Source organism: Terrabacter sp. FW104-15G4B (assembly GCF_058790095.1).
The window spans coordinates 56637-113358 of the sequence record NZ_JBYTCI010000003.1 but is presented as its reverse complement, the minus strand read 5'-3'; the positions used below and the strand labels follow the sequence as shown (position 1 = coordinate 113358).

52 protein-coding genes (2 of these 52 only partly in view) are annotated in these 56722 nt (G+C 69.6%); 28 read left to right on the top strand and 24 right to left on the bottom strand.

Translation table 11 applies throughout. The features are described 5' to 3' along the window. Window positions 1–175: the end of a nitronate monooxygenase gene (locus tag AC3WRT_RS03930; protein WP_492719357.1), read on the top strand. The gene continues 875 nt to the left of window position 1, outside the view; 175 of the gene's 1050 nt are visible here — the last part of the coding sequence; the start codon falls outside the window, past its left edge; the stop codon is at window positions 173–175. A gap of 77 nt (window positions 176–252) precedes the next feature. Next, window positions 253–792, top strand: a complete 540-nt coding sequence (locus tag AC3WRT_RS03925; RefSeq protein ID WP_492719355.1) for a YbaK/EbsC family protein — start codon at window positions 253–255, stop codon at window positions 790–792. A 46-nt stretch (window positions 793–838) separates the two neighbouring features. Here the strand turns inward: AC3WRT_RS03925 and AC3WRT_RS03920 are convergent, their stop codons facing one another. Continuing rightward, a complete protein-coding gene (locus AC3WRT_RS03920; protein ID WP_492719353.1) occupies window positions 839–1120 on the bottom strand; it encodes a WhiB family transcriptional regulator in 282 nt (93 codons plus the stop codon). A 183-nt stretch (window positions 1121–1303) separates the two neighbouring features. On the opposite strand from AC3WRT_RS03920, the gene AC3WRT_RS03915 reads away from it, so the two are divergent. The 3 genes from AC3WRT_RS03915 to AC3WRT_RS03905 all read left to right on the top strand — a co-directional run bounded on the left by AC3WRT_RS03915 (window position 1304) and on the right by AC3WRT_RS03905 (window position 9414). Then, on the top strand, window positions 1304–2389 hold the full coding sequence (locus tag AC3WRT_RS03915; RefSeq protein WP_492719351.1) for a MerR family transcriptional regulator: 1086 nt from the start codon (window positions 1304–1306) through the stop codon (window positions 2387–2389). Between the two features lie 169 nt (window positions 2390–2558). Further along, a complete protein-coding gene (pulA, locus tag AC3WRT_RS03910) occupies window positions 2559–8351 on the top strand; it encodes a pullulanase-type alpha-1,6-glucosidase (RefSeq protein WP_492719349.1) in 5793 nt (1930 codons plus the stop codon). A gap of 124 nt (window positions 8352–8475) precedes the next feature. Then, on the top strand, window positions 8476–9414 hold the full coding sequence (locus AC3WRT_RS03905; protein WP_492719347.1) for an aldo/keto reductase: 939 nt from the start codon (window positions 8476–8478) through the stop codon (window positions 9412–9414). A gap of 30 nt (window positions 9415–9444) precedes the next feature. On the opposite strand, the gene AC3WRT_RS03900 is transcribed toward AC3WRT_RS03905, so the two are convergent. Together AC3WRT_RS03900 and AC3WRT_RS03895 are read right to left on the bottom strand one after the other, a co-directional pair. Beyond that, window positions 9445–10764, bottom strand: coding sequence for an MFS transporter (locus tag AC3WRT_RS03900; protein WP_492719345.1), 1320 nt, complete (start codon window positions 10762–10764; stop codon window positions 9445–9447). Beyond that, window positions 10761–11417 (bottom strand): winged helix-turn-helix domain-containing protein, encoded by a 657-nt coding sequence (locus tag AC3WRT_RS03895; RefSeq protein WP_492719343.1) that lies wholly within the window; start codon window positions 11415–11417, stop codon window positions 10761–10763. Before AC3WRT_RS03895 ends, AC3WRT_RS03900 begins: the two co-directional genes overlap by 4 nt. 262 nt (window positions 11418–11679) lie before the next feature. Between AC3WRT_RS03895 and rplM the strand changes: the two genes are divergently transcribed. The 4 genes from rplM to AC3WRT_RS03875 all read left to right on the top strand — a co-directional run bounded on the left by rplM (window position 11680) and on the right by AC3WRT_RS03875 (window position 15518). Then, window positions 11680–12123 (top strand): 50S ribosomal protein L13, encoded by a 444-nt coding sequence (gene rplM, locus AC3WRT_RS03890; RefSeq protein ID WP_142181460.1) that lies wholly within the window; start codon window positions 11680–11682, stop codon window positions 12121–12123. 35 nt (window positions 12124–12158) lie between these two features. Next, window positions 12159–12668 carry a 30S ribosomal protein S9 gene (rpsI, locus tag AC3WRT_RS03885; protein ID WP_492719340.1) on the top strand — a complete coding sequence of 170 codons (510 nt, stop codon included), beginning with the start codon at window positions 12159–12161 and terminating at the stop codon, window positions 12666–12668. A gap of 206 nt (window positions 12669–12874) precedes the next feature. Then, complete coding sequence (gene glmM, locus AC3WRT_RS03880; RefSeq protein WP_492719338.1) at window positions 12875–14221, top strand: phosphoglucosamine mutase; 1347 nt, start codon at window positions 12875–12877, stop codon at window positions 14219–14221. Window positions 14222–14315: 94 nt separating this feature from the next. After that, window positions 14316–15518 (top strand): low temperature requirement protein A, encoded by a 1203-nt coding sequence (locus AC3WRT_RS03875; protein ID WP_492719335.1) that lies wholly within the window; start codon window positions 14316–14318, stop codon window positions 15516–15518. On the opposite strand, the gene AC3WRT_RS03870 is transcribed toward AC3WRT_RS03875, so the two are convergent. Further along, window positions 15479–15994: a beta-class carbonic anhydrase gene (locus AC3WRT_RS03870; protein WP_492719333.1), complete on the bottom strand. Its 516-nt coding sequence runs from the start codon at window positions 15992–15994 to the stop codon at window positions 15479–15481. The genes AC3WRT_RS03875 and AC3WRT_RS03870 overlap by 40 nt on opposite strands. Window positions 15995–16008: 14 nt before the next feature. After that, window positions 16009–17721 (bottom strand): fumarate hydratase, encoded by a 1713-nt coding sequence (locus AC3WRT_RS03865; RefSeq protein ID WP_492719328.1) that lies wholly within the window; start codon window positions 17719–17721, stop codon window positions 16009–16011. 323 nt (window positions 17722–18044) lie between these two features. On the opposite strand from AC3WRT_RS03865, the gene AC3WRT_RS03860 reads away from it, so the two are divergent. From AC3WRT_RS03860 to AC3WRT_RS03850, 3 genes are all read left to right on the top strand, one after another. Then, window positions 18045–19373: an ABC transporter substrate-binding protein gene (locus AC3WRT_RS03860; RefSeq protein WP_492719325.1), complete on the top strand. Its 1329-nt coding sequence runs from the start codon at window positions 18045–18047 to the stop codon at window positions 19371–19373. Between the two features lie 80 nt (window positions 19374–19453). Next, the gene (locus tag AC3WRT_RS03855) at window positions 19454–20437 is read left to right on the top strand and encodes a carbohydrate ABC transporter permease (RefSeq protein WP_492719322.1); all 984 of its coding nucleotides are present in this window, start codon (window positions 19454–19456) and stop codon (window positions 20435–20437) included. Further along, entirely contained in the window at window positions 20434–21369 is a 936-nt protein-coding gene (locus AC3WRT_RS03850; protein ID WP_492719320.1) for a carbohydrate ABC transporter permease, read from the top strand. Before AC3WRT_RS03855 ends, AC3WRT_RS03850 begins: the two co-directional genes overlap by 4 nt. Window positions 21370–21439: 70 nt before the next feature. Here the strand turns inward: AC3WRT_RS03850 and AC3WRT_RS03845 are convergent, their stop codons facing one another. The 3 genes from AC3WRT_RS03845 to glpX all read right to left on the bottom strand — a co-directional run bounded on the left by AC3WRT_RS03845 (window position 21440) and on the right by glpX (window position 25234). Further along, window positions 21440–23167 (bottom strand): substrate-binding and VWA domain-containing protein, encoded by a 1728-nt coding sequence (locus tag AC3WRT_RS03845; RefSeq protein ID WP_492719318.1) that lies wholly within the window; start codon window positions 23165–23167, stop codon window positions 21440–21442. 124 nt (window positions 23168–23291) lie between these two features. Further along, window positions 23292–24230: a PfkB family carbohydrate kinase gene (locus AC3WRT_RS03840; protein ID WP_492719316.1), complete on the bottom strand. Its 939-nt coding sequence runs from the start codon at window positions 24228–24230 to the stop codon at window positions 23292–23294. An 11-nt stretch (window positions 24231–24241) separates the two neighbouring features. Beyond that, on the bottom strand, window positions 24242–25234 hold the full coding sequence (glpX, locus tag AC3WRT_RS03835) for a class II fructose-bisphosphatase (protein WP_492719314.1): 993 nt from the start codon (window positions 25232–25234) through the stop codon (window positions 24242–24244). Between the two features lie 96 nt (window positions 25235–25330). Between glpX and AC3WRT_RS03830 the strand changes: the two genes are divergently transcribed. After that, window positions 25331–26047: a DUF4245 domain-containing protein gene (locus AC3WRT_RS03830; protein WP_492719312.1), complete on the top strand. Its 717-nt coding sequence runs from the start codon at window positions 25331–25333 to the stop codon at window positions 26045–26047. 45 nt (window positions 26048–26092) lie between these two features. Here the strand turns inward: AC3WRT_RS03830 and AC3WRT_RS03825 are convergent, their stop codons facing one another. Then, a complete protein-coding gene (locus AC3WRT_RS03825) occupies window positions 26093–26377 on the bottom strand; it encodes an exodeoxyribonuclease VII small subunit (protein WP_492719310.1) in 285 nt (94 codons plus the stop codon). 9 nt (window positions 26378–26386) lie between these two features. After that, window positions 26387–27793, bottom strand: coding sequence for an exodeoxyribonuclease VII large subunit (xseA, locus tag AC3WRT_RS03820; RefSeq protein WP_492719678.1), 1407 nt, complete (start codon window positions 27791–27793; stop codon window positions 26387–26389). 288 nt (window positions 27794–28081) lie between these two features. Between xseA and AC3WRT_RS03815 the strand changes: the two genes are divergently transcribed. Then, on the top strand, window positions 28082–29116 hold the full coding sequence (locus AC3WRT_RS03815; protein ID WP_492719308.1) for a 4-hydroxy-3-methylbut-2-enyl diphosphate reductase: 1035 nt from the start codon (window positions 28082–28084) through the stop codon (window positions 29114–29116). Between the two features lie 13 nt (window positions 29117–29129). Here the strand turns inward: AC3WRT_RS03815 and AC3WRT_RS03810 are convergent, their stop codons facing one another. Beyond that, window positions 29130–30332 carry a DNA recombination protein RmuC gene (locus tag AC3WRT_RS03810; RefSeq protein WP_492719306.1) on the bottom strand — a complete coding sequence of 401 codons (1203 nt, stop codon included), beginning with the start codon at window positions 30330–30332 and terminating at the stop codon, window positions 29130–29132. A gap of 156 nt (window positions 30333–30488) precedes the next feature. On the opposite strand from AC3WRT_RS03810, the gene AC3WRT_RS03805 reads away from it, so the two are divergent. The 4 genes from AC3WRT_RS03805 (at window position 30489) to AC3WRT_RS03790 (ending at window position 33773) form a co-directional block, all read left to right on the top strand. Beyond that, complete coding sequence (locus tag AC3WRT_RS03805) at window positions 30489–31328, top strand: thioesterase family protein (RefSeq protein WP_492719304.1); 840 nt, start codon at window positions 30489–30491, stop codon at window positions 31326–31328. Between the two features lie 12 nt (window positions 31329–31340). Then, window positions 31341–31880, top strand: a complete 540-nt coding sequence (locus AC3WRT_RS03800) for a histidine phosphatase family protein (protein ID WP_492719302.1) — start codon at window positions 31341–31343, stop codon at window positions 31878–31880. 67 nt (window positions 31881–31947) lie between these two features. Beyond that, window positions 31948–33057 (top strand): redox-regulated ATPase YchF, encoded by a 1110-nt coding sequence (gene ychF / locus AC3WRT_RS03795; RefSeq protein WP_492719300.1) that lies wholly within the window; start codon window positions 31948–31950, stop codon window positions 33055–33057. Window positions 33058–33299: 242 nt separating this feature from the next. Next, window positions 33300–33773: a hypothetical protein gene (locus AC3WRT_RS03790; protein ID WP_492719298.1), complete on the top strand. Its 474-nt coding sequence runs from the start codon at window positions 33300–33302 to the stop codon at window positions 33771–33773. A 72-nt stretch (window positions 33774–33845) separates the two neighbouring features. Here the strand turns inward: AC3WRT_RS03790 and AC3WRT_RS03785 are convergent, their stop codons facing one another. The 8 genes from AC3WRT_RS03785 to AC3WRT_RS03750 all read right to left on the bottom strand — a co-directional run bounded on the left by AC3WRT_RS03785 (window position 33846) and on the right by AC3WRT_RS03750 (window position 41657). Further along, a complete protein-coding gene (locus tag AC3WRT_RS03785) occupies window positions 33846–34310 on the bottom strand; it encodes a hypothetical protein (protein WP_492719296.1) in 465 nt (154 codons plus the stop codon). 1126 nt (window positions 34311–35436) lie between these two features. Beyond that, window positions 35437–36567: a phage major capsid protein gene (locus AC3WRT_RS03780; protein WP_492719294.1), complete on the bottom strand. Its 1131-nt coding sequence runs from the start codon at window positions 36565–36567 to the stop codon at window positions 35437–35439. A 657-nt stretch (window positions 36568–37224) separates the two neighbouring features. After that, the gene (locus AC3WRT_RS03775) at window positions 37225–37839 is read right to left on the bottom strand and encodes a hypothetical protein (RefSeq protein ID WP_492719292.1); all 615 of its coding nucleotides are present in this window, start codon (window positions 37837–37839) and stop codon (window positions 37225–37227) included. Between the two features lie 63 nt (window positions 37840–37902). Then, window positions 37903–38079 carry a hypothetical protein gene (locus AC3WRT_RS03770; RefSeq protein WP_492719290.1) on the bottom strand — a complete coding sequence of 59 codons (177 nt, stop codon included), beginning with the start codon at window positions 38077–38079 and terminating at the stop codon, window positions 37903–37905. Between the two features lie 223 nt (window positions 38080–38302). Next, window positions 38303–38866, bottom strand: a complete 564-nt coding sequence (locus AC3WRT_RS03765) for a LexA family transcriptional regulator (RefSeq protein WP_492719287.1) — start codon at window positions 38864–38866, stop codon at window positions 38303–38305. Between the two features lie 367 nt (window positions 38867–39233). Next, window positions 39234–39479, bottom strand: a complete 246-nt coding sequence (locus tag AC3WRT_RS03760) for a hypothetical protein (protein WP_492719283.1) — start codon at window positions 39477–39479, stop codon at window positions 39234–39236. A gap of 400 nt (window positions 39480–39879) precedes the next feature. Continuing rightward, the gene (locus AC3WRT_RS03755; protein WP_492719280.1) at window positions 39880–40296 is read right to left on the bottom strand and encodes a hypothetical protein; all 417 of its coding nucleotides are present in this window, start codon (window positions 40294–40296) and stop codon (window positions 39880–39882) included. After that, window positions 40293–41657, bottom strand: a complete 1365-nt coding sequence (locus AC3WRT_RS03750; RefSeq protein WP_492719276.1) for a recombinase family protein — start codon at window positions 41655–41657, stop codon at window positions 40293–40295. Before AC3WRT_RS03750 ends, AC3WRT_RS03755 begins: the two co-directional genes overlap by 4 nt. Window positions 41658–41985: 328 nt before the next feature. Between AC3WRT_RS03750 and AC3WRT_RS03745 the strand changes: the two genes are divergently transcribed. From AC3WRT_RS03745 to AC3WRT_RS03735, 3 genes are all read left to right on the top strand, one after another. Further along, entirely contained in the window at window positions 41986–42120 is a 135-nt protein-coding gene (locus tag AC3WRT_RS03745; protein WP_492719272.1) for a hypothetical protein, read from the top strand. 244 nt (window positions 42121–42364) lie between these two features. Then, window positions 42365–42679, top strand: coding sequence for a DUF4760 domain-containing protein (locus AC3WRT_RS03740; RefSeq protein ID WP_492719269.1), 315 nt, complete (start codon window positions 42365–42367; stop codon window positions 42677–42679). 451 nt (window positions 42680–43130) lie between these two features. Further along, on the top strand, window positions 43131–45095 hold the full coding sequence (locus tag AC3WRT_RS03735) for a S53 family peptidase (RefSeq protein WP_492719267.1): 1965 nt from the start codon (window positions 43131–43133) through the stop codon (window positions 45093–45095). Between the two features lie 146 nt (window positions 45096–45241). Here the strand turns inward: AC3WRT_RS03735 and AC3WRT_RS03730 are convergent, their stop codons facing one another. Next, window positions 45242–45544: a hypothetical protein gene (locus AC3WRT_RS03730; RefSeq protein WP_492719265.1), complete on the bottom strand. Its 303-nt coding sequence runs from the start codon at window positions 45542–45544 to the stop codon at window positions 45242–45244. A gap of 351 nt (window positions 45545–45895) precedes the next feature. Between AC3WRT_RS03730 and AC3WRT_RS03725 the strand changes: the two genes are divergently transcribed. Next, window positions 45896–46087, top strand: coding sequence for a hypothetical protein (locus AC3WRT_RS03725; RefSeq protein ID WP_492719263.1), 192 nt, complete (start codon window positions 45896–45898; stop codon window positions 46085–46087). A gap of 41 nt (window positions 46088–46128) precedes the next feature. Then, window positions 46129–48411 (top strand): catalase/peroxidase HPI, encoded by a 2283-nt coding sequence (katG, locus tag AC3WRT_RS03720; protein WP_492719261.1) that lies wholly within the window; start codon window positions 46129–46131, stop codon window positions 48409–48411. Window positions 48412–48420: 9 nt separating this feature from the next. Here katG and AC3WRT_RS03715 read toward each other — a convergent pair whose 3' ends face one another. Further along, window positions 48421–49848 carry a glycoside hydrolase family 3 N-terminal domain-containing protein gene (locus tag AC3WRT_RS03715; RefSeq protein WP_492719259.1) on the bottom strand — a complete coding sequence of 476 codons (1428 nt, stop codon included), beginning with the start codon at window positions 49846–49848 and terminating at the stop codon, window positions 48421–48423. A 217-nt stretch (window positions 49849–50065) separates the two neighbouring features. Further along, window positions 50066–50830 carry a DUF5995 family protein gene (locus AC3WRT_RS03710; protein ID WP_492719257.1) on the bottom strand — a complete coding sequence of 255 codons (765 nt, stop codon included), beginning with the start codon at window positions 50828–50830 and terminating at the stop codon, window positions 50066–50068. 111 nt (window positions 50831–50941) lie between these two features. Here AC3WRT_RS03710 and AC3WRT_RS03705 point away from each other — a divergent pair, with 111 nt between their 5' ends. Continuing rightward, a complete protein-coding gene (locus AC3WRT_RS03705) occupies window positions 50942–51541 on the top strand; it encodes a hypothetical protein (protein ID WP_492719255.1) in 600 nt (199 codons plus the stop codon). Between the two features lie 5 nt (window positions 51542–51546). After that, entirely contained in the window at window positions 51547–52431 is an 885-nt protein-coding gene (locus AC3WRT_RS03700) for a hypothetical protein (protein WP_492719253.1), read from the top strand. Here the strand turns inward: AC3WRT_RS03700 and AC3WRT_RS03695 are convergent. Next, the gene (locus tag AC3WRT_RS03695) at window positions 52418–53149 is read right to left on the bottom strand and encodes a cache domain-containing protein (RefSeq protein ID WP_492719251.1); all 732 of its coding nucleotides are present in this window, start codon (window positions 53147–53149) and stop codon (window positions 52418–52420) included. The two genes, AC3WRT_RS03700 and AC3WRT_RS03695, sit on opposite strands and share 14 nt — an antisense overlap. After that, window positions 53146–53910: a FadR/GntR family transcriptional regulator gene (locus AC3WRT_RS03690; RefSeq protein WP_492719249.1), complete on the bottom strand. Its 765-nt coding sequence runs from the start codon at window positions 53908–53910 to the stop codon at window positions 53146–53148. Before AC3WRT_RS03690 ends, AC3WRT_RS03695 begins: the two co-directional genes overlap by 4 nt. A 99-nt stretch (window positions 53911–54009) precedes the next feature. On the opposite strand from AC3WRT_RS03690, the gene AC3WRT_RS03685 reads away from it, so the two are divergent. The 3 genes in view from AC3WRT_RS03685 to AC3WRT_RS03675 are tightly spaced (at most 11 nt apart) and all read left to right on the top strand, a layout consistent with a single transcriptional unit that may run on beyond the window. Then, window positions 54010–55125: an ABC transporter ATP-binding protein gene (locus tag AC3WRT_RS03685; protein ID WP_492719247.1), complete on the top strand. Its 1116-nt coding sequence runs from the start codon at window positions 54010–54012 to the stop codon at window positions 55123–55125. An 11-nt stretch (window positions 55126–55136) separates the two neighbouring features. After that, the gene (locus AC3WRT_RS03680) at window positions 55137–56351 is read left to right on the top strand and encodes an ABC transporter substrate-binding protein (RefSeq protein ID WP_492719245.1); all 1215 of its coding nucleotides are present in this window, start codon (window positions 55137–55139) and stop codon (window positions 56349–56351) included. After that, on the top strand, window positions 56351–56722 hold the 5' portion of the coding sequence (locus tag AC3WRT_RS03675) for an ABC transporter permease (protein WP_492719244.1). 441 nt of this gene lie beyond the right edge of the window; 372 of the gene's 813 nt are visible here — the first part of the coding sequence; it begins with the start codon at window positions 56351–56353; its stop codon lies beyond the right edge, outside the window. Before AC3WRT_RS03680 ends, AC3WRT_RS03675 begins: the two co-directional genes overlap by 1 nt.

The window sequence follows — 56722 nt, the reverse complement described above, 5'->3', positions numbered from 1 at the left end:
GCACGACGGCGCGGCGCCCGCGGCATACCCGGAGGTCCACCACGTCACGGTGCCGCTGCGCCGTGCCTCCGCGCGGGCCGAGCGGCCCGACCTGCTGGCCCTGTGGGCCGGCACGGGATGGCGGTCCGCGCGTGCCGTGCCGGCCGCGACGGTGGTCGCCGAGTTCGCCCCCTGACGCGAAGCGCTGGGCGCCGCGTGTCCGGGGACGAGCCCGTATGCCGTCAGCAACGCCATGCGGCATACGCTCGGCGCATGCCCAGTGCCGAAGGAAACCTCACGTGGGTCCCCGCCTCCGAGCGACCCGACCTGCTCGCACCCCCGGTGACGGCGGCTCTCGCGCTCGTGCCCCACGCACGCGTCGCCGCCATCGACGCCACCCTCGCCGACACGGCAGCCTTCTGCGAGGCCTACGACGTGGCCCCGGAGGCGTCGGCGAACTGCGTCGTCGTCGAGGCCCGGCGGGGTGAGGACACGACGCTTGCCGCGGTGATGGTGCTCGCGACCGACCGGGCCGACATCAACCGGGTCGTGCGCAAGCACCTGGGGGCGCGCAAGATCTCGTTCGCCGACCAGGGGAGGGCCCAGGAGCTCACCGGGATGCAGCAGGGCGGCATCACCCCGGTCGGGCTGCCGGCGGACTGGCCGGTGCTCGTGGACGAGCGGGTCGTGGCCGCCGGGCCGGTCGTCGTCGGCGCCGGCGTGCGCGGCGCCAAGCTGCTGCTCGAGGGTGCCACGCTCGCCGCCCTTCCCACGGCCGAGGTCATCGCCCTCGCCGTGCCGCCAGCAGGCTGACGGCGCTGACGGCGCTGAACCGGGCCTTGCGATGCTGCCGGCTCGGTCAGCCGGCGACGTCCCAGAGCATCTGTGCACGCTCGGTCGGAGTGGTGCCACCCCAGATGCCGAACGTCTCGGGGACCCGAAGCGCGTGGTCGAGGCACTGCTGCTGCACCGGACAGCTGCCACAGACCAGGCGCGCCGCCTCGGTCTGCTCGCGGCGTTCGCGCTGGTCGAGATCGTGGTCGTCGGCGAAGAACTGCTCGACGGCCTTGGTGCGGCAGCGACCCTGCTCCTGCCACGCGTACGAGGAGTAGGTGGGGCGCGGAAGGCGGGTGATCGTCATGGCTTCCTCCGTGGGGTCCGGTCGAGCGATCCGATGCGAACCTACGCAAAACTTATGCGTTGCACAAGAGCCCTGCATAAGTTTAGGATGGCGCGGTCCGATCGGTGCTGGAGCGGCCCATGACGGGAATCTCGGGCCGCTCCGCCCGAGCCGGACGCCAGACCCCGAACGGCGATGATCGACATGAACCAGCATTCGGCAGCCGCGGCAGCACCACGTCCGCCGGATCCCACCGACCCCGAGCCGGGTGAGCACGTGCCAGATGAGGTGCCCCAGCTGGGCTGGCCCGTCGGCGCCGTGTCCGAGCGGCTCGGTATCGCGGCGCCCACGTTGCGCTCATGGGACCGGCGCCACGGCATCGGGCCCAGCCTGCGCACCGCGGGCAACCACCGGCGCTACACGGAGCTCGACATCCGTCGCGTGCTGCTCATGTCGCGCCTCACGGCGCAGGGGGTGCCGGCCCAGAGTGCCGCGGACACGGTTCTCGCCATGGACTCCGCTTCCATCGCCGACCGGCTGGGCGCCGGGGGTCTGGGCCTCGGGGGCGTCGGCGGCGCCGGCGCCGGCGCCGGCGCTGCCCCCGGGCCATCGCACGCGACCGTCGCTGAAGGGGCCGACGAGCCGGCCGACGATGACGCGGCTGACGTCGTCGAGTCGATCGTGGCCGCGGCCCGGGCGCTCGACACGCGAACCATGGCACAGCTCTACCGCCGGGTCATGCGCCGTTCGGAGGTCGGCAGCGCCTGGGTCGAGGTCTTCGCCCCGGCCCTGCGGCGCGTCGGAGAGCTGTGGCAGGAGGGCCGGATCGGCGTGCAGGCCGAGCACCTGACGAGCGAGCTGCTGCAGTCCGAGCTGCGCGCCGTGGTACGGGCCAACCGGCTGCGCGTCGCCGGCTCGCCCGTGATGCTGGCCAGCGCCGACGACGAGCAGCACCACCTGCCGCTGCTGGCGCTCGAGGCCGAGTTGTCGCGCCACGGGGTGGCCAGCCTGTTCCTGGGCCCTAGAGTGCCGTCCGAGGCGCTCCTCGTCGCACTGCGCGAGTCGCGGTCGCGCGCCGTCTTCCTCTGGGCGTCACTGGCGCGGCCGGGCGCGGAGCCGCTGTGGCGCGACCTCGACGTCGTCGACTGGCCGCTCGACGTGGTCGTCGGCGGTCCCGGCTGGCCCGGGGACATCACGGTGCCCGAGGGGCCGGTGGCGCTGACCCGCGTCACGGACTTCGGCGCCGCCGTGCGAGCCCTGGTGACACCCCGAGGTGTCCGGACCCGCTGATGGGCTGACGGGCTGACGGGCTGAGCAAGATTCCCGCAACTTCCTGAGCGCCGATGCAAGAAATTGCAGTCCTGGGTCTGGCGCGGTGTCCGATATGGGCGCTAGGTTCTCCCCGTTGGTCGCGCGTCCAGACACGGGCGCGAGCGACCGAGCCCACAAAGGAGTGCGCATGCGCCGTCGCCCGGCCCTGTCCGTCGCCAGTATCTCGGCCCTCGTCATCGCCGGGCTCGCCCTCCCGCTGACAGGGGCGCCCGCCGCCCGGGCCGACGCCCCGCGCACCGCGACGCTCGTCGGCTCCATGCAGGACGAGCTCGGGTGCAGCGGCGACTGGCAGACCGACTGCACCAAGACGGACCTCATCCTCGAGCCGGGCACGACGACCTATGCCGCCCAGCTCCGGGTGCCGGCCGGCAGCTACGAGCTCAAGGTCGCGATCAACCACAGCTGGGACGAGAGCTACGGCCAGGGCAGCGGCAACGTGCCGCTCGTGCTCGCCGGCCCGGCGACGCTGCGCTTCACCTACGACGACACGACGCACGCCGTCGGCGTCGCACCCACCGACCTCCCGGGACCGGCGACGAAGGCCGACGCCGGCCTGGCGTCCCCGTCGCTGCGTCGGCTCGCGACGAAGGAGCGCTTCTACTTCGTCATGGCCGACCGCTTCGCCAACGGTGACACCGCCAACGACAAGGGCGGACTGACCGGAGGACCGCTCCAGACCGGCTTCGACCCGGCCAACGAGGGCTTCTACCACGGCGGCGACCTCAAGGGTGTCACGACCAAGCTCGACTACATCAAGGGCCTGGGCACCACCGCGATCTGGCTGACGCCGTCGTTCAAGAACCGCGCAGTGCAGGGCAGCGGGTCCGACGCGAGCGCCGGCTACCACGGCTACTGGATCACCGACTTCACGCAGATCGACCCACACCTGGGCACGAACGCCGACATGAAGGCGCTCATCTCCGCCGCCCACGCGAAGGGGATGAAGGTCTACTTCGACATCATCACCAACCACACCGCCGACGTCATCTCCTACGAGGGCGACAAGTACACCTACGTCAGCAAGGCGACGAGCCCCTACAAGGACGCCCAGGGCACCGTCTTCGACGACGCGGCCGTCGCCGGCACGTCGGCGTTCCCCGCCCTCGACCCGAAGACGTCGTTCCCCTACGTGCCGAAGGTGGCCGACGCCGACAAGGAGATCAAGGTCCCGGCCTGGCTCAACGACACGACGCTCTACCACAACCGCGGTGACTCGACGTATGCCGGTGAGTCCGCCACGTACGGCGACTTCTCCGGTCTCGACGACCTCTTCACAGAGAACCCCAAGGTCGTCCACGGCATGGAGGACGTCTACAAGTCCTGGGTCGACTTCGGGGTCGACGGCTTCCGCATCGACACCGTCAAGCACGTCAACATGCAGTTCTGGCAGTCCTTCTCGCCGGCGATCCTCGACCACGCCAAGGCCACCGGGAAGAACAACTTCTTCATGTTCGGCGAGGTCTACGACGGCAACCCCGCCTACACCAGCCAGTTCACGACGAAGGGCGAGCTGCCCGCCACTCTCGACTTCGGCTTCCAGGGTGCCGCGCTCGGCTTCGCCCAGGGCAAGGCGACAACCGGCATCCGCGACCTCTTCGCCGGCGACGACTACTACACCGACACCGACTCCAACGCCTACGAGCTGCCGACCTTCCTCGGCAACCACGACATGGGGCGCGTCGGCGCGATGCTCCTCGCGGGCGGCGCCAAGGGCGGCGACCTGCTGGCCCGCGACCAGCTCGCGACATCGCTGATGTTCCTGACCCGCGGCCAGCCGGTCGTCTACTACGGCGACGAGCAGGGCTTCACCGGCCCGACGAGCGACTTCGGCGACAAACGCGCCCGCCAGGACATGTTCGCCACGCAGACGCCGATCTACCAGGACGACGTCATCGTCGGCAGCGACAAGCCGGCGGGCACCGCGGCGCACTACGACACCAACGCCCCGCTGTACCGGCAGATCAAGGCCCTGTCCGCCCTGCGCGCGGCCAACCCGGCGCTCGCCGACGGCGCCCAGGTGCACCGCTACGCCTCGGACGCGGCCGGCATCTACGCGATCAGCCGCATCGACAAGGCGGCCAAGCGCGAGTACGTCGTCGTCGCCAACAACGCGACGACCGCCAAGACGGCCTCCTTCTCGACCTACTCGGCCGGCTCGAAGCTCGTGCCGCTGCTCGGCGCCACGTCCGACCTGCGCGCTGCCTCCGACGGACGCGTCACGGTGACGGTCCCGCCGCTGTCCGTCGCGGTCTACCGCGCCAACTCCACCATGACGCAGCCGAAGTCGGCTCCGGCGATCTACCCGACGTCGCCCAGCGCAGGCGCCGTCGTCGGTGGTCGCGCCGAGATCGGCGCGGCCCTGCCCGGCAACACGTACGCCGAGGTCACCTTCCTCCAGCGCCCGGTCGGGACGTCCGCCTGGACCCCCATCGGCACCGACGACAACGCCCCGTACCGCGTCTTCCACGACGTGTCCGGCCTCGCCAAGGGCACGCTCGTCGAGTACCGCATGGTCGCCAAGGACATCTCCGGCCACGTGTCGGCCACCTCCACCTACGGCACCGTCGGTGAGGCGGCGGCGTCGAGCGGTGGCGGCGGAGGCGGCGGTGTCGGACCGGTCACCCAGCCCGGCAACGTGAGTGTCCCCGGCAGCCACAACTCCGAGATGGGCTGCCCCGCCGACTGGCAGCCGGACTGCGCCCAGGCACAGCTCGCCCTCGACCCGAAGGACGACGTCTGGAAGGGCTCCTTCGCCACGATCCCGGCGGGCGACTACGAGTACAAGGCCGCGATCGACAAGTCGTGGGACGAGAACTACGGGGTGGGCGGCGTCAAGGGCGCCGGGAACATCGCCTACACCGCGCCTGCCGGCAAGCCCGTCAACTTCTACTACGACCACCGCACCCACTGGGTGACGAGTGACGCCCAGGGCCCGATCATCACGGCGCCCGGCAGCTTCCAGAGCAAGCTCGGCTGCCCCGGCGACTGGGCGCCCGACTGCATGCGCTCGTGGCTGCAGGACCCCGACGGCGACGGTACGTACGTCTTCACCACCGACCAGATCCCTGCCGGCAGCTACGAGTTCAAGATCGCGCACGGGCTCGGCTGGGACGAGAACTACGGTGCCGGTGGCGCCGCGGGCGGTGCCAACGTCGCCTTCTCGGTGCCCTCAGACGGCGTGCTGACGACCATCACGTACGTCCTGTCCACCCACGCGATCACCGTCAAGACCTCCAAGGCCGGCGCGGCGCCGGACCTGGGCAAGTCAAAGGCCTACGTCGTCGGACCCGACCTCGTGGCGTGGCCGTCGTCCGCCCTGCCTGCGGGCACCGACCCCGCGACGCTGGGCTGGCGCCTGCACTGGTCGGCCACCGGCGACCTCGCCGTCGACGCGGAGGCCCTCACGGGAGGCTCCGTCGCGACCCTCACCCGTGACCCTGCGGGCCTCCCGGCCTCGCTCCTGGCTGCCCACCCCGAGCTGACCGGCTATGTCGCGCTGCGTCTGGGCAAGGCGACGGCGCGCGCGATGCCCGAGATCCTCAAAGGCCAGGTCGCCGTGGCGATGTACGACTCGAGCGGCTCGCTCCTCGACGCGACGGGCGCCCAGACGGCGATCGCGCTCGACGCGCTGTATGCCGCCTCGGCCCGCAACGGCTCCTACGGCGTCACCTTCTCCGGCTCGGGCCGGGTCGGCTTCTCGCTGTGGGCTCCCACGGCCCAGCAGGTGACCCTGCTGACGTGGCCGGCGGGCAGCGCCGACCAGCCGGTCGACACCGCTCGCCGTACGGCGATGACGCGGGACGGATCGGGAGCCTGGACCGCCTCGCTCGCGTCCTCGGCCCGCAACGCCCGCTACCTCTACGAGGTGACGGTGTGGGCGCCGACGACCGGCAAGGTGGAGACCAACGTCGTCACCGACCCGAGCTCGGTGGCCCTGACCCTGAACTCGACCCGGTCGGTCGCGGTCGACCTGCGCGACCCTGCGTTCATGCCGTCGACGTGGCGCTCGACCCCGTCGCCGAAGCTGGCCCAGGACGTCGACTCGACGATCTACGAGCTGCACATCCGCGACTACTCCGTCTCCGACGCGAAGGTCCCGGCCGCCCAGCGGGGCAGCTACCTCGCCTTCGCCGCCGACGGTGACGGTCGCGCCCACCTCAAGGCACTGGCCAAGGCGGGGCTCAACACGGTGCACCTGCTGCCGAGCTTCGACATCGCCTCGATCGAGGAGGACCCGGCCAAGCAGGAGACGCCCAAGTGCGACCTTGCCTCCTACGCGCCCGACAGCGAGGAGCAGCAGAAGTGCGTGGGTGCCGTCGCGTCCAAGGACGCCTTCAACTGGGGCTACGACCCGTACCACTACAGCGTGCCCGACGGTTCGTACGCCTCCAGCGCCAAGGCTGCTGACGGAGGAGCACGTGTCGCCGAGTTCCGCACGATGGTCGGCGCCATCCACCAGGACGGCCTGCGCGTCGTACTCGACCAGGTCTTCAACCACACGACCCAGTCGGGTCAGGGCGAGAAGTCCGTGCTCGACAAGATCGTGCCCGGCTACTACCACCGCCTCAACGCGAGCGGCGCGGTCGAGACCTCGACCTGCTGCCAGAACGTCGCCACCGAGCACGCGATGGGCGAGAAGCTCATGGTCGACTCGGTCGTGTCGTGGGCGCGCAACTACCACGTGGACGGCTTCCGCTTCGACCTCATGGGTCACGCCAGCCGGGCCAACATGCTCGCCGTGCGTGCCGCTCTCGACGCCCTGACTCTGCAGAAGGACGGCGTCGACGGCAAGTCCATGTACCTCTACGGCGAGGGCTGGAACTTCGGCGAGGTGGCGAACAACAAGCTGTTCGTGCAGGCGACGCAGGGCCAGCTGGGCGGAACCGGCATCGGCACCTTCTCCGACCGGCTACGTGACGCCGTACGCGGCGGTGGCCCCTTCGACGAGGACCCGCGCCGCCAGGGCTTCGGCTCCGGTGAGGCGACCGACCCCAACGGGGCGGCCGTGAACACCGACGCCGCAAGCCGCCTGGGCAGCGACACCGATCTCGTCGAGCTGGGCCTCGCCGGAAACCTCAAGTCGTTCACGTTCCGCAGCCAGAAGAGCGGAGCCGTCGTCAACGGCACGCAGGTGGACTACAACGGTTCGCCGGCGGGCTACGCCGACCAGCCGGACGAGGTCGTCAGCTACGTCGACGCGCACGACAACGAGACGCTCTTCGACTCGCTGACGTACAAGCTGCCGGTCGCCACCTCGATGCAGGACCGGGTGCGCATGAACACCCTGTCCCTGGCGACGACCGCCCTCGCGCAGACGCCGTCGTTCTGGCACGCAGGTGCCGACCTGCTGCGCAGCAAGTCGCTCAACCGCGACTCCTACGACAGCGGCGACTGGTTCAACCGTCTTGACTGGACCGGCGCTGACAACGGCTTCGGTCACGGCCTGCCCCCGCAGGAGCAGAACTCGGCGAAGTGGCCGTACATGAAGCCGCTGCTCGGCAACGCGGCCCTGAAGCCGACGGCGGCGGACGTGCGCAGTGCCGACGCCATGGCGCAGGACCTGCTGCGACTTCGCCTCAGCACCAAGCTGTTCCGTCTCGGCAACGCCGATGCCATCAACGCCAAGGTCACCTTCCCGGTGTCCGGCACGGCGGACGCGAAGCAGGGCGTCATCGTGATGCGCATCGACGACACGAAGGGCGCCGACGTGGACCCGGCACTGCGCGGCGCGGTCGTCGTCCTCAACGCGACGCCGAACGTTGTCTCGCAGAAGGTGGCGGGGCTGACGGGCCAGGTTGCGCTGAGCCCGGTGCAGGCGGGCGGCGCCGACAGCGTCGTCAAGCAGGCGGCATACGACCCGGGAAGCAGCACGTTCTCGGTGCCGGCGCGTACGGTCGCTGTCTTCGTCCAGCCGAACTGAGCCTGGTCGCCTGACCTGAAGGCCGGTCCCCGCCTCGTGCGGGGACCGGCCTTCGCCGTGAGGTGGCGGTCTGCCGGCGCGGACGACCCCGGCATAGGTTGGACGGGTGACTGTGACTCCTGACATGACCTACCGACAGCTCGGCGACAGCGGCCTGACCGTCTCCACGGTCGGCCTGGGCTGCAACAACTTCGGGCGACGCCTCGACCAGGAGGGCACGACGGCCGTCGTCGGTGCGGCGATCGATGCCGGCGTCACGCTCTTCGACACGGCTGACATCTACGGCTTGGGCGCCAGCGAGGAGCTGCTCGGGGCGGCTCTGGGCAGGCAGCGCGAGAACGTCGTGGTGGCAACGAAGTTCGGCATGGACATGCGAGGCGCCAACGGACCGGACTGGGGCGTGCGCGGCTCCCGGCGCTACATCCGCACCGCCGTCGAGGCGAGCCTGCGGCGGCTCGGCACCGACTGGATCGACCTCTACCAGCTGCACCGACCCGACCCGCACACCCCGATCGGGGAGACGCTGGCGGCGCTCGACGAGCTCGTGCGGGAGGGGAAGGTGCGCTACATCGGCAGCAGCAACCTCACCGGCTGGCAGGTCGTCGACGCCGACTGGACCGCGCGCCGCGCCGGCACCGAGCGCTTCGTCTCGGCGCAGAACGAGTACTCCCTGCTCGAGCGTGATGTCGAGGACGAGCTCGTGCCCGCCTGCGAGCATGTCGGGGTCGGTCTGCTGCCCTTCTTCCCGCTCGCCTCCGGGCTGCTGACCGGCAAGTACCGTCGTGGCCAGGCGGCACCCGAGGGCTCGCGCCTCGCGTCGATGAGCGAGCGGCTCGACGCCGCGGACTGGGACACCATCGAGAGCCTCGAGGGGTATGCCGCCGAGCGCGGTCTGCGGCCCATCGACGTGGCCATCGGCGGGCTCGCGGCGCAGCCGGCGGTGGCCTCGGTGATCGCTGGAGCCACGACGCCGGAGCAGGTGCTCGACAACGTGCGCGCCGGCTCCTGGCAGCCGAGCATCTCGGACCTCGCCGCCCTGGACGAGATCACCCAGCAGCCCTGACCCCCAGCACGCCGACCGAGTCTCGCACGGTCACCTCGCCACGGGTGGGACCACTGCAGGGGTGACCGCGCGAGTGGTGGCGTAACGCTTCTCGGCGCGCCGGGCCCCGCGGTAGAACCACGCACCGGCGATGCTGAAGGCACCCGCCGTGACCATGGCGACCTGGGTCGACGTGCGCTCGGCCAGCAGGCCGAGCAGGGGAGCGGCGACGCCGAAGGCGACCGAGGCGACCATGGAGTTCATCGACAGCACCGTGGCACGGTTGTGCGCCCTCGCCTCGCGGTGCAGCAGGGCCGAGTGCATCGGACCGGCCGACCCGTGCAGCAGGTACGTGACGCCGTAGGCCGCGACGAGCGCGGCGGGCCCCGCGACCAGTCCCATGACGACCGCACCGACCCCGTTGAGGATGCGCGCGAGAACCGCGGTCCGGGCCACACCGATACGCCGGCTCGACCACCCGCCCAGCGCGGCGCCGACGGCGAAGACCGCCCAGCCCGCCGCGGCGACGGGCCCCATGATGGCGCCGGCGCGCTCCTCGCCGCCCGCCAGCTCGGCGAGTCGGATGGGTTGAAACGTCTCGAAGACGATCATCGCGACCGACCAGAAGAGCTCGACGGCGATGATGCCGCGCAGGACGGCGTTGGCGCGCAGCATGCCCAGGCCCTCAAGGATCACGACGGGGGAGCCCTTTGCCGAGGCCAGGGCGCGCTGGGCGCCCGTGGTGTCGAGGTGCTCGGCAGAGCGTGGCTCCCGCAGCAGCACGAGCACCGCGACGAGGTGCACGACGTTGAGCGTGACGAAGACGGCGACCGGCAGCACGAGCGCGGAGGCGCCGGTGAAGGGGTGCCACCACACGAGGCCGCCGGAGATCACGGCCCCGGTGGCGATGCCGACGCCGAGCACGGTCCCTTGGGCGGCCAGCGCGCCATCCACGTCGGCGCCCGGCGCTGTCGTATGCACCGTGTCGACGAACCACGCCTCGAGCGGCCCCGAGTCGAGGGCACGGAAGATCCCCGTCAGCACCGCGGCGAGCAGGAACGCCCAGAAGGAGTGCGCGACGAGCAAGATGCTGCTCGCGACGACGTTGACGACGGCCGAGACGACGAAGACGGGCCGGCGCCCGAACGCGTCGGCGAAGCCGCTCGTCGGCAGCTCCAGCACGAAGATCGTCAGCCCGGTGGCCGAGGAGATGGTCATCGCCTGGGCGACCGACAGGCCACGCTCGAGCTGCCACAGTGTCAGCAGGCCGACGACCAGGCCCACCGGGAACCAGCGGGTGAATGTCAGCGCGAGGAAGACGCGGCGGGCGGCGGCGGGGGACAGGACGGCATGCGACTGCGGGCGGTTCATCGTGTCGACCCGTGGGAGGTGTCGGTCGGCGGGCGGTCCAGGTCGAGCGGATAGGCGAAGGCGTAGACCGCGATGCGGCGGGCCTGCGGGTTGCCCTGGCCCACACGGCGGTAGCGCTCGATGAGGTCCCACATCTCCTCGCGCATCGCCTCGAGCGACTCGGCGGTGACGAGCACGGAGGCGTCGGTCGAGCCGCACGCGTCCTGCCACGCGGTGGGCCAGGTGGTCGAGACGTCGAGCCACTTGTCGTACTGCTCGCTGAAGTGGCGGGCGTAGTCGCGGGTCAGCCAGTTCAGGGCGGTCTCCGAGTCCTCGTCGCCCTCGAAGTCGCTCGGGTGCCACGAGTGGTACTCCGAGCTCGCCCGCCACAAGCGGCGCTTGCCCTCGCCCTCCTCGGTGTCGTGGACGAGCCCGACCGACTCGAGCCTGCGCAGGTGGTAGCTCGTGGCGCCGGAGTTCGTGCCCAGCGCAGCCGCGAGGTCAGTGGCCGTCGCAGGCCCGCCGCGCCGCAGGGCGCCGAGCAGCCGCGAGCGCAGGGGGTGGGCGAGCACGCGCAGGCTCTCGGGCGTGAGCCAGACGTTGTCGTCCTCGGTGGGGGTGGTGGGCGTCGCGGAGGCCGATGGGGAGCTCTTCCTGGGGTCTGATGCAGCCATAGTGTGCACAATAGCTGTGCACAGTCCGTGTGCACAAGAAGTGTGCACGCACGGTCATCATCGACGTCACCGCAGGTCAACGCCTGTTTTGGTGGGTGGTCGGGGGGATTTGGGCGGCGCGCTCTGAGCCCGTACCATGGATGAAGTTGTGCACCGGGCCGTCAGGCGAACCCAGCTCATCCCCAGCGGAGCGAGCGGGCGACGCGGACCGAGCCCAGCGGCATTCACACTGCTCCACCATTTCAAGCGAAGGCAGACTCCATTGCGCACGTACACCCCGAAGCCCGGCGAGGTCACTCGCACGTGGCACGTCATCGACGCGACCGACGTCGTGCTCGGCCGTCTCGCGAGCCAGGCCGCTGTGCTGCTCCGGGGCAAGCACAAGCCGCAGTTCGCGCCGCACGTCGACACCGGTGACTTCGTCATCATCGTCAACGCCGACAAGGTCGCCCTCACCGGCGCCAAGCTCGAGCAGAAGAAGGCCTACCGCCACTCCGGCTTCCCGGGCGGTCTGCGTTCGACGTCCTACACCGAGCTGCTCGCCAAGAGCCCCGAGAAGGCCGTCGAGAAGGCCATCCGCGGCATGCTTCCGAAGAACTCGCTGGCCCGCCAGCAGCTCTCCAAGCTCAAGGTCTACCGCGGTGCCGAGCACCCGCACGCGGCCCAGCAGCCCGTCCCCTTCGAGATCACCCAGGTTGCGCAGTAAGCCTCGCGGCTGCTGCGTAGAAAGCGACAAGACACGTGACTGACATCGTGAACGAGGACGTCCTCGACACCGACGAGCCCGAGCTGACCGAGTACACCAGCGAGTCCTCGGCGTCCGACTCCGCCCTCGGCGAGCCCCGCCGCTCCCGCCAGGTCTCGACCCCCGGCGCTGCCACCGGCCGCCGCAAGCAGGCCATCGCCCGCGTGCGCATCGTCCCCGGCACCGGCGAGTGGAAGATCAACGGCCGCACGCTCGACGCGTACTTCCCCAACAAGGTGCACCAGCAGATCGTCAAGGAGCCCCTGACGCTGCTCGAGCTCGACGGCTCCTACGACGTGCTCGTCCGCGTGCACGGTGGTGGCCCCTCCGGCCAGGCCGGCGCAGTGCGCCTCGGCGTGGCCCGCTCGCTCAACGGCGTGGACGAGGAGCTGAACCGTCCCGCCCTGAAGAAGGCCGGCTTCCTGACGCGTGACCCCCGCGTCCCGGAGCGCAAGAAGGCTGGTCTCAAGAAGGCCCGCAAGGCTCCCCAGTACAGCAAGCGCTGACCGGGCTGCCCCAGCTGGACCCGCGAAGGCCCCCGAGCACCTCTCGGGGGCCTTCGCCGTTCCCCGATGGCGTATGCCGTCCCGCCGGGTTCGTCGGTTTCGTGCCGTCGCAGCCCGCACGGATGGCTCGTCCTGGTGCTGGCGGTATCGTCAGCCCAGCAGATCACCCGGCCCTCTCGGGCCACCCCACCGGAAGGCACACCAACGTGGCTCGACTCTTCGGCACGGACGGCGTCCGTGGTGTGGCGAACCAGGACATCACCGCCGAGCTCGCGCTCGACCTCTCCGTCGCCGCGGCGCACGTCCTCGCGGAGGTGGGTGCCTTCAACGGCCACCGCCCGGTCGCGGTGGTCGGTCGCGACCCGCGGGCGTCGGGGGAGTTCCTCGCCGCTGCGACGGTGGCCGGCCTCGCCTCGGCCGGCATCGACGTGCGCGACGCCGGCGTGCTGCCCACGCCGGCCATCGCCTACCTCGTCGGCGAGCAGGACGCCGACCTCGGCGCGATGCTCTCCGCCTCGCACAACCCCATGCCGGACAACGGCATCAAGTTCTTCGCCCGTGGGGGCCACAAGCTCGCCGACGACCTCGAGGACCGCATCGAGGCCCGTCTGCGCGACGACTGGCAGCGCCCCACCGGCGGCGACGTCGGCCGCATCATGCCGTTGGCCGACGGCGCAGACCGCTACGTCGCCCATCTGCTCTCTGTGCTGCCGCACCGGCTGGAGGGCCTGCACGTCGTCATCGACGCGGCCCACGGTGCCGCGTCGGAGGTCGCACCCCGTGCCTTCCGTGAGGCCGGCGCCGAGGTCACCCTGATCGGCGGGGAGCCCGACGGGCTCAACATCAATGACGGCTACGGCTCGACGCACCTCGAGCCCCTCAAGCAGGCCGTGCTGGCGGCCGGCGCCGACTTCGGCATCGCGCTCGACGGTGACGCCGACCGCTGCCTCGCCGTCGACGCGAGCGGGCAGGACGTGGACGGCGACCAGATCATGGCGATCCTCGCCGTGTCCCTCAAGGAGCAGGGCGCCCTGCGGGGCGACACCGTCGTCGCCACCGTGATGTCCAACCTCGGCATGATCCACGCGCTCGGCAGCGCCGGCATCAAGGTCCTGCAGACAGCGGTCGGCGACCGGTACGTCCTCGAGGGCATGAAGAACGGCGGCTACTCCCTCGGTGGTGAGCAGTCCGGCCATGTCGTGATGCTCGACCACGGCACCACGGGCGACGGCACGCTGACGGGGCTCATGCTCGCTTCCCGGGTCGCCGCCACCGGCCGCCCCCTCGCCGACCTCGCGGGCATCATGACGCACTTCCCGCAGGTGCTCGTCAACGTCAAGGGCGTCGACAAGTCCGCCCTCGAGGCCAACACGGCCGTGGCTGACGCCGTACGCGCCGCCGAGGGGGAGCTGGGTGACACCGGCCGGGTCCTGCTGCGCAAGTCCGGCACCGAGCCGGTCGTGCGCGTCATGGTCGAGGCCGCCGACGGCGCGCAGGCCCGCACCCTGGCCGACCGCCTCGTCGGGATCGTGCAGTCCGAGCTGGCCCTCTGAGCCCACCGGACGGCATACGCCTGTCCGTCCGTTTCGCGGCCTGCCTGTCCAGGCATCCTGTCGGTGGGCGCGAACGGCTGGCAGACTTCCGGTCGTGAGCCACGCATCCCTCGTGCCCCTGTCACGGCGCATGCGGCCGCGCGACCCCCACGAGCCGCACCGCGTCGCGACCCCGCTCGAGCTCTTCTTCGACCTGGTCTTCGTCGTCGCGATCGCCGCCGCGGCGGCGCAGTGGCACCACGGCCTGGCCGAGGGCCACCTCGGCGACCTGCTCAACTTCGTGATGGTCTTCTTCGCCATCTGGTGGGCCTGGATGAACTACACGTGGTTCGCGTCGTCGTACGACTGCGACGACGTGGGCTACCGCCTGCTCACCTTCGCCATCATGGCGGGCTCGCTGCTGCTGGCCGCGGGCATCCCGGAGCTGTTCGGTTCTGGTCAGTCGGTGCTGGTCGTCGGCGGCTACGCGCTCATGCGCTTCGCCATGGTCGCCATGTGGCTGCGGGCGGCGGCGAGCCATCCCGACGGCCGCCCGACGGCGCTCGCGTATGCCGTGGGCATCTCGCTCGTGCAGGTGCTGTGGATCGGCCGGCTCGCGCTCCAGGGGCACGCGGTGCTGCTCGTGTCCTTCTTCGGACTCGTCATCCTCGAGCTGCTCGTGCCGATCGTGGCCGAGCGCCGCGGGATCACGCCCTTCCACCCGCACCACATCGCCGAGCGGTACGCGCTGCTGACGCTCATCGTGCTGGGCGAGGTCATCCTCGCCTCGGTGCAGGCCGTCCAGGGAGCCCTGGAGCGGGGAGCGGAGGCCGGCCTGGTCTCGCTCGTCCTCGGCGGTCTGCTCATCGTCTTCTCGATGTGGTGGCTCTACTTCAAGCGCGAGCACGCGAGCCTGTTCGAGCGGAGCATCCGTGCCACGTTCGTGACCGGCTACGGGCACTACCTGGTCTTTGCGTCCGTGGCAGCGACGGGAGCGGCCCTGGCGGCCGCGGTCGACCTGGTGCAGGGCGAGGCGCAGACGTCGGCCCGGGTCGTCGGGCTCGCGCTCGCAGGCGCGGTCGCGGTCTACCTGTGGTGGGTCACCACGATGCACGCCATGGTCGGCGCGCCCCCGGCCGAGGTCCGCACAGGCGTCGCGGCCGGGATTGCCGTGCTCGTCGTCGCGGCGGTGTCACCGGCGATCGGCCTCACCGTTCTGCTGACCGGCGTGGTCCTCGCTGCCGCCGTCGCGCAGCACGTGCTGAGCACGCCCGAGCCTCAGTCCACCGGCTGGAGCAGCCCCGAGTCGACGTCGTAGACGAAGCCGCCCACGAGGGTGCCCTCCGCGATGAGCGGGTGGCTGCGGACCCTGGCGACGTCCGCGCGCAGTGTGCGCACCTGGTCCTCGATGACTCCGAAGCTCATCCACGACGCATCCTTGCCGGCGCTCGCGCCCACCTTCTCGCGCAGCTCCTCCTCGGAGTTCGAGGCGACCGCGCAGCGCGTGTGCGGCACGACGAGGACCCGCTCGACGTTCAGCAGGTGCGTGCCGAGGACGAGCGCCTCGAGGGCCGCGTCGGTGACGCGCCCACCGGGGTTGCGGAAGATCTTGGCATCACCGGGGGACAGGCCGAGCATGCGCAGCGGGTCGATGCGTGAGTCCATGCACGTCACGACGGCCACCCCTGCATGCGCGACGCCGTCGAAGCCGCTCAGGGTGAAGCTCTCCGCCCAGGAGCGGTTGGCCGCAAGCAGGTCGTCGAATCCCTTGGCAGCAGAAGCGCTGTCGCTCATTCCATTCCTTTCGGTCATTGCAGGCCCGGTCGCTTGGAGATGGTGAAGGCCATGGGTTTGCTCACCTCGGCGAAGAAGTCGTTGCCCTTGTCGTCGACGACGATGAACGCCGGGAAGTCCTCGACCTCGATCTTCCACACCGCCTCCATGCCGAGCTCTTCGTACTCCAGGACCTCGACGTGCTTGATGCAGTCCTGCGCGAGGCGTGCCGCCGGCCCACCGATCGAGCCGAGGTAGAAGCCGCCGTGCTCGTGGCACGCGTCGGTGACCTGCTTGCTGCGGTTGCCCTTGGCCAGCATCACCTTGGAGCCGCCCGCTGCCTGGAACTGGTCGACGTAGGAGTCCATGCGCCCGGCGGTCGTCGGCCCGAACGAGCCGGACGGCATACCTTGGGGGGTTTTCGCCGGCCCGGCGTAGTAGACGGGGTGGTCCCGAAGGTACTGCGGCATCGGCTCGCCCGCGTCGAGGCGCTCCTTGATCTTGGCGTGCGCGATGTCACGAGCGACGACCAGGGGGCCGGTGAGCGAGAGGCGCGTCTTGACCGGATGCTTGGACAGCTCGGCGAGGATGTCATCCATCGGCTGGGTCAGGTCGACCTTGACGACGACGTTGCGACTGGTCGAGCTGACGCCCACCGCGTCGTCCTCGAGCTCGCCGAGTTCGACGGCGCCCGCTTCCGGCAGGAAGCGCGCCGGGTCGGTCTCGAGCTGCTCGAGGAAGACGCCGTCGCCGGTGATCTTCCCGAGCACCTGGCGGTCCGCCGAGCACGAGACGGCAATGGCCACAGGCAGACTGGCGCCGTGACGCGGAAGGCGGACGACGCGCACGTCGTGGCAGAAGTACTTCCCGCCGAACTGCGCGCCGATGCCGAACTGGCGGGTCAGCTCGAGGACCCTCTCCTCGAGCTCGGTGTCCCGGAAGCCGTGTGCCGTGATCGATCCCGACTTCGGCAGGGTGTCGAGATACTTTGCCGACGCGTACTTCGCTGTCTTCAGAGCGAATTCGGCGCTCGTGCCACCGATGACGATGGCCAGGTGGTAGGGCGGGCACGCGGCCGTGCCGAGCGACCGCAGCTTCTCGTCCAGGAAGCGCATCATCGCGTCCTCGTTGAGGATCGCCTTCGTCTCCTGGTACAGGTAGCTCTTGTTGGCCGAGCCACCGCCCTTGGCCATGAAGAGGAACTTGTACTGCGCCTCGTGCCCGGGCGCCGTGTCGGCGTAGAGCTCCACCTGGGCGGGGAGGTTGGAGCCGGTGTTGCGCTCCTCCCACGTGGTGATCGGGGCCATCTGCGAGTAGCGCAGGTTGAGGCGGGTGTACGCGTCGTAGACACCTTCGCTGATGGCCTTCTCGTCGGCGCCCTGCGTCAGCACGTGCTGGCCACGCTTGCCCATGACGATCGCGGTGCCGGTGTCCTGACACATCGGGAGCACCCCGCCGGCGGCGATGTTGGCGTTCTTGAGCAGGTCGAGCGCGACGAACTTGTCGTTGTTGCTGGCCTCCTCGTCGTCGAGGATGTTGCGCAGCTGCTGCAGGTGCCCCGGTCGCAGGTAGTGCGCGATGTCGTGCATCGCGGTCTCCGTGAGCAGCCGCAGCGCCTCCGGGTGGACCTCGAGGAAGGTGCGCCCACCTGGCCCGTCGACGGCGCGCACGCCCTCGGTGGTCAGCAGCCGGTACGGCGTCTCGTCGGCGCCTATCGGCAGCAGGTCCTGATACTGGAAGTCCGTCACACTCGCTCCTGGAAGAAACCCGGCCGTTGCGGTGGCGCTCTCAGGGCGCCGGGCTCACGGTACCGCGGGAGCCGGACGGGGTATGGACCGGTTCCCGCGCGGGCGGGCTTGGGGCATTTCGCCTGCGGCGCGTCATAACAATGAGGCAAAGTCTTCGAAGAATGTGGCGGCTGTCACACAACTGGTGTTGGGTGAGAGTGACACCGCATGGTTCGAGAAATGTCGCAGAGTCCCGGCCTCGTCCGGGACCAGTAAACCGGCATGAGCGTGACCGGTCAGCTTTGGGGCCAAGGGAGCCCCCAACCCTCCAAGGAGGAGCAGGCATGATCAATCGCAGGTCAACCGTGACAGCGCTCGTGGGGATCGGTGTCGCCGGTCTCGCCGCTGGCTGTCTGTCGTCGAACTCGGGTGGCGCCACATCCAACGGTTCGGCTGCCAGTGGCCCCGGCAAGAGCACCATCGAGGTCATGTACGGCCTCGGGCCGGACACCGAGCCGGGCTTCAAGGCCGACGTCTCCGCGTGGGCCGCGAAGAACAACATCACGGTGAAATTCACCAAGTCGGCATCGTGGGACACCGAGATCCGCACCCGGGTCCAGGGCGGCAACCCGCCCGACGTGGGCCTGTTCCCCCAGCCCGGCCTCATGTGCGACCTCGCCAAGCAGAAGAAGCTCGTCCCGTTCGACGACGCCACCGTCGCCACCGACAAGCAGACGCTCGTCCCCGGCTTCGTCCAGGCAGGCACGTGCGCGGACGGCAAGGTCTACGGCCTCCCCAACGAGGTGAGCGTCAAGAGCATCCTGTGGACCAACGCGCCCGCGTTCAAGGCAGCTGGGCTGAGTGCTCCCGCCACCCTGGACGACCTGCTGACGCTGACGCAGAAGATCAAGTCCGAGGGTAAGACGCCGTGGTGCATCGCCGCCGAGTCGGGGGCTGCCACGGGGTGGGCGATCACCGACTGGATCGAGGACCTCGTCCTGCGCGTCGCCGGCCCCGACAACTACGACAAGTGGGTCAAGGGACAGCTGAAGTTCAACAGCCCCGAGATCAAGCCGGCTTGGGAGTACTTCCAGAAGATCGCGTTCGGCGACGGCTACGTCCGGGGTGGCACCAAGGCCATTCCCGCGACCGCGGTCCTCACCGGTGGGAATGCCCTGTTCACCCAGCCTCCGGGCTGCTACCTGTTCAAGCAGGCGACGTTCGTCGCGATCAAGGGCGGCTTCCCCGACTCGGTGATCGCCAATCTCGACACCGCGACTGGTCCCCTCCCCTTCCCGGCCAAGACGGCGGGAGAGAACTCGGTGCTCGTGGCCGGAGACATCGTCTCCACGTTCAACAACGACCCCAGCTCGATCAAGCTGCGCAACTTCATCGCCAGCAAGGAGAACGGCACCCAGCAGGCCAAGAACGGTGCGTTCTCGCCGCACACGACGGCCGACGTTTCGCTGCTGCCCAACAAGACGCTGCAGAAGATCGCCACGGACGTGCTCTACAAGGCGTCGGCAGCCCGCTTCGACGGCTCCGACTCCATGCCCGCCAAGGTCGGCGCCGGTAGCTTCTGGACCGAGCCGGTCAAGTGGCTCTCGGGTCAGCAGGACCTCGACACGACGCTGAACAACATCGACGACAGCTTCCCCAAGTCCGGTAGCTGACGCCGCCTGACTGCGGGGGTGACCGAGAGGTCGCCCTCGCAGTCGACAGCGCATTTCTCCCAATCGAGAGAGGAAGTGCCATGGCCATCAAGGTCGTCAATGCGGTGATCGCGGTCCTCGGGGGCATCGGTGGCGCCATCATCATCTTCTGGATCCTCAACAAGCTGACCGAGTCGCTGAAGGGCCGTTGGGAGGACCGGGTCAAACCGTGGATGTTCGCGGGCCCGGCGATCCTCGCCATCGCCGTCTATCTCATCTACCCGGCCATCGTGACGATCCAGTACAGCTTCGCCAACGAGGACTCGACGGCCTACGTCGGCTTCCAGAACTACCTGGATCTCTTCAACCAGAAGACCTTCTGGCAGACCATCCTCAACAACGTGCTCTGGATCATCATCGTCCCGGCCCTGACCGTGGTGCTCGGCCTGGGTGTCGCGGTGCTGGCCGACCGGCTCCGCGCGCGAGGTGAGAAGACGACCAAGACGTTCATCTTCCTGCCCATGGCCATCAGCATGGTGGGCGCGGCCACCATCTGGCGCACCATCTACGACTACCAGCCCGAGGGCGCCCCGCAGACCGGCATGCTCAACGCCATCCTGGGCTTCTTCGGCAAGGCGCCCGTCTTCTGGTACGGCCAGAGCACCCTGCACCTCAACAGCCTGCTGCTCATGATCATCCTGATCTGGACGCAGGTCGGATTCTCCATGGTGCTGCTCTCGGCCGCCATCAAGGGCGTCCCGGAGGACACCGTCGAGGCGGGCCGCATCGATGGGGCCGGTGAGCGCCGTATCTTCTTCAGCATCATCGTCCCGCAGATCTGGCCGACGGTGGTCACCGTCTTCATCACGGTCCTCATCGGGGTCATGAAGGTGTTCGACATCGTGTACGTCACCACCAACGGCGCCTACAACACCGATGTGATCACCAGGCTCTTCTACGACGAGCTCTACACGCAGGGCAACAACGGCGCCGCGGCCGCGATCGTCGTCCTCCTGCTGATTGCCGTCATCCCGGTCCTGCTCTACCAGGTCCGCCACTTCAGGGCAGAGGAGGCAGCACGATGACCACCACGCTCCAGCCAGGTACAGGCACTCCCGCCGACGAGCCGCAGCTCGTCAAGCAGGGGCCGAACAAGCCGGGGAGGGGCTCGGGGACGGCGAACTGGCCGGTGCGCATCGGGCTGCTGATCCTCTGCATCGCGTGGATGATCCCGGCGCTCGGCATGCTCGTCAACTCGTTCCGACCCAGGGACGAGCAGTTCGCGTCGGGGTGGTGGACCGCGTTCTTCAACCCCTTCGGGTCCTCGTGGACCCTCTCGAACTACAAGACGGTGCTCACCTCGGACGCGGCCGGCATCCCGATGGCCCAGGCGTTCCTCAACAGCCTCATCGTGGCGGTGCCGGCGACGGTGATCCCGATCCTCGTCGCTGCCTTCGCCGCCTACGCCTTCACGTTCATGCAGTGGAAGGGCCGGGACGTCGTCTTCGTCACCATCGTCGCGCTCCTCGTCGTCCCCAACCAGGTGGCGTTCGTGCCGCTCGTCAAGCTGTACTCGAGCTTGGGACTGAACGGCACCTTCCTGGCGGTCTGGCTCGCGCACATCGGGTTCGGCATGCCGCTCGCCATCTACATCCTGCGCACCTACATGTCCGGCCTCCCGGTCGCCGTCATCGAGTCGGCGAAGATCGACGGGGCAAGCCACTTCACCACGTTCTGGCGGCTCATCATGCCGATGTCGTATCCGGCGCTGGCCTCGTTCGCGATCTTCCAGTTCCTCTGGGTCTGGAACGACCTGCTGGTGGCCCTGATCTTCCTCGGGCGCGGCGAGAACACCGTGGCCACCGTGGCCCTGCAGGGCTTGCAGGGTCAGACCGGCGCCGGGAGGGAGCTCATTCCGGCGGCCGGCTACATCACGATCATCGTCCCGATCATCGTGTTCCTGTCGCTACAGCGGTACTTCATCCGCGGAATGACGTCCGGCGCTGTCAAGGGCTGACGCGCTGCCCGAACTACGAAGGCCGTGACCCCTTCCGGAGGGTCACGGCCTTCGTCGCGAGGCGTCCGCGCTAGACGCAGCGCCCGTCCTTGCACTGGTGGTCGAACAGAGCCCGCGCGAGCACGGTCTTCATGTCGGCCGGCCTGGGCGCCGCGTAGAAGTCGGAGTGGGTCATCCTGGAGATCTGCGTCAGCGCCTTGGGATCGACGTCCGGGCCGATGCCGATCGTGGTCACCGCAATCGGCCGTTCGGGGTCGCTGGCCGCGGCCAGGTTGGCCTTCAGCTGCTCGAGCGAGATGCCCTGCGGGTCGTCGTTGCGCCCGTCGGTGAGGATGACGACGGCGTTGACGCGGTCGGGGTCGTACTGTCGCTCGGCCTGCTGGTATGCCGCCCAGATCGTGTCGTACAGGCCGGTGCCGCCCCCGACGTTCTTGCCGAGAGCGCCGACAGCGGTGGCGACGACGGCCCGGTGGCTGTCGTCGTCGAGAGATCCGATCGGGGCGAGCTCGCGCCAGTCCTGGCCTGGGCCGCCCTGCTCGATGGAGAACTCCCAGAGGCCCAGCTTCGTCGTCCTGGGCAGCGCGGCCAGGGCGATGCCGGCGGCCTCCTGGGTGATCGCCATGCGGGTGGTGTCGCCGAGCTTCGCTTTCATGGACCCTGAGACGTCGAACACGGACAGGATCGAGAAGTCGGTCGTGGCGGCCTGCCAGGCGTCGGTGGCGGCGGCGACCGCAGTGGCATCCGGCGTGGGGCCGATCCGCACGTCGCCGACGCTCCCCTGTGGGGTGGGCATGGTGACCGGCGCGGAGGTCGAGCGGATGCCGTACTGCGCGAGAACCTTCGCGGCGGCCGGCGTCGTCAGGTAGGAGCGGAGCAGCTCGACGGCCTGGTCACGGACCGGGTCGGTGGCCACGTTGACGAGCGAGAACTCGAAGGCCGGGGTTCCCTCGCTGGGCGTCACGGACACCATCCGCTGCGCGGGGTAGAGCCGGTTGTGGTCGATGAGGTCGGCCTCGGCCACGGGGAAGGCCGACGCCGACCCGGGATCGGCGTTGTGGGCGCTGAAGAGGTCGTCGACCGAGGGCGCGGAGCTCTTGGCGAGCGTCGGCATGACGATGCGCCCCTGCGTCTGGGGCAGCTCCGGCAGGGCCGACGCGAGCGTCAGCATGCCGGCCGTCGTGGACCGCGGGTCGCTCATCCGGATCGGGCTGTCGGACGTCAGCAGCTCGAGCCAGCTGGGCTGGCGCTCCAGCGTGGCGACCCGCTCAGGATCCATCGCGATGACGAGGGGGCTCTTCGCGAAGGGGCTCGAAGGCTTGGCGTTGAGCTTGGCGGTGGCGTTGACCCGCTCGAGCCAGCGCGCGGAGTCCGGGATCCACGCGTCGGGCCGGCCCGGCTGGCCCTGCCCGAGTCCGATCATGGCCTCGATGGGGGTCTTGCCCGTGACGACATAGTCGACGCACGGGGACTTCGGGCCCGACTGGAACTCCTTGGCAAGGGCCAGCACGGCCGGCTGTGCGGCCTCGGACACCCATAGCGAGACCGGCGTCCGGTCAGGACATGACGTCCCCGGTGTCGCGGTGAGCGCGGCGAGCGGCGAGACGTCACGTCCCGACCACCAGAGGAAGCCGCCGACGCCCACGCCGGCGAGGAGCACGACGCCGAGCACGGCGGCGATCAGGCGCTTGCGCCGCGCAGCGGAGATCTTGGACTCGAGCGCCTTGCGGCTGGCGCGGCTGTCGATCAGGCTCCGCTCGTAGGGACCTATGGAACGGCGTGGAGGGGTTGGGTCGGGCACGAGGTTTCCTCACATGAGAGCGCCCCGCACGGGGCGTCTGGGTGAACCACCGGCCAAACCTACCCGGGGGTTCCGGCAGAATCGTGCCCGAGCCGCCGACTCTTGTCGAATGCCTGATTTGTCCTCAGGGCAGGTCCATTCGCGCCGGCGCATGGGCGCCGGCGCGCGCGACGGTGAGGGCAGCGGTGCACAGGGCCCGCTCCACGGCGGGCGTCACGGACGCGAGGTGCGCAGTCCGCAACCGGTCCCTGGCCGACGGTCCGCCGAGCAGGCCGGCGTCGAGCAGTCCGGAGAGCAACCCAGCCATGAAGGAGTCGCCGGCACCGACGGTGTCGACCACCTGGACGGCGGGTGCCGCGAGCGCCCGCTGCTCCCCGGTGCGAGTCACTCGGACGACGGCGCCCTCGCCGCCGCGGGTGACGACGACGAGCGCCGGGCCGAGCGCACCCCAGGCCTGGACGACGTCGTCGAGCGGCTGACCCGGGCACAGCCAGGCGATGTCCTCGTCGCTGACCTTGACGACGTCGGAGAGCGCGATCGAGGCCTCGATGACGCGCCGTGCCTGCTCCGGACGTCCCATCAGGGCGGGGCGGGCGTTCGGGTCGTAGGAGGTGGTGGCCCCCAGCTCGCGGGCGGCGGCCACGATCTCGCGCACCTGCTCCCCGCCGGGCTCCAGCACGGCCCCGATGCTCCCGGTGTGGACGTGGCCGTATGCCGTGAGGCCGGGCACCGAGGCCACCTGCCACTCGAGGTCGAACACGTAGGTGGCAGCGCCGAGCTCGTCGAGCGTCGCGTGCGCGACGGAGGTGAAGGGAGCGCCCTGGGAACCGGGCGTCAGCGCGACGCCGCGGTGACGGCACACGTCCTCGATGCGGCGACCCCGCTCGTCGGTCGCGATCCATGTCGCGAGGTCGACGGGGTGCTCGAGGGCGGCGAGCCCGAAGGCGACGTTGGCTGGGCTTCCGCCCACGTGCTCGAGGGTGGTCCCACTCGGGGTGGTCACGGCGTCGACGAGCGCCTCGCCGACGACGAGGGTGCGGGCCTTGGCGGCGGAGTCGGTCACCAGGTGGCTCCTCAGACGTCGATCATGTCGGTGCTGCCGAACCAGCCGGGCCGGTCGAACCGGTGCTCGCTGTCGATGGTGCGGATGGTGCCGCTGCGCGAGCGCATGACGAGGGAGTTGGTGCGCGCCGACTTGGCGCCGTAGCGCACGCCGCGCAGCAGCTCGCCGTCGGTGATCCCGGTCGCCACGAAGAAGCACTCGCCGGTCACGAGGTCGTCGGTGGACAGGACCCGATCGAGGTCGTGGCCGGCGTCGATGGCCTTCTGGCGCTCCGCGTCGTCCTTGGGCCAGAGCCGACCCTGGATCACGCCGCCCGTGCACTTGATCGCGCACGCCGCGATGATCCCCTCCGGCGTACCGCCGATGCCGAGCAGCAGGTCTACACCGGTGTTGGGCCGGGCCGCCATGACCGCGCCGGCGACGTCGCCGTCGACGATGTAGCGGATGCGGGCGCCGGTGGCTCGAATCTCCTCGGCCAGCCCCTCGTGGCGGGGGCGGTCGAGCATCACCACGGTGACGTCAGCCGGGGTCTCCTTCTTGGCCTTGGCGATGCGGCGGATGTTCTCGGCGACGGGGAGACGGATGTCGACGACGTCGGCGGCCTCGGGGCCGGTCGCGATCTTGTCCATGTAGAACACCGCGGAGGGGTCGTACATCGCGCCCCGGTTGGCGACCGCCATGACGGCGACCGCGTTGTTCATGCCCTTGGCGGTCAGGGTCGTGCCGTCGATCGGGTCGACAGCCACGTCGACCTCCGGACCGGTGCCGTCGCCGACCTGCTCGCCGTTGAAGAGCATCGGGGCGTTGTCTTTCTCGCCCTCACCGATGACGACGACACCGCGCATGCTGACCGTCGAGATCATCGCCCGCATCGCCTCGACGGCCGCGCCGTCGGCCTTGTTCTTCTCGCCGCGTCCGACCCACCGGCCCCCAGCCATGGCGGCTGCCTCTGTCACTCGTACCAGCTCGAGAGCGAGGTTGCGATCCGGCTGGCTGTGCTTCATCAAAGGTCCTCCGTCGGCGCAGAACGAGTCCGCGCCAGCCTAGCGGTGGCGGCCCCCAGGTTTGGACGCCGTCCGGTAGTCGGGGACGATGGGAGCATGAGCACCCCGTCGACCCCGTCGACACCCGCGTCCGAGAGCGCCCAGCCGCCACCGTCTGCGGAGGCGAGCCCCGCGGAGCCGGTGACGGAGCCGGCGGCCGAGCCGGCGGACCGGCCGGCGGCCGAGCCGGCGGCGGCGCCCGCCAGCCGGTACTCCTTGGGGAGCTTCCCCAACATGTTCCGTTCGATGTTCGTCATCGCGCTGTTCGTGCTCGCACTCGTCGCCATCGTCCCGAGGATCTCCCAGGTGCAGCGGCCGGCCGTCGACGCCGCAGCCAAGGCCGGCCAGGTCGCCGCGCAGACCACCTGGCCCGTGCAGCTTCCCCGCAACCTCGGGGACGGCTGGATGCCGACGGTCGCGACCTACGCCCCGGGCACCGAGCAGGTCCCAACCTTCACGACGGTGTGGACGACGCCGAGCGGCGCCGACATCGCCCTCAAGCAGGCCGTGGGCGTGACGCCCGGCTGGCTGGCCCGGTCGGTCAACGACGGCAAGGCCGGTGGGACGGTTACGGTGTCGGGACGGACCTTCGAGAAGTTCGTCGCGAGCGACGCGCGCCAGCTCGCCTACGTCCTGCGGGGCCAGGGCCCCAAGGGGCTGACCCTGGTGGCGAGCGGCACCGCCCCGGAGGACGAGCTCAAGGCCTTCGTCGCCGCGCTCGCACCGGTGACGCCGGCCGCTGGTGTGACGCCGTCACCGTCCACCAGCGGCTGACCGGCTGACAAACCGACCGGCCGACCAAGAGACCGACCGGCTGGGTCAGGACTGGTCGTCCTCATCGAAGATCTCGTCGTCCGCGTGCAGCTCCTGTGCCGGGGGCGCGGGACGAGTGGCCCGCTCGATCTCGGCCTGCGCCCCGTCGAGCCAGTTCGCGCAGTGCGTGGCCAGCGCCTCGCCCCGGCGCCACAGGTGCATCGACTCCTCGAGCGGCGCCTGCCCGGCCTCGAGCTTGGCCACGATCGCGATGAGCTCCTCGCGGGCGTCCTCGTAGCGCATCCCCGCGATGTCGGGGAAGGAGCCGTCGGTCGTCGTCGAGTCAGCCATGGCGTCACCCTACGACGTCGTGCCGTCCTCGCCCGCGGCCGCCTTCGGCGTGCTGGCGGGAGTGGCGGCCGGCGCGGCCGCCTTGGCGCTCGACCGAGGGTTGCGAGCCGACGCCGGCTTCGTGCCAGTGCTGCCCGTCGTCTTCGAGGTGGTCTTGCGGGTCGGTGCCTCGGACGGGGCGTCCTCTGCACCGGCGCTGACCGGCCGCACACCGAAGTCGCCCCGGGCGACCCGGACCCGCAACAGCTCGCCGACCCCGACGTCGTCCTGGTCCATGACGATGCGTCCGTCGCGGTGCTGGACCACGGCATACCCCCGCTCGAGGGTCGACTGCGGTGAGAGGGCGACGACCTGGCGGCGCAGGTGCTCGGCCTGGTCGGCGGCGCGGTGCAGACGCGCCTCGATGCGGGTCGTGGCCCGGGCGCGGAGGGAAGCCACCTCCTGGCGTCGCACGCGCACCAGGGCGACCGGGTCGGCCATGACCGGACGCGACACGAGGGACCGCAGCCCGGACCGCTCGCTCTCCACTCGGCGGACGAGCGCTCGGCGCACGCGGTCGCGGGCTGTTGCCACGAGGGCCTGCTCGTGCGCGGCATCGGGGACGACCTTCTTGCCGGCGTCGGTGGGCGTGGAGGCGCGCCAGTCCGCCACGAGGTCGAGCAGGGGCGTGTCGACGTCGTGCCCGATCGCGCTGATGACCGGGGTGCGGGCCGAGGCGACAGCCCGGATCATCGCCTCGTTGGAGAAGGGGAGCAGCTCCTCGAGCGCACCGCCGCCCCGCGCGATGACGATGACGTCGACGGCGGTCATGGCGTCGAGTTCTCGCAGCGCCTCGACGACCTCGGTCACAGCCGTCGAGCCCTGCACCGCCACCTCGCGGATCTCGAAGACCACTGCGGGCCAACGGCGCCGGGCGTTCTCGACGACGTCCTTCTCGGCAGCGGAGTTGCGGCCGGTGATGAGCCCGACGCGGTGCGGCAGGAAGGGGATGGGTCGCTTGTGCTGTGCATCGAAGACGCCCTCGGCTGCGAGGGTGCGCTTGAGGATCTCGACGCGGGCCAGCAGGTCGCCGATGCCGACGGGCCGGATCTGGCGCGCCTCGAGCTGGAGCGTGCCGCGCTTGGTCCAGAAGGTGGGTTTGGCCTGCAGGACGACCCGGGCGCCCTGCGCGAGGGGGATCGGCATGGCGTTGACGGCGTTCATCGGCACGGAGACCGACAGCGACATGTCGACGTCGGGGTCGCGGAGGGTGAGGAACGCCGTGCCACCGCGGGGGTTGAACTGCACGACCTGCCCCTCGACCCACAGCTGGCTCATCCGGTCGACGTAGTCGCTGATCTTGAGGCTGAGGACGCGGACCGGCCACGGCTGCTCGGCGGTCGTGTCGGCCGCCTTGTCGGGCATCGGGCTGGTCATGCTCACCGCGCCACCCTAAAGGTGTTGCGGCCCCCCGGCGCGTCGCTTGCGTCGGCGTGGTGACTGCCGGGGCCCAACAGGTCGCAGCTTGGGTCGCCGACCACCTCGCACTCGGGCGGCCCCGGTCGATGGCATGGGTCGCCGGCGGCGCCCTAGGAGCAATCCATTCGATCCGGCGCCGCCACGGGGTCGCGGCGTGCCGGGGCCTGCTGTGCTCGAGCGGTGGGGGCGGGTCGCCGGGCGAGCGGCGAATCGGGAGGGCGGCAGGTCGCCACGTACGATGAGGCCATGAGCGAGCCAACCGACCAGTCCTCCGACAAGAGGGTCCTCCTCGCGGCGCCACGCGGCTATTGCGCCGGTGTCGACCGGGCCGTGGTGACCGTCGAGAAGGCGCTGGAGCTCTACGGCCCGCCCGTCTACGTCCGCAAGCAGATCGTGCACAACAAGCACGTCGTCAACACCCTCGAGAAGCGTGGCGCCATCTTCGTCGACGAGACGGACGAGGTGCCCGAGGGCGCCACCGTCATCTTCTCGGCGCACGGCGTGGCCCCCGTGGTCCACGAGGAGGCGAAAGCCCGAAGCCTCAAGACCATCGACGCCACGTGTCCCCTCGTGACCAAGGTGCACCGGGAAGCCGTGCGCTTCGCCGACGACGACTTCGACATCCTGCTCATCGGGCACGAGGGCCACGAGGAGGTCGTCGGCACCTCGGGTGAGGCGCCCGAGCACATCACGCTGGTCGACGGTCCGGACGACGTCGACAACGTCACCGTGCGCGACCCGGAGAAGGTCGTCTGGCTCTCCCAGACCACCCTCTCGGTCGACGAGACGATGCAGACGGTGGCTCGGCTCAAGGAGAAGTTCCCCGCCCTGCAGAGCCCCCCGTCCGACGACATCTGCTACGCCACCCAGAACCGTCAGCTCGCCGTGAAGCAGATGGCCAAGGACACCGACCTGATGATCGTCGTGGGGTCGCGCAACTCCTCGAACTCCGTGCGTCTCGTCGAGGTCGCGCTCGAGCACGGCGCCCGTGACGGCCACCTCGTGGACTTCGCCGAGGAGATCCAGCCCGAGTGGCTCGAGGGCGTGAGCACCGTCGGGGTGACGTCCGGGGCGAGCGTGCCCGAGGTGCTTGTCCGCGACGTGCTGGCCTGGCTGGCCGAGCGGGGCTACGGCGAGGTGGAGGCCGTCGTCGCGGCGGAGGAGTCGCTGCTCTTCTCGCTGCCCAACGAGCTGCGCCGCGACCTCAAGGCGCGCAAGGGCGAGGACGCCGGCACCGTTCGCCACGACGCCGCCTTCGAGGACTCCGGCTCGCTGCACTGAGGCCGAAGGCCGCTCAGGCCGACGCCTGCTCATCCCCCGGGAGGAGCGCCCGGGACTCGCGTTGGAGGTAGTCCTCGTCGCGGGCGGTGCGCCCGAGTTCGTCGGTCAGCTCCGCTGCGCTCAGCGAGCGGGGGGCCACCTCGAGCGGCTGCAGCGCCGGCGGTTGCTCGGCAGTCAGGTGCAGCTCGTGCATGCGTCGCGCCGTGACGAGGACCCGCGACTCGAGCGTGCCGACGAACTTGTTGTACTGCTCGACCGAACGCGACAGGGACTGGCCCATCGTGGTGACGTGACCGCCGAGCGTCGTCAGGCGCGCGTAGAGGTCCTGGCCGATGGCGAGCAGCTCGCGGGCATTCTGCTCGAGCGCGTCCTGCTGCCAGATGGCGCCGATGGTGCGCAGCACGGCGAAGAGGGTCCCGGGGGAGGCGAGGACGACCTTGCGCGAGAGCGCGTGCTCGTAGAGTCCGGGGTCGTCGGACAGGGCGGTCGCGAGGATCGCCTCACCGGGGACGAAGCAGATGACGACCTCGGGGGAGCGGGTGAAGGCGGTCCAGTACGCCTTGGCGGCGAGTCCCTCGACGTGACGCCGGAGCGAGGTGGCGTGCGCGGCGAGCAGCTCTGCGCGCTCGACCTCGGACACGGTCTCGCCGTGCGCCTGCAGGAAGTGCGCCATCGGGGCCTTCGAGTCGACGACGACGTGCCGGCCCCCGGGAAGGTTGATGACGGCGTCCGGCCGAACGGTCGCGCCGTGCCGGCTGACGCTCGTGACCTGTTCGTCGAAGTCGCAGCGCGCGATCAGGCCCGCGAGCTCCAGCACGCGCCGCAGCTGGACCTCACCCCACGCGCCGCGCACGGTGGAGGCGTTGAGCGCCGTGGCGAGGGTCGCCGTCTCGGAGCGAAGCGACTCGGTGGAGCGGCTCACCTCGGTCAGGCGCTCGCCGAGCTGGCCGAACTGCAGCGAGCGGTCCCGCTCGAGCGCGCCGACCTGCAGCTCGACCCGGCCGATCGTGTCGCGCAGCGGTGCCAGCAGGCTCGCCGTCGTGTCGTCGACCTGCCGGGCCGTCTCGAGGTCGGACACCCGCTCACGCAGGACGTCGCGCTCGGCCTCTGCGCCGGCCGAACGTGCGAGCAGGGCCGAGCGGGCCGAGAGCCACGCGAGCAGCCCACCGACGAGGGCGCCGACGACGAGCCCGACGAGCAGAGCGGTGAGGTCCATGCGAGCACCGTCCCAGATGCCGCCGACAGCGCGTCGGCGCGACACCCGGCCAGACGGCCTACGACAGCCGGCACGCGGCGGGGCCGACCCTGGAGGTGGCGGACGGCATACACGGCGGTCCCCTCGGGCGTCGGCGACGTCTGTTACACCTTGTCCGTGAGCGAGTACGACGACGCGACCCGGCTCGAGGCGGGCGACGACCCCACGCAGTGGCACGGGATCTTCCACGAGGGGTGGATGATCGGCAACGCCGTCAACGGCGGCATGGTCATGGCCGCCGCGCTGGGCGCGCTCGGCCGCCACCTCGCGGCCGACCCGACCGAGACGACGGAGCACGTCGACCCGGTCGTGCTCTCGGCCTACTTCATGACCGCATCGCTGCCCGGGCCCTTCACCGTCACGACCGAGGTGATGCGCTGCGGGCGCAAGCTGTCCACCGGCCAGATGACGATCCACCAGACCGGCGACGACGGCCGGCGGGTCGAGCGGATGCGCGCCATCGGCTCCTTCGGCAACCTGACCGACCTGGACGTGCAGCGCCAGGCCGCACCGCCCGGGATGCCGCCGCCCGAGCAGTGCGTCTCGGCCGAGCAGGCACCTCCCGACTTCCTCGCCAACGCGAAGTTCCTCGAGCGGCTCGACCTTCGCCTCGACCCGAGCACCGCCGGCTGGGCGCTCGGCAAGCCGTCGATGCGCGGGGTCATGCGGGGCTGGCTGCGGCTGCGCGACGGCCGCCAGCCTGACACGACGATGTTGATGATGGCGCTCGATGCCCTGCCGCCCGTCGCCTTCGACCTCGGGCTCTTCGGCTGGACCCCCACGCTGGAGTTCACCGGCCACGTGCGGCGTCGGCCCGAGCCGGGCTGGCTGCAGGTGAGCCTCGGCAGCGACACCCTCGGCGGCGGGATGATGGAGGAGGACGCCGTGATCTGGGACTCCGCGGGCAACCTCGTGGCCCAGTCGCGCCAGCTCTGTGGCGTGCGCATGCCGCGCTGACGGGGAGCGCACGTGAGCCTGAAGCTCGTCTACGAGACGCACTCGATCACCGAGGACAACGAGGCGGGCATCGCGACCGGCTGGCTGCCCGGACGGCTGTCGGAGCAGGGACGCCACCTCGCCGTCGAGCTGGGGCAGCGGCGCCCGGCTGGCGGGTTCGCCGCTGTCTACACCTCCGACCTGGCCCGCGCCGTCGAGACGGCGCACCTCGCGTATGGCGGCAGCGACGTCCCGATTCACCACGACGCGCGCTTGCGCGAGTGCGACTACGGCGCGCTCAACGGCTGCCCGGTCGCCGAGCTCGAACGCGTCCGTCTCGACCACGTCAACGCGCCCTTTCCGGGCGGCGGGCAGAGCTACCGCGACGTCGTCGAGGCGACGGCTGGCTTTCTGGCCGACCTGCGCCGCGACCATGACGGCGAGCGGGTGCTCGTCATCGCGCACTCGGCCACCCGCTGGGCGCTGCAGCACGTCCTCGACGGCATGCCGCTCGAGCGCCTCGTCGTCGCGCCGTTCGACTGGCAGCCCGGCTGGGAGTGGACGCTGCCGTGAGCCCGACGGGACGGCATACGCCCTCGTGGTCGGGCGAGCGCGCGATCGCCACTAAACTCTTGTCCTCGTGGCACTCACCATCGGAATCGTCGGTCTCCCCAACGTCGGCAAGTCGACGCTCTTCAACGCGCTGACCAAGAACAACGTGCTCGCGGCGAACTACCCGTTCGCGACGATCGAGCCCAACGTCGGGGTCGTGCCGCTGCCGGACTCGCGGCTCACGGTGCTCGCCGAGATCTTCAGCTCCGACAAGGTCCTGCCCGCCACGGTCAGCTTCGTCGACATCGCCGGCATCGTCCGCGGCGCGTCGGAGGGGGAGGGGCTCGGCAACAAGTTCCTCGCCAACATCCGCGAGGCCGACGCGATCTGCCAGGTCGTCCGGGCCTTCGAGGACGGCGACGTCGTCCACGTCGACGGCAAGGTCAGCCCGGCCAGCGACATCGAGACCATCCACACCGAGCTCATCCTCGCCGACCTGCAGACCCTCGAGAAGGCCGTGCCCCGCCTCGAGAAGGAAGCGCGGATCAACAAGGACAAGAAGGCCTCCCTCGAGCTTGCGCAGGCCGCGCAGAAGGTTCTCGAGGAGGGTCACACGCTGTATGCCGCCGGGCCGGCCGCGGGGGTCGACCTGGCCGAGGCGAAGTCGCTCGGTCTGCTGACGACCAAGCCCTTCATCTACGTCTTCAACCTCGACGAGGACCAGCTCGCCGACGCCGAGCTGCAGGCGTCGCTGCGCGAGCTCGCCGCCCCGGCCGACTCGGTCTTCCTCAACGCCAAGCTCGAGATGGACCTGATGGAGATGGAGCCCGACGAGGCGCTCGAGCTGCTGCAGAGCTTCGGCGCCGAGGAGTCGGGCCTCGACCAGCTGGCCCGTACCGGCTTCCACACGCTCGGCCTGCAGACCTACCTGACGGCCGGCCCCAAGGAGTCGCGCGCCTGGACCATCGGCAAGGGCTGGACTGCTCCGCAGGCCGCCGGCGTGATCCACACCGACTTCCAGCGCGGCTTCATCAAGGCCGAGGTCGTGTCGTTCGACGATCTCGTGGCCGCGGGCAACATGAACGCCGCGAAGGCGGCCGGCAAGGTGCGCATCGAGGGCAAGGAGTACGTCATGGCTGACGGCGACGTCGTGGAGTTCCGCTTCCAAACAACGACTGCTGGCAAGAGCGTCAAATGAGCACCAATGCCGGGGTCGGGAATATGCCCCCCGGTCCGACGGGCCGCGCTCCGCTGGTGAGGCCTGCCTATCGCATACTCGGGCGAGCACACCTCAGTGTGGCTGGGCTCTTCGCTGCCGTGGAGGTGCTGGATGAGACCCGTCGAGCGGGGAATCCGTCTACTAAAGGGCGGATGTCTAGGGTCGAGCTTGAGGTAGTCCGCTCGGCCATCGTCCTTACGTCAGCTGGGTTGGATGCGAGCATGAAGCGACTCGTGAACGACGTGGGGCGGCAGGTGGCCTGCCGCCAAGGTACGGGGGCCCGAGCGCAGTTCGAGCAGTACCTGAAGGGGCAGATGTCAAAGCCAAGTGTCTCGGATACGTTTCGTTCGGCGGTTCTGTCGGTTAACGCTTCACAAGGTTTACTTGACCTCTACCTTGCAGAGCGCACAAGAGCGAGTTTTCAAGGGAGTTCTGACCTGAAGGTCAGGGTGCGTAATACGCTTGGCATCGCCAATTCCGCCGTGCCGGACGCGGACTTGGAGAGCTTGGATGAGTTCTTTATTGCCCGAAACAAGATCGCTCACGAAATGGATTTGGTGGACCCGGCCTCCGGGTCGATGGGCCGCGTTCATCGAACTCCTGACGATGTCGCAGACAAGTGCTCTCAAGTCTTCGCTGTTGGTGCGGCGCTGGTCCGAGGGGCCGCAGAAGCCGTGAAGGCGGCTGGCGTCTGACTGACGCAACAGTCTGGCGGTAAGCGTATCGAGCGCGGAGCAGGGTGCGCGGGCATCGAGCTTGACGACTGGTCAGTCACCCATGATAGGCACCGGCGGAAGCCCAAACTCCTCGCGCACCGCTGCGAGATACCTGTCCCTCTCATAATCCACGTGCTCCCACATCCCATCGCGGAAGGTGTAGGCGTCCAGAGCAGCGCGAGCACGCTCACCGGCACTGGCGGTCCGCTCTGTGCAAACCAGCCGGACTGATTGGTATCGGTCCCACAGGGGGACTAAGAAGTCCTCTGGGGCTTCCGAGCCATCGTCGGGCATCCCCTTGGCAGCTCTCACGATGTCGTACCGGCGGTCATACTCCGCGAGGAAGGCAACGTGCGCCTCATACCGGAGGCTTCTCGCCCATACTTCGCGTTCGTGCTCCCGTTCCCGAAGCTCGCGGGCAGCTGTCTTGCGCTCCGACCACCACTGCCCCGCGAAGCCTCCACCGATGGCCAGAACCCCGCCGACGAGTGTCGTCCAAACCCCTGACCAGTCCATGAGGGCTATGGTCTCCGGCCCGCAGACTCAGGGTCTCCCAGACACGCCGAGAGTCCGTGTGAGGCAGAGAGATCGATCGGTTATGGGCCTTCGCACCTTTGGTCAAAGAAGGCCCATCCCCGTGCCAGAACGGCGTACGCCGCAAGGTACGGGTCCGCGATCTGTTCTATCCCGGCCTCAGCGATCGTCGCCCGGAGCCCGCCAGCCTCACGCACCAACGGTGAGGTGCGTCGTCTGACGAGTTGCCAACCCAGCGCATGCGCATCCCCGGACAGTGAGCTCCAGTGACGGCGGAGACTCGTTGCTTTGGCAGGGTCATTGGAGAACAGGAAGTCCGCCACCCACTCGATCCGATCCGTGTCTTTGGACTCCTGCCTCGGACCCAACGTCGGCGTTCCTTCCCAGAGCGCACGTACTCCGTCCTGCCGCTGTTTCAGGTCCCTGATCTGTCGGTCGAGCCTATCGAGGTCGCGCGATGGACAGTCGGGTCGGGACTTCTGGTCGTACTGCGCCAACCTTCGATACCACTCCCAAGCGAGTCTGAGACCCCTCTGCTGCCGCTCGTGATCGTCATCGGGGCCGACCACCCAGACGGCGGTGACCGCACCGACTAGCGCACCTCGAAGCACAGTGTGTAGGGCCGAGGCGTACCCGCGAGGTCCATCAACCACCTGAGAGGCCAACTGAAGATGCTCACTGGCGGCTACCAAGGCGACACGAGCGGTCTCCGAAGCCGGGCGCTTCGGCCAGATCGCGTCGTCTGACTGGAGTTCGGAACCCGGCTGCGGAGTCTCAAGCGATCGGCCACGGTGAACCCAGCCGTCCACGCTCGTTCGGGTCTGGAGAACTTGTTGTCTGAGGTCCACGTCGCGACCATAGCCGCGATAGGCCATGTGCCGATTATCGTGGCTTTCTTTCGACACCCGCCACTCGCCGTCCCGGAAGGTGGTCCGCGCCAGCACCAAGGGACACCCGGACGCGTAGGCGGGTGCCCCTTGGTTTGGTCCAGCGAGCTACGGGCAGGAACCCTTGCCGATGAAGGCCCTCGCCCAGCCTCAGAGCCGGACCCCTGTGCCAGCAACAGGGCGCACTGGAAAGGGAGTTTGAGAGCGCGCCCCGGGACCGGTCAGGTCAGCGTCACCTTGGTGACGAGTGCGGGCCTCGTGACTGCAGGGAGCACCCGTTCCTCCACGCGGAGGGTCTGGAGGTTGGAGCTGAAGTCCCCGCCGTCCAGTCCGATGTCCACCTGAATGCCCCGGTCGCGGGTGTAGAAGACGCCGAACCCTTCGGTGAGAAGGAAGGCCGTCCCAGCGGCTACGGAGGCGGTGGGATAGAGGGGCACCCCGTGCAGGGTGGACGGTCCGGTGCCGAACGGCTCGATGAAGTAGCTGCCGCCCGTGGAGGCTTTCTGGGTTCGCATGGTGGCGAGGTTGGTCGGGTTGATGAGCAGCGCCTTGGGGGTGACTCCGTTGAGGGCCTCGGTGGAGCCGATGGCCCCGGCGAGCACGTCGATGGCGGTGGCCAGCGTGCCGGTGGCCGTCATGATCCCGGAGGCCCCGTTGATGGTCGTGACGATCTCGGCGTTCTCCTTGCGGAGGGTGCCGAGCACCACCTCGGCTTGGATGAACTGCATCAGGAAGCCGGCGTCCTCCAGCAGCTCGTCGGTGAGCTTGGTGACGGACGCGATCTTGATGAGCGGCTTGTCGATCGGGGTGACGGTGAGCCCGGAGTCTGGCTTCTGGGCCGCTTCGGCCACGACGGCCGCGGTGGCGGCGCCCATCTGGTAGATGCGCTGGGTGGGGCCGGTGGCGTTGGCCGGGAGGAAGAACTCCCGGAGCAGCACGGCTCCGGTGCCGGGCGGCGTGGGGGACACCGCCTCTCCGGTGGTCGGCAGCAGGGTGGTTGCGCCGATCGCGGCCTTGAACCGGGTGTTGGATACGAGGGTGCGGATGGGGGCCTTGGACTGGACAGCCGCGAGCACCCGGCTCTTGGTGTCCTCGTCCCACAGGCCGCTCCCACCCGAGGGAAGCCCGTCCCGTTCGGGGTGGGTCAGGGTGCCGATCCGGGTCAGCACGCTCTTGGCGCTGTCCGGGGCGTCGGCCTTGGCGATCCGGACATCGAGCTCGTCCACCTGCCGCAGCAGGCCTTCCACCTCGTGGTGCTCGGTATCGGTCAGGTCGCGGCCGTCGTCTCCGGCCTTGGTGGCGATGAGGCGGGCCTTGGAGAGCAGCTCCACCCGCTGAGTTCGCAGAGACATGATGGATCCTCGGTTTCCTGCCGCGCCGACGGTGGCCGGTGAACGGCCCGGGCGCAGCGAACATGCGACAAGGGGAAAACGTCGGCGGCTCAACGCTGGCCGTCCCAGTAAGGGACTGGCGGACGGAGTCTGCCCAACGTGCGAGATGCTGTCCTTGCCCGGGTCGGGGTCCTCGATCTTGCCCTTGCGGGTCCTCAATCTTGCCCTTCACCGGGACCCGACTCCGGGTCCTCAGCCTTGCCCTCTCGGGTCCTCAGCCTTGCCCATCACCGAATCTCAACAGCACCAAAGTAACCCGGACCGCCGACAACGGCCAGTGTTGGCGCATAACGATGTCCGAGGAGTGCCCCTCGGGTATCCCACGGGTGCCCACCCGGGCAGCTTCTGAGCGTGAATTCCGGGCCGGCGGGTCAGCCGGGGGGTGCCGCCAGAGGAAGAGGTCGCCGAGTCTCCCTGTGCAGTCCTGTGCGGGGATAGCGGCGACACGGCGACCCAACGGGCCGGGACAAGCGGCAGCGTCGGCAGCAGGACGCCCAGTCACCACCGCAGACCCCGGGTGGGTGACCCGGGAGGGATAGGCGAACTGTCGGGGCTGTGTACCGCCGATAGTGCTCGAGAGCTCCGCGAACCCCCTTACCGGCGGTCAGGTCCCTACGCTCAGTCCTCCACAGACCGCAGGTCGTCCAAAATCTGGGCACCGAACAGCGTCGTGCCGGAGACGCTCATAACGCCGTCCCACGTGAGTGAGCCGTCGAGGAGACCAAGGCTCTGCAGCTGCTGGACCAGCGGAGCCGGATAGGTCGCAACCACAGCACGCACCTGCTCGGTCAGCTCGCGCTCGGCCCCCCGGGCCGTCGGGGCCATGTCCCCGCTGGCAATCGCATCTTGCTCGGCGCGCTTGACCGCCTCGAGGCAGCGAATGTGGGCGACGTCGATCTGTTGCAGGACGTCGACGATCAACCTCGACTCGTCGATCTTGGCGTCGTCGAGGACGGCTGCCTTAACCGCTCGGGCGAGCAACTGACGCTTGGCGGCACTCGCGGACTCGGCAGCTGCGGGGACGGCACGCGCCGCCAGAACGTCGAGCTCCTCGTTGGCCTCCAAGCGCTCGCTCAGTGCCTCTTCCCCGACGGCAGCCAGAGCTGGTTGCAGCGCTTCGAAGCCACGCTCTGTCCACCGCCGCGTCGTTGTCCTAGAAAGACCGGCCTTGAACGGCCACGGTCCGCCGCCCACCGATGCCTCGGCTGTTGTGGTCACTTCCCTTTCGCCCATGCGAAGCAGCCTAGTGCTGTGCGCACCTGCCGGCGGCGCGTGCATTCGTCGATCATCGAGCAGTCAGGGGTTCTCCGGGCATCCAGTCTCGTGCCCGGTGCAGGCGCCCCAGTTCTGGCCTCCCATCATGGTGGCCCCGCACTCGCACTCCCGCATGGTGGCGAACATGGCCTCCTCCTGACGCATCGCCTCCACGCTGGTTGGGTCGCTCGGGACGGCTGGGATCTGTTGCTGATTCATGGTCAGGTCTCCTCGGCTGGTTCGCTTGGATGTGAGCTCATGTGCGGAGTTGGTCGCGGGGTGGATCGATGGCGTGGACGGAGCGGGATCACGTTGTGGGGCAAGGGGTCGCCCCGCTGCCATGCGTCGTAGGCGCGGATCACGTCACAGAGCACCAGCCCAAGGTCAGGGGTCATGCCCTCGATGTAGAACGTGTACGTGTTGGGTTCCTTGGCCGGGGTCGTCACATCGCCCCTCCTTCCGCCTCGAGGAGTTGCTGATTGCCTGTCAGCTCGACCAGCAAGGCTCGGACAGTCGCGATGCTGGCAGGGTCGCCACGACGTAGCCGGCTGAGCCCGTTGAGGTCCACGGGCGGGGAGCCCTCGCTCGGGCCCGTACCGTTGATCGCCAACCCGAAGGCGGGCTCTGCTGTCACAGAGGTGGACTGGTCCTCGTGGGACATAGATCTGGCGGGTGGGACATAAGGGGCCTCGTCTGGGCGTGGGACATAGATCTGATCCGGCTGGGACATAGACCGGGTTCCCCGGTACATAGAGGGGAGCTCGTAGATGTTGGCTCTACGGTTCTCGATACTCCCAGCGGCCTGACCACGAACAGCGAGGCTCAGCAGCCCCTTATCGGTCAGGGCCTTCAGCAGCCGGTGGACCGTCGACTTTCGGATCCCGGCAGCGTCAAAGTCCCGGACGGGGATGGTCACTCGGAAGATGCCCCTCTTCGTGGCTTGTTCGGCGGCGTAGGCGAGGACGGCCCGTTCACCGTCCGTCAAGTCCTCGTCGGCGTCCGACACGAGGCACTTGAGGAGGGCCGCTCGACGCAGGCCTCATCGCCCACCTCTTCCGACGTAAGGGCGTCCGGGCGGCCCGTGCGCCATTCCCACGCCTTCTCCCACGAACCGTCGAGCAGGTCCTGTACGGCCTTGGCCTTCCGGGGCTGTCCGGTGGCGCGGAACCTGATCTGACGCCCCAGATTGGACCGCGGGTCATCAGCGATGAGCGGGTGGAGCTCCCACGCATCCCAGCCTCGCTGCTGGGCGCTGGCAGAGATCCTGACCAGCGCAGTCCACACGGCTCGATCTCCTTGTGCTCGCAGGTCTTTGGGCTTGACCCCGTCTCGGATCAGGTCGATGTACCGTCCCGGAAGGGCCCGATCCAGCGTCACGATCGGCGCTCCTCGTGGAGCAACGCCAAGTCCTCCGGCGTGACGGGTGCCACGGGTGACACTCGCACGAGCACCATGGACGCTGAGAGTCCGCGATCCTTGGCACGCATGACCTTTCGCTCTGCGGACGTGAGCGAGGTGTACAGCTGGCTGACCATCACCCCGTCCGACCGCTCGGCCGTCACCAGAAGGGCGAAGTCTCGACGGCGGGCGAGCCGACCGATGTCGGTGGGGTCATTCATGATGGCAGTGGATTCGCCGCTGGCCTCAGCCTTCACCAGAGGGCTGGGGTCGCCCCCTTCTCCGACCCCTGTTGGAGCGCACAGGGATTCCCGGGTCACGTCACGCACCGCCCCGGAGGATGCGAGCCAGCTTGGCATTCTGAGCCGGGGTAAGCGGTGGGGCGGCATCAACCACTCGCTTGATGTGGTCGCTCAACTGCTCGGCCTGCATGGCTCTACGGGCGGCGATCACGTCGGGGTGGTCGCGGGGCAGGGTCTTGCAGAGTGTCGCGAGGCGGGCTCGCTCGTGGGTCCATCCCATTGGGGGTGCCTCCGTGCATCACGAAATGCACGGTCAGGCCCGCGTTACGAGTTCAATCTAAGCCGTCCAAGTCCCTAGACGGTGGAACGACACTCCGGGTCAGTGAGCGACGAGACGCTTCAACGATGCCAAGCTGATTCGCGGCATCCCAGCGTCACGGAGTCCCGCGAAAATGGGATCGGCGTTGACGTCACGAACGGGCACCCACTCGCCGCACACGACGCAGTGGAAGTTCCACCGGTTGCCGGGCATGTCGGGCACCAGCTCCCACGGGGCGAGGTTGGACCCGTCCGACTTGCGAGCCCCGAACCTCCCAAGCTTGCGGGCCACCCCGTAGTACGTCTCCCGCGCCGAGGGGAGCCCATCGCCAGATTCTCGCCACTCCAGCCACCCGGAGGCGGCGGACGTCCCGGGGGCGAACGGGTGATGGACGACGGTCTTTACGAGGCAGGGCGGCTCGTTCTCCAGAGCGCCCTTGCCCTTGTGCTCGCACTCCACTCGCAGTGTGTATGTCACGACTGCTCCTTCCAGCCCACGACGACCGATTCAGGGTCGAACCTCCTGCTGCCGTGGGTTCCGGGGTACAGCGTCACCGTCAGTAGGGCATCGATGGCCGCTCGCTTCTGCATCAGGCTGGCGGAACGGAACGCCCCGGCCGGGTCTTGCGAACCAAGCAGGGACGATGCAACCCGTCCGACGCTTCTCGCCGCTAGTCGTCGTTCCCGGTCCTCTAGCTCGGCCAGCACCTTGGCCCGAGCCGTGGCGTATCGGGGGCCGTCTGTGTACCCAGCGTCGTAGTCGGCCTCAATGGTCTCCAGCCTGTCCCGCAGCTTCTTCACCTCGGTGGCTAGAGGCCCGGTGTCTGGCTGGCTCGGCAGCAGGTCGCTCAGGTCGGGGCGGGCCAGCCGTTCCATCATGACCCCCTCCACCAGAGTGTCGATGGGACCCATCGTGCGGGCAAAGCATCCGTTCCTGCACCGATACCGGCCGCCGGACCACGACCGGGTGGCCTCCCCGCAGGTCCCGCACAGGAACAGTCCGGCACCGAGGTGTCTGCGGTCGGTCCCGGTGCGAGCGGTCTTGCGCCGGGGGTCTGCCAGTTGCCCTTGGACGATGGCGAACTCCTCCTCAGTGACGAGCGCCGTCCACGTCCCCTGCTTGCCGGTGATCTTTCCTTGGTACACGGCCTGTCCGGCATAGCGGGGGTTGGTCAGGAGGGTTCGCACCGAGGACGGGTTCCACGGCATGCCGTGTCGGGTGGTGACGCCCTCCTCGGCCAACCATCGGGTGATCCCCCTCAGCGACTCCCCGGCTAGGAAACGCTTGAAGACGCCCCGGACGACCTCCGCCTCGTCGGGCACCAGCTCGCCACCGGGCGTGTACCCGGTGAGCCGGACCCCCAGCGGCGGCTTGCCCAGCTCCGACCGTTGGCGAGCGGCGGCCTTCTGGCGAGCCGACTTGCGCTCCACCTCACCACGGGCCACCGCCAGCTTGATCCGTGCGAACGTGCGCCCTCCGTCAGTGGTCAGGTCGGCCTCACCGTTGGCGGTGACGAGCTTCAGCTCTCTGCCCGTGGCGCGGTCGATCCAGTCCTCCAGCTGCCGCGGTTGGCGGGTGAGCCGATCAAGGTCCCAGCACAGGAGAGCATCAAATTCCCGGGCCTCGTAGGCCGTCACCAGCGCGTCGTACCCCGGCCGGGACTTCCGGGCGTCCGTGGCTGAGATGGAGTTGTCCACGTACTCAGCGACCACCTGCCAGCCCCGGGCCTCGGCAATGCGCTGGCAGTCGGCACGCTGGCGGTCCACAGCTAGGCCCTCCCCCGTGGCGTCGAGCGAGACGCGCAGGTACAAGGCTGCTCGGGTCGGAAGGTCGCTCATGGTCTGATGTTACTTCACGAGGGAACTCAGTGGAGTTCCGCTTCAACGTGTGATCATGCACGACCTGCCGGCGTGGACCGCCTGACGCACGAGCCGGCGAGCATGGGTCATTGGATCTTGCCTCCTGTCGGCGGGTCAGTTGGCCCAGGACGGGCGTCCAGCGCGTTGCCCCGTGGTGACCTGTTGGCAAGTGGTAAGCATGAGCCATGAGCGACATGGACCGTGACGAGCTGCGCTGCTTCGTGACGCCGACGCCCGAAGTGCTGCTCATCCGGGAGTGGCGACGATGATGTGGGGCCGCCTGATCAGGGGCATCACCGTGGTGCTCATGGCTGTCGCGGTCATCTTCCTGGTGTTCGGTTCTGGTATCGGCGCGCCCGAGCTCGCGATCATCACAGTCGTGGCAGTCGCAGGCATCGCGATCGCCATCCGGCGTGCCAGACCTTCGCAGTCTGCCCGCTGACCAGCTGCGGGAGGGCCGCGTCCAGGGCCGCGGTCGGCGAGCGCCCAGCCCTTTCTCATCTTGTCCGTTGGACTCCCCTGGGCGGCGTCGTCAACCTGACAACGACGCACGACTGCGTGGGGCCTGATTCGCAGACGGTCCCTTGGTTGTCGAAACGCGGTCCCCGCGTCGGGTGACGAGTAGCGTGATTTTCGGTCGCTCGGGGTCTTTCTAGGGAGGGTGACGTGCGAACAAAGAAGACGGCATGCTGCTCGTGCAGTTGGCGCAGTGGGGCTCCACGATGGGAATCGAGGAAGCCCAACAGACTGTCTGGGCGGACGACTTCGACCCTGAGACTGCATCGACCGATGACCTCCACGTGTCCCGGATCCTCAACTGGTGCGAGACCATCGGGACGCTCACCAAGAACGGCATCCTGGACGTCGACCTGGCCTTGGACTGGCTCTGGGTCTCAGGGCTGTGGTCCCGAGTCGGGCCGGCCGCCATGAAGCTGCGTGAAAAGCACGGGGAGCCCGGGTTGTACGAGAACTTCGAGGCGCTTGCCACCCAGCACGGTTGAGCGGGCACGCACGAATGGATCGCATGACGCTCTCGGACGGCGCCGCAGTCAACATCATCATCATCGGTTGGATCTCCGACGCGTTCGAACCTGCAGCAGGGGTCGTGCGCTCAAGCACGTTCTGACGAGTCGGCTCACATCCGGCTTCAAGGTGGCTGGCATGAGGACGCCGTGCACGAGCACCGGGGCCGCGCCGTCGAGACCGTGCAAGCGCCGTCCGGCGATGCCTGCCAATGTCATGACGGCGCCTGGGTTGAGCCGCTCACGGGGATTGGCCGACGAGCCTCGGGGAGCACGGAGCTGAAGTCCGTGATCATGCGAGTGCCGCGGAGAAGTCATGGTGTCCAAAAGGGTCCGCCAAAACGGTCTATGAGTTGTAATGAATGGGCCATTCGGCATCGGCGACCCGGACCGGGGACAGGTGGCCAGCTCCAACTTCTTTGGAGGTTCTATGTCCTTCTCCACACGAACCGTCGTGTCCGTGCTCGGTGTGGCCGCAGTGATCGGCGCAGCGACCGCCGGATCAGGCGTAGCGGCGTCCGGCAACGGCAAGCATGCTCTGCCGGGAAGCGTTCCTCCGTGGGCGCTGGCCTTGCCCACGTCGGGCGCTTCTGACACGAGTGCCCGCGTCGACTTCCGCGTCTACCTGGCCAACCGCGACTCCGACGCAGCCGCGGCGGTGGCGACCGCCGTCTCCACACCAGGCAGCGCGCAGTACGGCAAGTTCCTCACTGCGGGGCAGTACCGCACTCGGTTTGCTCCTGCCCAGGGCGATGTCGACGCCGTCTCTCGTTGGCTTCGCTCGCAGGGCTTCACCGTCGGTTACGTCCCGGCGAACCGCAAGTACGTCGAGGCGGTCGGCTCCGTGGGCCAGGCGTCCGCGGCATTTGGCACCTCGTTCTTCGACTACACGGTGAAGGGCAAGAAGCTGCGCGCCAACGCCGCGCCGCTCACCGTCCCTGACACGCTCGGCCGGGTCGAGGCGGTCCTGGGTCTGGACGACTCCGCGCAGCTCGTTCAGCACCATGCCACGTACCAGCCTCCAGCCGGCTTCCGGGTGGGCAGGCCGTGCTCCGCGTACTGGAGCGAGAAGGTCGTGCCCAACGCGGTCCACCCCGATGGTGGGACGCCCACCCCTGCGGCCGATGGCACCCAGCTGCCCACGAACCCCAGCGCCTACGCGCCGTGCGGATATGCCGGCGCCCAGCTGCAGAACGCTTATGGCGTCGCCTCGGCCATCGCGTCCGGCAACGACGGCAGGGGCGTCACGGTTGCGGTCATCGACGCCTTCGCGTCACCCACTGCGGCGGCCGACCTGGCTCGCTACTCCCGGGAGCACGGGCTGCCGGCCCCGAAGCTGACCGAGCAGGTCGCGCCGGGCATCTACAACCACCCGACGACCCGCAGGTTCGACCCGTCCGGTTGGGCCGGGGAGGAGCAGCTCGACCTCGAGGCCGTCCACACCATGGCTCCGGGGGCCAACATCCTCTACGTCGGCGCCCCCAACAACGGTCAGCCACTCGACGCCGCGCTCAACAGCGTCGTCGACAAGCACAGCGCAGACATCGTCACCAACTCCTACGGCTGGCCCGGGGAGGCGTTGCCTCCGGGCTACATCAAGCCGCAGGTCGACATCCAGATCCAGGCCGCCGCCACCGGGATCAGTGTCTTCTACTCCTCAGGAGACGCCGGTGACGAGACGGGTGGCGTGGCCGGGGCGACGCCAAGTCCCGACTTCCCCGCCTCCAGCCCCTGGGTCACGGCGGTCGGCGGGACCTCCCTCGGGGTGTCCAAGACCAACACCCGCACGTTCGAGGTCGGCTGGGAAACCGGCCGCAGCACCCTCAACGCCGGGCCGGCATGGTCGGCGCCCACGTTCCAGTACGGAAGTGGTGGAGGCACCTCGCGGCTGTTCGCCCAGCCCTCCTACCAGGCTGGTGTCGTTCCCTCCTCGTTGAGCCAGAGGTACGGCGGGGCGCCCATGCGAGTCGTCCCTGACGTCTCCGCACTCGGCGACCCGAACACGGGCATGAGCGTGGGCCAGACCCAGACGTTCCCCGACGGCACCTACTACCACGAGTACCGCATCGGCGGCACCAGCCTCTCGTCGCCGCTCTACGCCGGCATGTTCGCTCTGGCCGTGCAGAAGCACGGGCCCTACGGACTCGCCAACCCGACCCTGTACGGCGCGCGTGGGGTGACCTACGACATCACCAAGGCGCCGCTCACCACCTACCCGGGCGTCGTGAGGGTCGACTACAAGAACAGCGTGGACCCAACGGGCGGCTACACCTACACGGCGCGCTGGTTCGACTTCGACGGGCCTCTCACCATTCACGTCAGGCCGGGTTACGACGATGTCACCGGTGTCGGCTCACCCGACGGGCCGGCGTGGCTGGCAGCGGTCCAGCGGTGACAGGAGCTGTGCGTCGACCCTGACCGACCAAAGGGCTTGGCGAACAGGGCTGTTGCCGTTACCTGCCGATGTGGAAGCCGACGGCATCAGTTACTGGCAGCTCGGGTGAGAGGATCGTGCCGACCCCGTGCCGGGCGAGGTCCGGATCAGGCGGGGGCGGGAGCGCTGACCTCGTTGAAGACCTCGAACACCGTCTCCTGCGGGGGCTCGAGGAACCCGCCGGGGATGCCTTCCTGCATGCGGGGCACGAGGATCGTGTCGCGGAAGGTCTCCCAGCCCTCCTTGGTGTCGTGCACGGCGATGATCGTCCACCCATCTGCGGACGGGCCGCCCGCATGGAACTGCTGCCCGGCCGGCAGGCTCCCGTCGGCAGGGTGGACCGCCGCGATGGAGGCCTCGTACTGGTCCTTGGTGCCACCCTTGAACTGGTGGACGACTCCGTAGCTCATGAGTCTGCGCTCTTTTCTTCGGGTCGACCCCGGCCCTCGGTGGGGGCGGCCCGGAAGGTGCCGGCGGGGCTGTCCTCGACGCTACGCGGCGGCTGCAGAGGCGTCGATGGACAAACCCGATCACCTCGATTCCGTTCTGCGGGCCGCTCCCGGGCGGGGGCCCGGGCGATCACCTCGAACGAGGGCGAGCATGCCGCGGCGCCGACGGATTCTTGGCCTCGACCCGGGTGGTGACAGGCCCGGGCGGGTACGCGGCTGTCGTCGCCCCGAACGGTGACAGCCCACAGCGCCGCCCCTCGGATGCCGAGCGGGTCTGCTCTGGGGCCCTACGCAACTGCTGACAGGAAAATCATGCCGACCTCGCGACGAGGCCAGTTCCGCGTCCTGCCCATCCCGAGGTACTCGACGACGACCTCGAACGGCAGCAGGGTGTCCTGCATGGGCTGCTGCCTGCCGCTCCCGCTCGGGTGCCTGACGAGCGTCGTCGCGGTGGCCGCGCCGCTCACGGTGGCGCTGGTCCGTCGCAGACGTGCCGGCTCCTGAAGCCCATCCGCTGACGTGACGAAGCACGGAAAGGAAGACTCATGACCGACAGCCAAGCCGACAGCGCCCCGCAGAGCCCGCAGGGGGTGGATCGCAAGGCCGACGGCGGCTGCCCGGTCATGCACGACTCGGTGACCGCGCACGGCAGCGAGAGCGAGAACCCGGCGATCGACTCGCCCACTCCCAGGACGGGGGGCCGCCCGCACGGCATTCAGGACTGGTGGCCGGACCAGCTGGACCTCTCCGTGCTGCACGCCCACTCCTCCAAGGGCAACCCGCTGGGGGAGGACTTCGACTACCGCAAGGAGTTCGCGGGCCTCGACCTGGCCGCCCTCAAGCAGGACATCGTCGAGGTGCTGCACACCTCGCAGGAGTGGTGGCCCGCCGACTTCGGCCACTACGGCGGGCTCTTCATCCGCATGAGCTGGCACGCTGCCGGCACGTACCGCATCTACGACGGTCGCGGCGGCGCCGGTGACGGTGCCCAGCGGTTCGCGCCGCTCAACAGCTGGCCCGACAACGCCAACCTCGACAAGGCCCGGCGACTGCTCTGGCCGGTCAAGCAGAAGCACGGCCAGAAGGTCTCGTGGGCCGACCTGCTCGTCCTGGCGGGCAACGTGGCCCTCGAGGACATGGGCCTCGAGACGTTCGGCTTCGGCTTCGGTCGCGAGGACGTCTGGGAGCCGGAGGAGATCTTCTGGGGGCCAGAGGACACCTGGCTGGGCGACGAGCGCTACACCGGCGACCGCGAGCTCGACGAGACGTTCGGCGCGGTGCAGATGGGCTTGATCTACGTCAACCCCGAGGGGCCGAACGGCAACCCCGACCCCCTCGCCTCGGCGCGCGACATCCGCGAGACCTTCGCCCGGATGGCCATGAACGACGAGGAGACGGTGGCCCTGATCGCCGGTGGCCACACCTTCGGCAAGACCCACGGCGCCGGCGACGCCGATCTCGTCGGCCCGGAGCCCGAGGCTGCCCCCCTCGAGCAGCAGGGCCTCGGCTGGAAGAGCGAGTTCGGCTCCGGCAAGGGCGCCGACGCGATCACCTCCGGCCTGGAGGTCACCTGGACCTACCACCCCACCCGCTGGGACAACGAGTTCTTCCACATCCTCTTCGCCTACGAGTGGGAGCTGATGGAGTCCCCGGCCGGCGCCCACCAGTGGCGGCCGAAGAACGGCGGGGGCGCCGACATGGTGCCCGAGGCGCACGACCCGGCCAAGCGCCGCGAGCCCCGGATGCTCACCTCCGACCTTGCGCTGCGCGTCGATCCCGCGTACGAGAAGATCTCGCGCCGCTTCCTCGACAACCCCGAGGAGTTCCGTCTCGCCTTCGCCAAGGCCTGGTACAAGCTGCTCCACCGCGACATGGGACCGGTCTCGCGCTATCTCGGCCCCTGGGTTCCCGAAGTGCAGCTGTGGCAGGACCCGGTGCCACCCATCGAGGGCCCGCTCGTGGGCGAGTCCGACATCGCCACGCTGAAGGACGCGGTCCTGGGCTCCGGCCTGACGGTCTCACAGCTCGTCTCCACGGCGTGGGCCTCGGCCGCCAGCTTCCGCTCCACCGACAAGCGCGGCGGAGCCAACGGTGCCCGCATCCGGCTGGAACCCCAGCGCAGCTGGGCGGCGAACCAGCCCGAGCAGCTTGCGACGGTCCTCGAGACGCTCGAGGCCATCCGGCAGGAGTTCAACGAGGCCGGGGGCGCGACGATCTCGCTGGCCGACCTCATCGTGCTCGCCGGCGCAGCGGCGGTCGAGGCCGCAGCCCTGGACGGTGGCGTCCCGACGACGGTGCCCTTCCACCCCGGCCGGACCGACGCCACGCAGGAACAGACCGACGTCGAGTCCTTCCGTGTCCTCGAGCCGCGTGCCGACGGGTTCCGCAACTACCTGCGTGCCGGCGTCAAGCTGCGGCCGGAGGTCCTTCTCGTCGACCGCGCCTACCTGCTCGACCTGACCGCTCCCGAGATGACGGTCCTCGTCGGTGGCCTGCGGGCCCTCGGCAACACCGTCGACGGGGTCGGCCACGGCGTGCTCACGGACCGGCCGGGCGCGCTGACCAACGACTTCTTCGTCAACCTGCTCGCCCCCGGCTCGCAGTGGAAGGCTTCGGAGTCGGAGGAGAACGTCTACGAGATCCGCGACGTGGCAACCGGTGACCTCACCTGGACAGCCACCGCGGTCGACCTCGTCTTCGGGTCGAACTCCCAGCTACGGGCCCTCGCAGAGGTGTATGCCAGCCGCGACGCCAAGGAGAGGTTCGTGCGCGACTTCGTCGCCGCGTGGACCAAGGTGATGGAGCTCGACCGCTTCGACCTCGTCTGAGGAGGCTCTTCAGAGCTGCGTGTTGAGGTAGCGCTGCAGCTGCGCGACGGTGCGGGAGTTCCACGTCGTCGCGCCGTCCCGCCCGATGCCGAGGTAGTCCTGCATGGCCGCCATGGACCGCGGGCCCCAGACGCCAACGACGGGCGCACCGATCCGGGCCTGCAGGGCGCGGATCGTCGCGGCGTCGAACGTGCCGGTCTGCGCGATCCCGAGCCAGCGCTGCAGGGCCGTTCTCGTGAGCGGTCCGAAGTACCCGGTGACCGGGAGTCGCGGCGCCAGCAAACCGTACTCGGCCTTGACCGTGAGGACGCGCAGCACCGCGGCCTGCACCTTGGCACGGAAGACGCTGTCGGCCGCGGCCCGGGCCGTCACCGCGGTGACCATGGCGGGCAGGACCGACGGGCTCACCGTCAGCACGACGTCGCCGCCGGCGGCGATGAACTTCACGGCTCGCGCGCCGGGCGTCCAGGCCAGCACCTGGCGGGCGCTGCCGAGGTCGTCGCTGATGACGATCCCGGTGAAGTGCAGGTCGCTGCGGACCATCCCGCCGATGACCGTCGGCGAGAACACGGCGGGGTTGGCGGCGTCGATGCGCCGGTAGTAGGCCGAGGAGAGCATGAGCAGGCGGGCTCCCGAGGTGATGGCTGCCCTGAACGGTGTGATGTCGGCCGACGTCCGGGTCGTCACGTAGTCGGTGACACCGGCCGTGGTGTCGGTGTTGCCGGTGACCCGCCCGAGCCCGGGGAAGTGCTTGGCCGTCATGGCCAGGCCCGAGGCGCGCATGCCGCGCAGGAACGCCGTGCCCTTGTCGGCGACGACCGCGGGCGTGTAGCCGTACTCGCGCTGGTACTTCCCGATCGGCTGGTTCGAACTCGCGAAGCTCTTCGAGACGGTGTCCATGACGGGTGCCAGGTCGACGTCCACGCCGGACCGGAACACCTGCCGGCCCCACGAGGAGGCGGCGCCGGTGAGCGTGGTGTCGGACCAGGTGCCCTGCGTCAGGGCCGTGGGCATCCGCGAAAACCCGGGCCCCTGCAGCACCTGGACGTAGCCGCCTTCCTGGTCGGCGGCGATGAGGAGGGGCACACCGGCGGTGGCCGCCGAGGTGGTCAAGGTGTCGACGCCGGCCGTCAGTCGGCGGACGGGAGCCGCGCCCGCGGAGGTGCGGCCGGTGAGGACGAGGTTGCCGACGTGGTAGCGGCTGATGGCGCTCGTCGTCGCCGAGCCCAGCCCGGTCACCGGCCCTCCCACCATGAAGAGCTGGCCGATCCGCTGTGCGGTCGTCATGCGGTCGTAGACCGCTCGGGCCTGCGTCGACGGTGTCGACGTCGTGGCGGCAGCCGCGACGAGGGGGGATGCCGGGGCGGCAGGAGCGCCGGTCCCCATCGGCACGAATGCCGCGATGGCCACAGCACAGAGGGGGACTCGGGCGCGCATGGCCGACCACCTAGCGTTTCGAAGGGCTTGCCGAGGGCGGCGCTTCCGAGTCTAGGCTCGCCGGCGTCGCCCGGCCAGAAAGTCGCGGACACCGGTGTAACGCTGTGGCCCCCTGCGCCGATGGAGGGGTTGAAGAGGCGCCACTCGGACCCCCGAGCGAGTGGCGCCTCTCTCCTGTCCGGCGCCGGGATCGAGGCCGCTGGACCCGCCGAGCGACTCAGCCCTTCGGTGGCAGCACGACACCGAAGCCGGCCACCGCCAGCCGTAGCAGCACCTGTCCCGGCGCGAGCAGGTCGACGATGCGGGCGGCGCTCAGCAGCTCCAGCTCGGCGAGCCGGACGGCATACGCCCCCGCCCCGGCGAGGCGCGCTCGCTGGAGCTCCGTCGTGTTGTGCCACACCTTGCCGCGGGCCTCGCGCAGGAAGCGCGCCGAGGCTGTGTGGTTGAGCGGGGCCAGCACGCGGTCGAGAGCACTCCTCGCGCTCTGGGCGCTCAGCTCGTCGTCCTCGGCGGCGACCCGGGCCGACAGGACCTTGTCGATGCGCTCGTGGTCGCGCCGGCGCCGGTCGAGCACCACGGGGTCGGCGAAGTCGGCGTCGCTGATGACCCCCAGCAGGGCCTGCGGCAGGTCGTAGTTGATGTGCGCGTTGATGCCGAGGAGCACCTGGCGCAGCGGCGGCAGATCCGGGGGAGCGTCGAACGCGAGCCGCCACGGCCGCGGCGCCCGGTCTGCCGGATCAGCCGAGAGATCGGCGGCCAACGCGTCGAGGTAGAGGTCGGCGAACACGACGTCCCACCGCTCCACCCACCCTGGGTCCTCGAAGGCGGCCGCCTCGATGGCCGCGCCGACGGCCTGCGTCGTGCGCTGGTAGGTGGCGAGGAACGTTCGCCGCCCGGACAGCTCTGCAGGCAGCGACTCGAGGATCGCGCTCATCCGGTCGAGGACGTCGTCGATCGTGCGCCCGCCGACGGTCCCGGTCATCGTGATCTCCTCACGCACGCCGCCCCTCGCTCCTATTCTGGGGCGAGGGCCACGCGGCGTCAGTCGAATCCGGACGCCATCGCGTGGGGCTCTCCTGAGCGAGGGGGCCAGATGACACGACCGACGTGGGGACCTCGGTCCTTCGACCCCGTCACCGTCGGCCAGCGCGAGACGGACGCGTGGGTGGCCTACTACCGGCGCGAGTGGGCGGCGTTCCTGCGGGCCTCGGTGGCGGTGGTGGCCGCCGGCTTCGGAATGAACCGCCGGGACACCGTGCGGGGTGCCTGGCTGGTGCTGCGCGCCAACCAGGCGTGGGCTCCATCTCCCCGCAACGACCCCCACCGCGCACGCGAGCTCATGCGCCGGTTCTACTCACTCGTGGCCACCGCGGGAGGCCTGTTCTTCGACCCGTCCCGGGCTGCGGCCCTCGAGGTCGAGTGGTGGCGCCTGCACCGCGAGCACCAGCACGACGGCGCCGTGACGACGGAACAGCTGGTCGGCGCGCTCATGGACCTCAACGCGTACGTGTATGCCGTGGATCCCGAGCACGTCCGGACGGCAGCGGCTCGGCGCGTGGAGGCGATGGCCCTCTCCGACGCGTGGGTGCGGGGCGGCTGCTCGATCGCGGACCCGCTGCTCGCCGCCGAGCGCCGGGCGCTCGTCGCGTCGTATGCCGCCCTTCGCGATGCGGTCGGCCGCTCGAGGGTGTGAGCGGCGTGGAGCGAGTCCACCCCGATGCCCGGCCGGGGACGTCCGAGCGTGACGACCGCGTCCTCCCCGCCACGCGCGCCCTGGCCGTGGTGCTCGTGCCGATCCTCCTCACCGCCTTCGTCATCCTCTACGGCTTCCCGGCCGACACGCGCCGACTGTTCGCTTGGACCATCACGCCGCCGCTGACGCCGATGGTGCTCGCCTCGGCCTACCTCGGCGGCGCCTGGTTCTTCGTCCGAGTGGTGCGCGAGCCTCGCTGGTGTCGGGTCGCCGCCGGGCTGCTGTCGGTGGCGCTCTTCGCCGCCCTGCTCGGCGTCGGGACCGTCCTGCACTGGGACCGCTTCAACCACGGCCACGTCGCGTTCTGGCTGTGGGCGGCGCTCTACTTCACCGCTCCCTTCCTCGTGCTCGCCACCTGGGCTGCCAACCAGCGGCTGGCGGCGCCGCCGCTCCCGGACGAGGTATGCGTCGGGCGGCTGGCGCGCGTCCTCATCGCGGGGGGTGCCGGGCTGGCGCTCGTGCAGGGGCTGGTGATGTTCGCGGCGCCGTCCCTGGTCATCCCGGTGTGGCCGTGGCAGCTGACGCCGCTGACGTGCCGGGTTGTCGGCGCGGTCTTCTGCCTCGGCAGCGCGGGACTGGTGGTGATCGGCGACAGCCGGTGGGTCCGCCTGCGGCTCATGGTCGAGGTCGAGGTCGTGATGCTGACCCTCATCCTGGTCGGCATGGTGCGAGGCCGGGCATACCTTTCGACCGACCGCCCACTGACCTGGCTGCTGCTCGCCGGCTTCGTAGCCACCCTCCTCGGTTCGCTGCGCCTCTGGTGGCTCATGGACCGGCAGGTGCGTGCAGGGCAACGCCCGGCCGGAGGCGGTGCCCTCAGCGCGGCGTGAGGACGACGAAGGGCAGCCCCTCGCAGACGGTGGCCGTCCACGCCGGGTGGTCGACCGTGGCGCCGGTCCGCCACGCCTCCACCGGCAGGTCGCGCAGCAGGTCGCCAGTCACCCAGGTGGGGTCCGATGACGTCACGACGCGGCCGGACCCGTTGACGAGGACGCACGTGCGGTCCACCGGCCCCATGACGTCGAGAAGGTGCTCCTCGAACCACGCGACCAGGACGTCGACGCCGACGACACCCTTGAAGGAGCCGGCCACGAGCAGCGGCTGGGTGAACGTCAGGGTGTACTGGTCGGTGCAGAGGTAGTCGACGTAGGGGCCTGTGACGTTCCGATCGCCGGTGTGCAACGGCCGCGCGTACCAGGGCAGCTCGGTGTAGTCGCGGAAGCCGATGGCGCGGGGGTCGGTCTCCGCGGCCAGCTTCGCGATCGTCGTCGTGCCGCCGCGCGACTCGACGGTCCACCACTCGAGCCAGTAGGGGGCGTCGACGAGAACGTCGGGTGCGAGCACGGCGCCGGCTCCGGCGACGGGGGTCAGCGGGTCGGCGAGCAGGGCGCGGCAACGGGCCTCGATGCCGAGATCGGCCCGCCTCGGGGCGTGCAGCGACAGCGACGCCTGGAGCAGGCGGGCGAGGCCGTCGAGCTCGCCGAAGACCCGGCGACCGAAGTCGCAGACCCAGCAGGCGACGTCCGCGTCGGTCGTCGTGGTCGTCATGGCCTCCTCCGCGATCGGCTCTCGCGGTGCAGCGCCTTCACCGCATCGAAGAGCTGTCGGACATGATCCTCCGCGCAGGCCCGCGCCGTCGCCGGTTCGCCGAGAGCCACCGCCTCGACGATGTCCTCGTGCCCGGTGTCTGCGGCGCGAGGCCTGACGGCACCGACCTGAGCGTCCGCGAGCCAGAGCACGGGGCCGATCTCGCGCTGCAGCACCATCTCCTCGCGGGTCAGGCGGGCCGACTGCGCCGTGGCGGCGATCTCGAGGTGAAAGGTCCCCTCGTGCCGGGGTATGCCGCTCGGCTCCTCCGGGCGGCCCGCCATCGTCGCGAGGCGGCGCAGTCGGGCCACGTCCTCCCTGTCGGCCCGCTCGGCCGCGAGCGCCGCGCAGTGCCCGCTGATCGCGCAGTAGTGGTCGGCGAGGTCGCGCAGCTCGCCCAGGCCCACCCTCGCGAGCCGGGACATCAGGGCGGCACGGCCCCCGTCCCGGGGGGCCTTGACGAAGGAACCGCCGCCGCGACCGCGTCGGGTCACGATGAGGTCGTCACTGCGCAGCGTGCCGAGGGCCTCACGCACGGTGGCGGTGGCGACGCCGAAGCGGTCCGCGAGGTCGCTCTCGGGTGGCAGCATGCTGCCGTCCGGCAGCAGGCCGAGCGTGATGGCCTCACCCAGCCGGCGGCGTACGGCATCGGCACGGCCCTCGGCCGGCAACGGCGCGAAGACGGCGGCATACGGGCCCAAGGGCATCGACCGGTCCGCCATCCCACCTCCACAACAGTTTCGCCATTCCGGTTGCGCTCAAACATATGGACCCATACGTTTTTCGTCCAGAAGCACCACCGAGGACCTGGAGGAGGCCGCATGGCCACCGAGACGGCGCCCGCGACGCCCGCCATCCGGCTGAGCGGGCTCCGCAAGGAGTTCGCCGGCAGCCCGCCGGTTGTCGCCGTGAGCAGCATCGACCTCGACGTGCGGGCCGGCGAGTTCTTCTCGATGCTGGGCCCGTCCGGCTCGGGCAAGACCACCGTGCTGCGGTTGATCGCCGGGTTCGAGGAGCCGACGAGCGGGCGCATCGAGCTCGCGGGCCAGGACGTCACCCGGCGCCAGCCCTACGACCGTGACGTCAACACCGTCTTCCAGGACTACGCGCTCTTCCCCCACATGAGCGTCGCCGAGAACGTGGAGTACGGCCTTCTCGTCAAGAAGGTGGCACGCACAGAACGCCGCGTTCGCGTGGCGCAGGCCCTGGACCAGGTCCGGCTGGGCGACCACGGCAGTCGCCGGCCGTCGCAGCTCTCCGGCGGCCAACGACAGCGCGTCGCGCTGGCCCGTGCCCTCGTCAACCGACCCACCGTCCTGCTCCTGGACGAGCCGCTCGGCGCCCTCGACCTCAAGCTGCGCGAGCAGATGCAGGTCGAGCTCAAGGGCATCCAGCGCGACGTCGGCATCACCTTCCTCTTCGTCACCCACGACCAGGAGGAGGCACTCACCCTCTCCGACCGGATCGCCGTCTTCAACGCCGGGCGCATCGAGCAGGTCGGCACCGGCCACGAGGTCTACGAGAGCCCGGCCTCGGCGTTCGTCGCCGGCTTCGTCGGCACGTCGAACCTGCTCACCGGGCAAGCCGCCCGGGCCGTGATCCGGCGCGACGGCTCCTTCGCCATCCGCCCGGAGAAGATCCACGTCGTGCGGCCGGGGTCGCCCACGCCCGACGGGCTGATGAGGGCCGACGGCACCCTGGAGGAGGTCGTCTACGGGGGGCCCGTCACGCGCTACGTCGTGGCCCTCGACGCCGGAGGCCGTCTGACGGCGCTCGAGCAGAACAACGGGGCCAGGAGGCAGGGGGCAACGCTCGCTCGCGGGCAGCGCGTCTCGCTCCATTGGCGGCCGGACCACGTCATCGACGTGCCGGGCACGCCCATGCCCCAGCCGTCAACGCTCGCGGCACCACCACTGCAGTCATCCACAACGACATGAAGGAGATCGGCGTGCGCACGTCAAAGACGTCCCTGATGGGGACAGTGGCGGCCGTGGCCGTCCTCGCACTCGCGGGGTGTGGCACCCCAACGCCCACCTCGGCGGCCGGCAGTGCAGCAGCCGGCGGGATGCAGGTGCCCGACCTCAAGGCCCTCGGCAAGCTCGGCACCCCCGAGGGCCAGGTCAACGTCCTCGCGTGGCCCGGCTACGTCGAGGACGGCAGCAACGACCCGAAGGTCGACTGGGTCAGCGACTTCGAGAAGTCGTCCGGCTGCAAGGTCAACGTCAAGACGTTCGGCACGTCCGATGAGGCCGTGCAGCTCATGCGGACCGGGCAGTACGACACTGTCTCGGCCTCTGGCGACGCGACCCTGCGCCTCATCGCCGCCGGCGACGTGGAGCCGGTCAACACCTCGCTCATCACGAACTACCCGGACATCTTCGACTCCCTGAAGATGAAGCCCTGGAACTCGGTCAACGGTGTCGCCTACGGCATCCCGCACGGCCGCGGCGCGAACCTGCTGATGTACCGCACTGACCAGGTCAAGCCTGCCCCCGACTCCTGGGCCGCCGTGTTCGACCAGGCAGGAGCGCAGAAGGGCAAGGTGACGGCATACGACTCGCCGATCTACATCGCCGACGCGGCGCTCTACCTCATGGCGACCAAGCCGGAGCTGAAGATCAAGGACCCGTACGCCCTCGACGAGACCCAGCTCGCCGCCGCCGTCGACCTGCTCAAGGCGCAGAAGGCCAACATCGGCGAGTACTGGTCCGACTACCTCAAGGCAGTCCAGGCGTTCAAGAGCGGCTCGACCACGGTGGGGACGACATGGCAGGTCATCGCCAACCTCGCCCAGTCCGAGAAGGCGCCGGTCGCTGCGGTCCTGCCCAAGGAGGGCGCGACAGGCTGGTCCGACACGTGGATGGTCGGCGCCAAGTCGAAGAACAAGACGTGCGCCTACAAGTTCATCGACCACATCGTCTCGCCGAAGGTCAACGCGCAGGTCGCCGAGTACTTCGGGGAGGCGCCGGCCAACAAGCAGGCCTGCGCCGAGACGGCGGATCCCAACCACTGCAAGGTGTTCCACGCGGAGGACGAGGAGTACTTCTCCAAGGTCCGGTACTGGACCACACCGATCAGCGCCTGCCTCGACGGTCGGACCGACGTCAAGTGCACCGACTACGCGGCGTGGACCAAGGCCTGGACCGAGATCCGCAACAGCTGATGGGCCACCGCCGAGGCCTGGCGGCACTGCTCGGGCCACCGATGCTCTGGCTCGTCGTCGCCTACCTCGGCGCGCTCGCGGTGATCTTCGCGACGGCGTTCTGGACGACGGACCCGTTCACGAACCTCGTCGTGCGGACCTTCACCCTGGAGAACTTCCGTGAGCTCCTCACGCCGACGTACCTGGGCATCATCGGCCGCACGCTGCTCATCGCGGTGATCGTGACCGTGCTCTGCGTCGTGATCGCGGTCCCGTTCGCCTTCTTCATGGCACGGGTGGCTCCGCGCGGGCTGCGTGGCCTGCTGCTCGCCGCGGTGCTCGTGCCGCTGTGGGCGAGCTACCTCGTCAAGGCGTATGCGTGGCGGACCATG

What these genes read in the sequence shown, in the direction of transcription:
- AC3WRT_RS03925 (WP_492719355.1), top strand. Translation starts at nt 253, where the DNA reads ATGCCCAGTGCCGAAGGAAACCTCACGTGGGTCCCCGCCTCCGAGCGA.
- AC3WRT_RS03920 (WP_492719353.1), bottom strand. Translation starts at nt 1,120, where the DNA reads ATGACGATCACCCGCCTTCCGCGCCCCACCTACTCCTCGTACGCGTGG.
- AC3WRT_RS03915 (WP_492719351.1), top strand. Translation starts at nt 1,304, where the DNA reads ATGAACCAGCATTCGGCAGCCGCGGCAGCACCACGTCCGCCGGATCCC.
- pulA (WP_492719349.1), top strand. Translation starts at nt 2,559, where the DNA reads ATGCGCCGTCGCCCGGCCCTGTCCGTCGCCAGTATCTCGGCCCTCGTC.
- AC3WRT_RS03905 (WP_492719347.1), top strand. Translation starts at nt 8,476, where the DNA reads ATGACCTACCGACAGCTCGGCGACAGCGGCCTGACCGTCTCCACGGTC.
- AC3WRT_RS03900 (WP_492719345.1), bottom strand. Translation starts at nt 10,764, where the DNA reads ATGAACCGCCCGCAGTCGCATGCCGTCCTGTCCCCCGCCGCCGCCCGC.
- AC3WRT_RS03895 (WP_492719343.1), bottom strand. Translation starts at nt 11,417, where the DNA reads ATGGCTGCATCAGACCCCAGGAAGAGCTCCCCATCGGCCTCCGCGACG.
- AC3WRT_RS03870 (WP_492719333.1), bottom strand. Translation starts at nt 15,994, where the DNA reads ATGAGCGACAGCGCTTCTGCTGCCAAGGGATTCGACGACCTGCTTGCG.
- AC3WRT_RS03860 (WP_492719325.1), top strand. Translation starts at nt 18,045, where the DNA reads ATGATCAATCGCAGGTCAACCGTGACAGCGCTCGTGGGGATCGGTGTC.
- AC3WRT_RS03855 (WP_492719322.1), top strand. Translation starts at nt 19,454, where the DNA reads ATGGCCATCAAGGTCGTCAATGCGGTGATCGCGGTCCTCGGGGGCATC.
- AC3WRT_RS03850 (WP_492719320.1), top strand. Translation starts at nt 20,434, where the DNA reads ATGACCACCACGCTCCAGCCAGGTACAGGCACTCCCGCCGACGAGCCG.
- glpX (WP_492719314.1), bottom strand. Translation starts at nt 25,234, where the DNA reads ATGAAGCACAGCCAGCCGGATCGCAACCTCGCTCTCGAGCTGGTACGA.
- AC3WRT_RS03830 (WP_492719312.1), top strand. Translation starts at nt 25,331, where the DNA reads ATGAGCACCCCGTCGACCCCGTCGACACCCGCGTCCGAGAGCGCCCAG.
- AC3WRT_RS03825 (WP_492719310.1), bottom strand. Translation starts at nt 26,377, where the DNA reads ATGGCTGACTCGACGACGACCGACGGCTCCTTCCCCGACATCGCGGGG.
- xseA (WP_492719678.1), bottom strand. Translation starts at nt 27,793, where the DNA reads ATGACCAGCCCGATGCCCGACAAGGCGGCCGACACGACCGCCGAGCAG.
- AC3WRT_RS03815 (WP_492719308.1), top strand. Translation starts at nt 28,082, where the DNA reads ATGAGCGAGCCAACCGACCAGTCCTCCGACAAGAGGGTCCTCCTCGCG.
- AC3WRT_RS03810 (WP_492719306.1), bottom strand. Translation starts at nt 30,332, where the DNA reads ATGGACCTCACCGCTCTGCTCGTCGGGCTCGTCGTCGGCGCCCTCGTC.
- AC3WRT_RS03790 (WP_492719298.1), top strand. Translation starts at nt 33,300, where the DNA reads ATGAAGCGACTCGTGAACGACGTGGGGCGGCAGGTGGCCTGCCGCCAA.
- AC3WRT_RS03785 (WP_492719296.1), bottom strand. Translation starts at nt 34,310, where the DNA reads ATGGACTGGTCAGGGGTTTGGACGACACTCGTCGGCGGGGTTCTGGCC.
- AC3WRT_RS03780 (WP_492719294.1), bottom strand. Translation starts at nt 36,567, where the DNA reads ATGTCTCTGCGAACTCAGCGGGTGGAGCTGCTCTCCAAGGCCCGCCTC.
- AC3WRT_RS03775 (WP_492719292.1), bottom strand. Translation starts at nt 37,839, where the DNA reads ATGGGCGAAAGGGAAGTGACCACAACAGCCGAGGCATCGGTGGGCGGC.
- AC3WRT_RS03770 (WP_492719290.1), bottom strand. Translation starts at nt 38,079, where the DNA reads ATGAATCAGCAACAGATCCCAGCCGTCCCGAGCGACCCAACCAGCGTG.
- AC3WRT_RS03760 (WP_492719283.1), bottom strand. Translation starts at nt 39,479, where the DNA reads ATGAATGACCCCACCGACATCGGTCGGCTCGCCCGCCGTCGAGACTTC.
- AC3WRT_RS03750 (WP_492719276.1), bottom strand. Translation starts at nt 41,657, where the DNA reads ATGAGCGACCTTCCGACCCGAGCAGCCTTGTACCTGCGCGTCTCGCTC.
- AC3WRT_RS03745 (WP_492719272.1), top strand. Translation starts at nt 41,986, where the DNA reads ATGGCTGTCGCGGTCATCTTCCTGGTGTTCGGTTCTGGTATCGGCGCG.
- AC3WRT_RS03740 (WP_492719269.1), top strand. Translation starts at nt 42,365, where the DNA reads ATGCTGCTCGTGCAGTTGGCGCAGTGGGGCTCCACGATGGGAATCGAG.
- AC3WRT_RS03735 (WP_492719267.1), top strand. Translation starts at nt 43,131, where the DNA reads ATGTCCTTCTCCACACGAACCGTCGTGTCCGTGCTCGGTGTGGCCGCA.
- AC3WRT_RS03730 (WP_492719265.1), bottom strand. Translation starts at nt 45,544, where the DNA reads ATGAGCTACGGAGTCGTCCACCAGTTCAAGGGTGGCACCAAGGACCAG.
- AC3WRT_RS03725 (WP_492719263.1), top strand. Translation starts at nt 45,896, where the DNA reads ATGCCGACCTCGCGACGAGGCCAGTTCCGCGTCCTGCCCATCCCGAGG.
- katG (WP_492719261.1), top strand. Translation starts at nt 46,129, where the DNA reads ATGACCGACAGCCAAGCCGACAGCGCCCCGCAGAGCCCGCAGGGGGTG.
- AC3WRT_RS03715 (WP_492719259.1), bottom strand. Translation starts at nt 49,848, where the DNA reads ATGCGCGCCCGAGTCCCCCTCTGTGCTGTGGCCATCGCGGCATTCGTG.
- AC3WRT_RS03710 (WP_492719257.1), bottom strand. Translation starts at nt 50,830, where the DNA reads ATGACCGGGACCGTCGGCGGGCGCACGATCGACGACGTCCTCGACCGG.
- AC3WRT_RS03705 (WP_492719255.1), top strand. Translation starts at nt 50,942, where the DNA reads ATGACACGACCGACGTGGGGACCTCGGTCCTTCGACCCCGTCACCGTC.
- AC3WRT_RS03695 (WP_492719251.1), bottom strand. Translation starts at nt 53,149, where the DNA reads ATGACGACCACGACGACCGACGCGGACGTCGCCTGCTGGGTCTGCGAC.
- AC3WRT_RS03690 (WP_492719249.1), bottom strand. Translation starts at nt 53,910, where the DNA reads ATGGCGGACCGGTCGATGCCCTTGGGCCCGTATGCCGCCGTCTTCGCG.
- AC3WRT_RS03685 (WP_492719247.1), top strand. Translation starts at nt 54,010, where the DNA reads ATGGCCACCGAGACGGCGCCCGCGACGCCCGCCATCCGGCTGAGCGGG.